This window comes from Staphylococcus sp. HMSC62B09 (genome assembly GCF_001839115.1).
GTDB lineage: Bacteria > Bacillota > Bacilli > Staphylococcales > Staphylococcaceae > Staphylococcus > Staphylococcus haemolyticus.
The window spans coordinates 57,411-115,081 of sequence record NZ_KV840153.1 but is presented as its reverse complement, the minus strand read 5'-3'; the positions used below and the strand labels follow the sequence as shown (position 1 = coordinate 115,081).

At 32.1% G+C, this 57,671-nt stretch carries 59 protein-coding genes and 1 riboswitch (1 of these 60 only partly in view); of the genes, 41 read left to right on the top strand and 18 right to left on the bottom strand.

Features of this window, described 5'->3' with window-relative positions; translation table 11 throughout:
• Nucleotides 1-212 precede the first annotated feature (212 nt).
• The 4 genes from HMPREF3265_RS09245 to graF all read right to left on the bottom strand — a co-directional run bounded on the left by HMPREF3265_RS09245 (nt 213) and on the right by graF (nt 3,604).
• Complete coding sequence (locus HMPREF3265_RS09245) at nt 213-1,022, bottom strand: energy-coupling factor transporter transmembrane component T family protein (RefSeq protein ID WP_070440293.1); 810 nt, start codon at nt 1,020-1,022, stop codon at nt 213-215.
• On the bottom strand, nt 1,015-2,418 hold the full coding sequence (locus HMPREF3265_RS09240; RefSeq protein ID WP_070485080.1) for an ABC transporter ATP-binding protein: 1,404 nt from the start codon (nt 2,416-2,418) through the stop codon (nt 1,015-1,017). The genes HMPREF3265_RS09245 and HMPREF3265_RS09240 overlap by 8 nt, the downstream gene beginning before the upstream one ends.
• A gap of 12 nt (nt 2,419-2,430) precedes the next feature.
• Complete coding sequence (locus tag HMPREF3265_RS09235; RefSeq protein WP_070440289.1) at nt 2,431-3,006, bottom strand: ECF transporter S component; 576 nt, start codon at nt 3,004-3,006, stop codon at nt 2,431-2,433.
• Between the two features lie 88 nt (nt 3,007-3,094).
• Nucleotides 3,095-3,194: riboswitch (TPP riboswitch) on the bottom strand.
• A 290-nt stretch (nt 3,195-3,484) separates the two neighbouring features.
• Nucleotides 3,485-3,604: a glycopeptide resistance-associated protein GraF gene (gene graF / locus HMPREF3265_RS12735; protein WP_107609884.1), complete on the bottom strand. Its 120-nt coding sequence runs from the start codon at nt 3,602-3,604 to the stop codon at nt 3,485-3,487.
• 149 nt (nt 3,605-3,753) lie between these two features.
• Here graF and auxA point away from each other — a divergent pair, with 149 nt between their 5' ends.
• The 5 genes from auxA (at nt 3,754) to ptsP (ending at nt 9,330) form a co-directional block, all read left to right on the top strand.
• Nucleotides 3,754-5,049 carry a lipoteichoic acid stability factor AuxA gene (auxA, locus tag HMPREF3265_RS09230; protein ID WP_053018986.1) on the top strand — a complete coding sequence of 432 codons (1,296 nt, stop codon included), beginning with the start codon at nt 3,754-3,756 and terminating at the stop codon, nt 5,047-5,049.
• 189 nt (nt 5,050-5,238) lie between these two features.
• Nucleotides 5,239-6,411 (top strand): class I SAM-dependent rRNA methyltransferase, encoded by a 1,173-nt coding sequence (locus HMPREF3265_RS09225; RefSeq protein WP_070485079.1) that lies wholly within the window; start codon nt 5,239-5,241, stop codon nt 6,409-6,411.
• Between the two features lie 57 nt (nt 6,412-6,468).
• Nucleotides 6,469-7,011, top strand: a complete 543-nt coding sequence (locus HMPREF3265_RS09220) for a DUF697 domain-containing protein (RefSeq protein WP_070440285.1) — start codon at nt 6,469-6,471, stop codon at nt 7,009-7,011.
• A 334-nt stretch (nt 7,012-7,345) separates the two neighbouring features.
• The gene (locus HMPREF3265_RS09215; protein ID WP_011276148.1) at nt 7,346-7,612 is read left to right on the top strand and encodes a phosphocarrier protein HPr; all 267 of its coding nucleotides are present in this window, start codon (nt 7,346-7,348) and stop codon (nt 7,610-7,612) included.
• 2 nt (nt 7,613-7,614) lie between these two features.
• Nucleotides 7,615-9,330 (top strand): phosphoenolpyruvate--protein phosphotransferase, encoded by a 1,716-nt coding sequence (gene ptsP, locus HMPREF3265_RS09210; RefSeq protein ID WP_037535580.1) that lies wholly within the window; start codon nt 7,615-7,617, stop codon nt 9,328-9,330.
• A gap of 110 nt (nt 9,331-9,440) precedes the next feature.
• On the opposite strand, the gene HMPREF3265_RS09205 is transcribed toward ptsP, so the two are convergent.
• Nucleotides 9,441-9,674, bottom strand: coding sequence for a glutaredoxin family protein (locus tag HMPREF3265_RS09205; RefSeq protein WP_011276145.1), 234 nt, complete (start codon nt 9,672-9,674; stop codon nt 9,441-9,443).
• Between the two features lie 203 nt (nt 9,675-9,877).
• On the opposite strand from HMPREF3265_RS09205, the gene HMPREF3265_RS09200 reads away from it, so the two are divergent.
• The 4 genes from HMPREF3265_RS09200 (at nt 9,878) to HMPREF3265_RS09185 (ending at nt 13,577) form a co-directional block, all read left to right on the top strand.
• Nucleotides 9,878-11,230, top strand: coding sequence for a cytochrome ubiquinol oxidase subunit I (locus HMPREF3265_RS09200; RefSeq protein ID WP_070440283.1), 1,353 nt, complete (start codon nt 9,878-9,880; stop codon nt 11,228-11,230).
• The gene (locus HMPREF3265_RS09195) at nt 11,230-12,246 is read left to right on the top strand and encodes a cytochrome d ubiquinol oxidase subunit II (protein ID WP_070861465.1); all 1,017 of its coding nucleotides are present in this window, start codon (nt 11,230-11,232) and stop codon (nt 12,244-12,246) included. Before HMPREF3265_RS09200 ends, HMPREF3265_RS09195 begins: the two co-directional genes overlap by 1 nt.
• 126 nt (nt 12,247-12,372) lie before the next feature.
• Nucleotides 12,373-13,032 carry a potassium channel family protein gene (locus HMPREF3265_RS09190; protein ID WP_011276142.1) on the top strand — a complete coding sequence of 220 codons (660 nt, stop codon included), beginning with the start codon at nt 12,373-12,375 and terminating at the stop codon, nt 13,030-13,032.
• Between the two features lie 158 nt (nt 13,033-13,190).
• Nucleotides 13,191-13,577 (top strand): YbaN family protein, encoded by a 387-nt coding sequence (locus tag HMPREF3265_RS09185; RefSeq protein ID WP_037549350.1) that lies wholly within the window; start codon nt 13,191-13,193, stop codon nt 13,575-13,577.
• Nucleotides 13,578-13,655: 78 nt separating this feature from the next.
• On the opposite strand, the gene rnjA is transcribed toward HMPREF3265_RS09185, so the two are convergent.
• From rnjA to def, 3 genes are all read right to left on the bottom strand, one after another.
• On the bottom strand, nt 13,656-15,335 hold the full coding sequence (gene rnjA, locus HMPREF3265_RS09180; protein ID WP_011276138.1) for a ribonuclease J1: 1,680 nt from the start codon (nt 15,333-15,335) through the stop codon (nt 13,656-13,658).
• Entirely contained in the window at nt 15,335-15,553 is a 219-nt protein-coding gene (locus HMPREF3265_RS09175) for a DNA-dependent RNA polymerase subunit epsilon (protein ID WP_002448185.1), read from the bottom strand. Before HMPREF3265_RS09175 ends, rnjA begins: the two co-directional genes overlap by 1 nt.
• A gap of 485 nt (nt 15,554-16,038) precedes the next feature.
• Nucleotides 16,039-16,590 carry a peptide deformylase gene (def, locus tag HMPREF3265_RS09170; protein WP_011276137.1) on the bottom strand — a complete coding sequence of 184 codons (552 nt, stop codon included), beginning with the start codon at nt 16,588-16,590 and terminating at the stop codon, nt 16,039-16,041.
• A gap of 130 nt (nt 16,591-16,720) precedes the next feature.
• Between def and HMPREF3265_RS09165 the strand changes: the two genes are divergently transcribed.
• The 13 genes from HMPREF3265_RS09165 to HMPREF3265_RS09105 all read left to right on the top strand — a co-directional run bounded on the left by HMPREF3265_RS09165 (nt 16,721) and on the right by HMPREF3265_RS09105 (nt 29,389).
• Complete coding sequence (locus tag HMPREF3265_RS09165; RefSeq protein ID WP_070440278.1) at nt 16,721-17,344, top strand: YkyA family protein; 624 nt, start codon at nt 16,721-16,723, stop codon at nt 17,342-17,344.
• A gap of 172 nt (nt 17,345-17,516) precedes the next feature.
• Nucleotides 17,517-18,629, top strand: coding sequence for a pyruvate dehydrogenase (acetyl-transferring) E1 component subunit alpha (gene pdhA, locus HMPREF3265_RS09160; protein ID WP_011276135.1), 1,113 nt, complete (start codon nt 17,517-17,519; stop codon nt 18,627-18,629).
• Nucleotides 18,630-18,632: 3 nt separating this feature from the next.
• Complete coding sequence (locus tag HMPREF3265_RS09155) at nt 18,633-19,610, top strand: alpha-ketoacid dehydrogenase subunit beta (protein WP_011276134.1); 978 nt, start codon at nt 18,633-18,635, stop codon at nt 19,608-19,610.
• 202 nt (nt 19,611-19,812) lie between these two features.
• Nucleotides 19,813-21,114, top strand: a complete 1,302-nt coding sequence (locus tag HMPREF3265_RS09150; protein ID WP_070440276.1) for a dihydrolipoamide acetyltransferase family protein — start codon at nt 19,813-19,815, stop codon at nt 21,112-21,114.
• Between the two features lie 3 nt (nt 21,115-21,117).
• Nucleotides 21,118-22,524 carry a dihydrolipoyl dehydrogenase gene (lpdA, locus tag HMPREF3265_RS09145; RefSeq protein WP_070440274.1) on the top strand — a complete coding sequence of 469 codons (1,407 nt, stop codon included), beginning with the start codon at nt 21,118-21,120 and terminating at the stop codon, nt 22,522-22,524.
• 187 nt (nt 22,525-22,711) lie between these two features.
• Nucleotides 22,712-22,984 carry a UPF0223 family protein gene (locus tag HMPREF3265_RS09140; protein WP_037535602.1) on the top strand — a complete coding sequence of 91 codons (273 nt, stop codon included), beginning with the start codon at nt 22,712-22,714 and terminating at the stop codon, nt 22,982-22,984.
• Nucleotides 22,985-23,154: 170 nt separating this feature from the next.
• Nucleotides 23,155-23,694: a helix-turn-helix domain-containing protein gene (locus tag HMPREF3265_RS09135; protein ID WP_070440272.1), complete on the top strand. Its 540-nt coding sequence runs from the start codon at nt 23,155-23,157 to the stop codon at nt 23,692-23,694.
• 15 nt (nt 23,695-23,709) lie between these two features.
• Nucleotides 23,710-24,804, top strand: coding sequence for an ABC transporter ATP-binding protein (locus HMPREF3265_RS09130; protein ID WP_070440270.1), 1,095 nt, complete (start codon nt 23,710-23,712; stop codon nt 24,802-24,804).
• Entirely contained in the window at nt 24,797-25,600 is an 804-nt protein-coding gene (locus tag HMPREF3265_RS09125; RefSeq protein WP_070440268.1) for an ABC transporter permease, read from the top strand. Before HMPREF3265_RS09130 ends, HMPREF3265_RS09125 begins: the two co-directional genes overlap by 8 nt.
• 5 nt (nt 25,601-25,605) lie before the next feature.
• Nucleotides 25,606-26,418, top strand: coding sequence for an ABC transporter permease (locus tag HMPREF3265_RS09120; RefSeq protein ID WP_070440266.1), 813 nt, complete (start codon nt 25,606-25,608; stop codon nt 26,416-26,418).
• The gene (locus tag HMPREF3265_RS09115) at nt 26,415-27,488 is read left to right on the top strand and encodes an ABC transporter substrate-binding protein (protein WP_070440264.1); all 1,074 of its coding nucleotides are present in this window, start codon (nt 26,415-26,417) and stop codon (nt 27,486-27,488) included. The genes HMPREF3265_RS09120 and HMPREF3265_RS09115 overlap by 4 nt, the downstream gene beginning before the upstream one ends.
• Before the next feature lie 72 nt (nt 27,489-27,560).
• Nucleotides 27,561-28,763 (top strand): lipoteichoic acid stability factor AuxB, encoded by a 1,203-nt coding sequence (gene auxB / locus HMPREF3265_RS09110; protein ID WP_070440262.1) that lies wholly within the window; start codon nt 27,561-27,563, stop codon nt 28,761-28,763.
• Between the two features lie 140 nt (nt 28,764-28,903).
• Nucleotides 28,904-29,389 (top strand): DUF4064 domain-containing protein, encoded by a 486-nt coding sequence (locus HMPREF3265_RS09105; protein ID WP_070440260.1) that lies wholly within the window; start codon nt 28,904-28,906, stop codon nt 29,387-29,389.
• A gap of 57 nt (nt 29,390-29,446) precedes the next feature.
• Here HMPREF3265_RS09105 and HMPREF3265_RS09100 read toward each other — a convergent pair whose 3' ends face one another.
• The gene (locus HMPREF3265_RS09100; protein ID WP_070440258.1) at nt 29,447-30,787 is read right to left on the bottom strand and encodes an Nramp family divalent metal transporter; all 1,341 of its coding nucleotides are present in this window, start codon (nt 30,785-30,787) and stop codon (nt 29,447-29,449) included.
• Between the two features lie 464 nt (nt 30,788-31,251).
• Nucleotides 31,252-31,863, bottom strand: a complete 612-nt coding sequence (locus HMPREF3265_RS09095; protein ID WP_070440256.1) for a YktB family protein — start codon at nt 31,861-31,863, stop codon at nt 31,252-31,254.
• Between the two features lie 179 nt (nt 31,864-32,042).
• Here HMPREF3265_RS09095 and HMPREF3265_RS09090 point away from each other — a divergent pair, with 179 nt between their 5' ends.
• Entirely contained in the window at nt 32,043-32,858 is an 816-nt protein-coding gene (locus HMPREF3265_RS09090; RefSeq protein WP_037536186.1) for an inositol monophosphatase family protein, read from the top strand.
• A gap of 71 nt (nt 32,859-32,929) precedes the next feature.
• Here HMPREF3265_RS09090 and HMPREF3265_RS09085 read toward each other — a convergent pair whose 3' ends face one another.
• Entirely contained in the window at nt 32,930-33,121 is a 192-nt protein-coding gene (locus HMPREF3265_RS09085; protein ID WP_011276120.1) for a DUF5325 family protein, read from the bottom strand.
• A gap of 97 nt (nt 33,122-33,218) precedes the next feature.
• Between HMPREF3265_RS09085 and typA the strand changes: the two genes are divergently transcribed.
• On the top strand, nt 33,219-35,063 hold the full coding sequence (typA, locus tag HMPREF3265_RS09080; protein WP_011276119.1) for a translational GTPase TypA: 1,845 nt from the start codon (nt 33,219-33,221) through the stop codon (nt 35,061-35,063).
• A 119-nt stretch (nt 35,064-35,182) separates the two neighbouring features.
• Here the strand turns inward: typA and HMPREF3265_RS09075 are convergent, their stop codons facing one another.
• A complete protein-coding gene (locus HMPREF3265_RS09075) occupies nt 35,183-35,374 on the bottom strand; it encodes a YlaI family protein (protein WP_070440254.1) in 192 nt (63 codons plus the stop codon).
• A 1-nt stretch (nt 35,375) separates the two neighbouring features.
• Complete coding sequence (locus tag HMPREF3265_RS09070; RefSeq protein ID WP_037549393.1) at nt 35,376-35,861, bottom strand: hypothetical protein; 486 nt, start codon at nt 35,859-35,861, stop codon at nt 35,376-35,378.
• A 140-nt stretch (nt 35,862-36,001) separates the two neighbouring features.
• Between HMPREF3265_RS09070 and HMPREF3265_RS09065 the strand changes: the two genes are divergently transcribed.
• From HMPREF3265_RS09065 to HMPREF3265_RS09055, 3 genes are all read left to right on the top strand, one after another.
• Entirely contained in the window at nt 36,002-36,280 is a 279-nt protein-coding gene (locus tag HMPREF3265_RS09065) for an Fpa/YlaN family protein (protein ID WP_011276116.1), read from the top strand.
• 324 nt (nt 36,281-36,604) lie between these two features.
• Nucleotides 36,605-37,831 carry a cell division peptidoglycan polymerase FtsW gene (ftsW, locus tag HMPREF3265_RS09060; RefSeq protein ID WP_070440252.1) on the top strand — a complete coding sequence of 409 codons (1,227 nt, stop codon included), beginning with the start codon at nt 36,605-36,607 and terminating at the stop codon, nt 37,829-37,831.
• 346 nt (nt 37,832-38,177) lie between these two features.
• The gene (locus tag HMPREF3265_RS09055; protein ID WP_070861463.1) at nt 38,178-41,627 is read left to right on the top strand and encodes a pyruvate carboxylase; all 3,450 of its coding nucleotides are present in this window, start codon (nt 38,178-38,180) and stop codon (nt 41,625-41,627) included.
• Nucleotides 41,628-41,793: 166 nt separating this feature from the next.
• Here the strand turns inward: HMPREF3265_RS09055 and HMPREF3265_RS09050 are convergent, their stop codons facing one another.
• Nucleotides 41,794-42,708 carry a COX15/CtaA family protein gene (locus HMPREF3265_RS09050; protein WP_070440247.1) on the bottom strand — a complete coding sequence of 305 codons (915 nt, stop codon included), beginning with the start codon at nt 42,706-42,708 and terminating at the stop codon, nt 41,794-41,796.
• A gap of 247 nt (nt 42,709-42,955) precedes the next feature.
• Between HMPREF3265_RS09050 and cyoE the strand changes: the two genes are divergently transcribed.
• The 4 genes from cyoE (at nt 42,956) to HMPREF3265_RS09030 (ending at nt 46,077) form a co-directional block, all read left to right on the top strand.
• Complete coding sequence (gene cyoE, locus HMPREF3265_RS09045) at nt 42,956-43,867, top strand: heme o synthase (RefSeq protein ID WP_070440245.1); 912 nt, start codon at nt 42,956-42,958, stop codon at nt 43,865-43,867.
• Between the two features lie 29 nt (nt 43,868-43,896).
• Nucleotides 43,897-44,358 (top strand): DUF420 domain-containing protein, encoded by a 462-nt coding sequence (locus HMPREF3265_RS09040; RefSeq protein WP_011276111.1) that lies wholly within the window; start codon nt 43,897-43,899, stop codon nt 44,356-44,358.
• A 195-nt stretch (nt 44,359-44,553) separates the two neighbouring features.
• Nucleotides 44,554-45,612, top strand: coding sequence for a CAP-associated domain-containing protein (locus tag HMPREF3265_RS09035; RefSeq protein ID WP_070440243.1), 1,059 nt, complete (start codon nt 44,554-44,556; stop codon nt 45,610-45,612).
• Between the two features lie 27 nt (nt 45,613-45,639).
• Entirely contained in the window at nt 45,640-46,077 is a 438-nt protein-coding gene (locus tag HMPREF3265_RS09030; RefSeq protein WP_037536210.1) for a YlbF/YmcA family competence regulator, read from the top strand.
• A 60-nt stretch (nt 46,078-46,137) separates the two neighbouring features.
• Here HMPREF3265_RS09030 and HMPREF3265_RS09025 read toward each other — a convergent pair whose 3' ends face one another.
• Nucleotides 46,138-47,067, bottom strand: a complete 930-nt coding sequence (locus HMPREF3265_RS09025) for a glycerophosphodiester phosphodiesterase family protein (RefSeq protein ID WP_070440241.1) — start codon at nt 47,065-47,067, stop codon at nt 46,138-46,140.
• Nucleotides 47,068-47,234: 167 nt separating this feature from the next.
• Here HMPREF3265_RS09025 and HMPREF3265_RS09020 point away from each other — a divergent pair, with 167 nt between their 5' ends.
• Nucleotides 47,235-47,486 carry a DUF2129 domain-containing protein gene (locus HMPREF3265_RS09020; protein WP_037536213.1) on the top strand — a complete coding sequence of 84 codons (252 nt, stop codon included), beginning with the start codon at nt 47,235-47,237 and terminating at the stop codon, nt 47,484-47,486.
• A 2-nt stretch (nt 47,487-47,488) separates the two neighbouring features.
• Here the strand turns inward: HMPREF3265_RS09020 and HMPREF3265_RS09015 are convergent, their stop codons facing one another.
• Nucleotides 47,489-47,878 (bottom strand): DUF7147 family protein, encoded by a 390-nt coding sequence (locus tag HMPREF3265_RS09015; RefSeq protein ID WP_037536215.1) that lies wholly within the window; start codon nt 47,876-47,878, stop codon nt 47,489-47,491.
• A 69-nt stretch (nt 47,879-47,947) separates the two neighbouring features.
• On the opposite strand from HMPREF3265_RS09015, the gene rsmD reads away from it, so the two are divergent.
• Nucleotides 47,948-48,499, top strand: coding sequence for a 16S rRNA (guanine(966)-N(2))-methyltransferase RsmD (gene rsmD, locus HMPREF3265_RS09010; protein ID WP_070440239.1), 552 nt, complete (start codon nt 47,948-47,950; stop codon nt 48,497-48,499).
• Nucleotides 48,492-48,977, top strand: coding sequence for a pantetheine-phosphate adenylyltransferase (gene coaD, locus HMPREF3265_RS09005; protein ID WP_070440237.1), 486 nt, complete (start codon nt 48,492-48,494; stop codon nt 48,975-48,977). Before rsmD ends, coaD begins: the two co-directional genes overlap by 8 nt.
• A gap of 125 nt (nt 48,978-49,102) precedes the next feature.
• Here the strand turns inward: coaD and HMPREF3265_RS09000 are convergent, their stop codons facing one another.
• Nucleotides 49,103-50,245, bottom strand: a complete 1,143-nt coding sequence (locus HMPREF3265_RS09000; RefSeq protein ID WP_070440235.1) for a nucleotidyltransferase — start codon at nt 50,243-50,245, stop codon at nt 49,103-49,105.
• Nucleotides 50,246-50,371: 126 nt separating this feature from the next.
• Between HMPREF3265_RS09000 and HMPREF3265_RS08995 the strand changes: the two genes are divergently transcribed.
• The 5 genes from HMPREF3265_RS08995 to pheT all read left to right on the top strand — a co-directional run bounded on the left by HMPREF3265_RS08995 (nt 50,372) and on the right by pheT (nt 55,948).
• Nucleotides 50,372-50,926, top strand: coding sequence for a YceD family protein (locus tag HMPREF3265_RS08995; protein WP_070440233.1), 555 nt, complete (start codon nt 50,372-50,374; stop codon nt 50,924-50,926).
• 82 nt (nt 50,927-51,008) lie between these two features.
• Nucleotides 51,009-51,182 carry a 50S ribosomal protein L32 gene (gene rpmF, locus HMPREF3265_RS08990; protein ID WP_002435373.1) on the top strand — a complete coding sequence of 58 codons (174 nt, stop codon included), beginning with the start codon at nt 51,009-51,011 and terminating at the stop codon, nt 51,180-51,182.
• Nucleotides 51,183-51,383: 201 nt separating this feature from the next.
• On the top strand, nt 51,384-52,124 hold the full coding sequence (locus HMPREF3265_RS08985; RefSeq protein WP_037536222.1) for a TrmH family RNA methyltransferase: 741 nt from the start codon (nt 51,384-51,386) through the stop codon (nt 52,122-52,124).
• A gap of 363 nt (nt 52,125-52,487) precedes the next feature.
• Entirely contained in the window at nt 52,488-53,546 is a 1,059-nt protein-coding gene (pheS, locus tag HMPREF3265_RS08980; protein ID WP_037536224.1) for a phenylalanine--tRNA ligase subunit alpha, read from the top strand.
• Complete coding sequence (gene pheT, locus HMPREF3265_RS08975; protein ID WP_070440231.1) at nt 53,546-55,948, top strand: phenylalanine--tRNA ligase subunit beta; 2,403 nt, start codon at nt 53,546-53,548, stop codon at nt 55,946-55,948. The genes pheS and pheT overlap by 1 nt, the downstream gene beginning before the upstream one ends.
• A 51-nt stretch (nt 55,949-55,999) precedes the next feature.
• Here pheT and rnhC read toward each other — a convergent pair whose 3' ends face one another.
• Nucleotides 56,000-56,932 (bottom strand): ribonuclease HIII, encoded by a 933-nt coding sequence (rnhC, locus tag HMPREF3265_RS08970; protein ID WP_070440229.1) that lies wholly within the window; start codon nt 56,930-56,932, stop codon nt 56,000-56,002.
• A 280-nt stretch (nt 56,933-57,212) separates the two neighbouring features.
• On the opposite strand from rnhC, the gene zapA reads away from it, so the two are divergent.
• Nucleotides 57,213-57,479: a cell division protein ZapA gene (gene zapA / locus HMPREF3265_RS08965; RefSeq protein WP_011276097.1), complete on the top strand. Its 267-nt coding sequence runs from the start codon at nt 57,213-57,215 to the stop codon at nt 57,477-57,479.
• Nucleotides 57,480-57,671, top strand: the 5' end (the start) of a protein-coding gene (locus HMPREF3265_RS08960) for a CvpA family protein (RefSeq protein ID WP_070440227.1). The gene runs 330 nt beyond the window's last position; 192 of the gene's 522 nt are visible here — the first part of the coding sequence; its start codon is at nt 57,480-57,482; its stop codon lies beyond the right edge, outside the window.

Genomic DNA, 57,671 nt, shown 5'->3' with positions numbered 1-57,671 from the left:
CATTGTAACAAGCTTTTTTAATTCTAATCAACCTTACCTGGTAGGCGGGCCCCAGCAAAGAGAATTTCATTAAGAAATTCTACAAGCTAAGCAAGTTGGGGTTTGGGGCCCCAGCAAAGAGAATTTCATTAAGAAATTCTACAAGCTAAGCAAGTTGGGGTTACAACGAAATAAATTTTGAAAAATATTATTACTGTCCCACTTCCTTGTATCTATGATGTATAACCTGATACTCGTGCATCAGTAATGCCTGTTATAGGAAAGTATTGTGAAAGATAAAATGCGATAATTAGTATGGCCACAACGCAAATAATAAATAAAATATCTTTATTAGAAAATGGTGCTTTATAATAATAGGTTCTAGGACCGTCCTTAAAACCCTTAGATTCCATCGCAACAGACAATTGATGTGCTCGACGAATATTTTGACTTAATATTGGTATCAATAAATGTTTTAATCGTTTTAGACCTCTATAATTTGAAGCATCAATCATTTGATAACGCATTTTCAATGACCGTCTTAATTGAATTAATGAAGTGAAAATGAGAGGCACCATTCTAATTGCAGCCATAAATGCATATGCAATTTTTGGTTTTACTTTTAAATGTTGCATCAAACTGTAAAAAATCATTACAATTTCGGATGTCAATGCTAATAAAATACCAAACATAGAGACTGTTATAGTTCTTAGTGATAAATGTAAACCACGTACGATGCTTTCAGTACTAATTTGAATGATACCCCATTTAAATAACATATGCGTACCATCACCATAAAGAATCATAAATAATGATGATAATAAGGCAAACAAGACAGAGGCTAAAATAAATGCACCGGTGATTTTAAATTGAGTCCCATTAAATGCCATTAAAAAAATAAACATAATTATTGTTATATAAATCATATAATCAAAATTGTGAACGAAAATAATGAAAATAAATAATGATACACCAAGTAAAAGTTTTGTAATGATATTAACGTCATCTACAAAGGAATAATGTTTCTTCCAACGTTCAAACATTTGATTCACCTTCCTTCTCGATGAGTTGGTTGTCTTCAGCTATTAAACGACGTGTTGGATAACGATGTATGATTTCAGGATTGTGAGTAACCATAATAATGGTTTGTCCATTAGAAACTCTTTCCTGGAATAGTTCAATTAATTGAAAAGTATTATGGCTATCCAGTCCAAATGTAGGTTCATCAAGTAAGATGATTTCTGCTCGTGAACTAAGTGCAGTGGCCACACTAAGTCGTCGTTTTTGTCCCATAGATAATTCAAAAGGATGTTGATTTTTAACAGCTTCTAAATGTAATAACTTTAATAGTTTCATCGTTTCTTTTTCAGCGATTGATGGTTCTTGATGATTATAATGAATATATATTTCTTCATAAACTGAATTTGTTATGAATTGTAATTCTGGGTTTTGATAAACTAAATACATATGTTGAGCTGCGTCTTTAATTTTCTTTAACGTAGTATTTTTATATGACATAACGCCTTCATATTTTATTAGTTGCATCATAGATTCTAATAATGTTGTTTTACCTGTACCATTTTTCCCTGTAATAGTAATCCATTCTCCAGAACGAACGATTAATTCGGGTACTTGGAACAAATGTTTTTTTCCTCGAATAATATTACCATTTTTATAGGCAAATAGCGTTTCATCTGTATTATGTGAAAATTTAGATGATTCTGGGGCATGGTCCCAAGCTTGTGGATGCCATACACCAAATTCTGTGAGTAAACTTTCGCAATTTTTCAACACATAATCTGGTGTTCCATCTGCTATGATTTGACCCTCATAATTCATTAAAATGACTCTATCCACGTGTTCCCAGATGTGTTCAACTTTATGTTCTACTATAAGTACAGTTTGATCAGACCATAGTTGAATAAGTCTTTGCCATAAATCAGCTGTAGCATCTACATCTAACATGGCAGTTGGTTCATCTAAGAATAATGTATTAGCTTCTTGTAAAATAGTTTCTACAATAGCGAGTTTTTGTTTCATGCCACCACTTAAATGATTGACAAAAGTATTATCAGTAACATTTAAATCAACAGAAGCAAGAGCTTCTTCAATGAGTGGATCCATTTGACTTCGTGGTACTTGTTTGTTTTCAAGAACAAATGCAAGTTCCTCATACACTTTAGGCATACAAAATTGAGTATCTGGATCTTGAAATATAACGCCGGAGTGTGGGTCAATTTCAAGCTCATCATATTTCATCGGTAATTCAATTAGATTTGGAACGATACCACTTAAAACATTAAGCAATGTGCTCTTACCAGATCCAGAAGGACCTAGTAAAAGCACTTTTTCTTTATCTTTAATTTCAATATTTAAATTATCGAAGATTTTACGTTCGCCGTTAGGATATTTTAGACGTAAATTTTTCGCTTTTAACACTTTAATTTCCCCTTATAGGTTGTCGTAGTCTTTTTGAGATGCAGGGCGGAATAATTTCGTTACGCCTGTTTGATCTAATGCTTTAACAATCAGATAAGATAATAAACCTGCGATTACTATACCACTAATAGAACGGAAGATAATGAATAAAAGAAGGTTCCATCCTGCTACTTCAGCTAAATAGCCATAATAATAATCAACTGGGAATGATATTAAAGCAGTTGCTAATCCTGCTAATACAGCAACCATTAATGATCTAGATTTATATTTGAAAATAGCAAAAATAATTTCACAAGCTAAACCTTGAAGAATAGCATATACAATTGTAGGAATATCAAATTTACCCATAACGATTGTTTCACCAGCGCCTGCAGCAAATTCTGCAATTAGTGCAATACCAGGCTTAGGAATTATTAAATACGCAACGATAGCTGCCATAAACCAAACGCCATAAGTTAATTGTTCAATGTGAACACCGGCAACTTGGGTCACATTATATGCAAACCACCATAAATTATAAATAATTGCAAATACTACTGCAATCAGAACAGTTACTAATATTTCTGAAAGCTTTAAACCTTTTGACATGTTATTTCCTCCTAAAAAAAACGCACAACCATCCGTAGAAAGTTGTGCGTGAATTTAAATAAAATGCTATGTGTATTTACCACAATTATTTATATTAGCAACACTTTCCTACGCTAGTTTTAACTAGTTCAGGTTCAAAGGGTTCGAGGTTAAACCTCATCTCAGTATACACACCCCTAGTGCGTTTTATATTTAATTTATTTTAAATGTATGACTTTTAAGTTTTAATGTCAAGATGATTTTGCTAAGTTACAAATAAAAAGGAGGGTTGGATTTGATTTTACTTTGAACACGCTGTTTCTTAATACATTTAGCATGTGAAATCTCTAGAATATTTAAACCTTGTAGTAAAAAACAAAAAACTGGGAAAAGCTCGAAAAGAGCGTTCTCTCAGTTTTAGTTAACTACTACTTTTTAGCAGTTTAGCAGTTAAATATTATATTGTTCTCAACTTCAGCGAATTGAGATTTCTTAATAATTAATCTAAAGTGTCTTGAACATCTTTTTTAGTTTGCTCAATATCATCTGATTTTTCTTCGTTTTGTTCTTTTAATTTTTCTTCAACTTCTTTTGCTTTTTTAGCATCTTCGTTTGTCATAATTAACACTCCTTGATAGATTAATGATTACAATATAAGTTTACCCATTTAAAAGTAGGATAAACTTATATAGGTCTCGAGATGTATTTTATTGTTTAATAAAGACAAGATGAACATCTTACTATATAATGAATTTTGAGGTGAACAGTATGTCTTTTCTTAAGAAACACACCGAGATAATTTTTAGTTATATTATCGGTATCGTTTCACTCTTCACGGGTCTCATAATATTAATAAACTTACCTTTAATCAATCAATTAAAAGATAAAGAAAAAGTTGAATTGAAAATTCATAATTTATGGGATTTTCTTAATGCATTCTTCAGTGAAATTATTAGAGTGATGAGTAGGTTCATAGGCAACTTTCCTATTATTAGTGCAGTCATAATTATTCTGTTTGGTATTCTTGTAATGCTTATTGGATACGCATTATTTAGAACTACGAAATATGATTACGACATCTCAATTTTCTTTTTAATTATTGGGATTTTATACTTCCTCATTTCAATTACTTTAATGACTCAAGTGTACAGTTTTTGGGCAATTATCTTTATTATTCCTTTTATAATTCACACAGGCTACATTGTATATAAAGATGAACTTAATGTTGCTAATAGAAAAAGCCATTATCTATGGATTATCTTTTCATACGGAATAAGTTATTTAATTACTCAAATTTCTCTATACGGTAAAATTGATGCAAATGAAATTGCACCAATAGATATTTTAAGTGTAAATACATTTTTCTTAGTTATGTGGTTATTAGCGCAAGCTTCAATATGGAATTTCCTGTTCTTAAGAAGAGCTTTACCATTAACTAAAGAAGAATTGGGTGAAGAAGAACCTGAATTATCAAGAACAAGTAAGGGAAATGTTTCGAATCAGTCTAAAGTTCATTTTAAACAACTTCAAGATAAAACATCAGAATATGCACGTAAGACGAGAAGAAGTGTCGATTTAGAAAAAATCAGATCAAAACGTGATAAATTTAAAAATAAATTCAAAAATGTATTTAATATTGAAGAAGATGATATACCAAATTGGATGAGACGTCCAAAATGGATTAAACCAGCATATGTAGAAATATTCTGTGGCTTCATTCTATTCTTATTTACATTTATCGAATTTAATAACAGAAACGCATTGTTTGTTTCTGGTGAATGGGAACTATCTCAAACGCAATATGTTGTTGAATGGGTAACATTGTTATTGTTAATGTTTGTAATCATTACATACATTGCAACTACATTTACACATTTCTTAAGAGGTAAATATTATTATTTACAATTATTTATGATTAGTATTCTATTCTTTAAATTGTTAACTGAATTCGTAAACATTATGATTCATGGATTATTATTATCGATTTTTATTACTCCAACTCTAATCTTAATGTTGATGGCGGTTATTATCGCATTTACGTTACAATTGAGAGAAAGACCTTAATTATTTCAATTTTTATTTAGGTGGAAGCGTGAAATCTATGATGACAAAATAGACTTCGCGATCCACCTTTTTTGTTTATGTTATTTTGTGTAATGACAAATTCATATTTGTTAAAATAATAACGAATAATATTTAGAAACTTTTATAAACTTTAAACTACAAAAGCATTCAAATTAGGAGCGTTAACAAATGAAAATAGCAACTTTAAATAGAGGTAAGGAATCAAAGTATTTAAATCAATATCCACTTGTGGATGAAGATGATATTTATAACAATGATCATTTAAAAGAAGGCGATTTATTTTATCTTATGAACGGTCAAGAACAGTACATTGCGACTGCATATGTAGGACGTCAACATAAAGGTTTAGGCTGGGTATTGAGTTATGATCAAAACGAAGCCATTAATACTTCTTTTTTCGAAAAACAATTTCAAATTGCATTACAAGAGCGTGATTATTACTATCATATTGAAGGAACCAATGCGTTTAGACTATTTAACGCTGAAGGCGATGGTGTTGGAGGTTTAACAATCGATAATTACGATGGTCACTTATTGATTCAATGGTATTCAAAGGGAATATATAAGTTTCGCTATAATGTCATTGAAGCCATTCAACAGGTATTTCCATTTAAGTCAATTTATGAAAAAATGCGTTTTAAAGACTCTGAATACACCGGTGGACATGTACTCGGTGAAACACCTGATTTTCCAATAGTTATAGAGGAGAATTTTACATTTTACAATGTAGACCTAGATGATGGTTTGATGACAGGTATATTCTTAGATCAAAAAGAAGTACGTAAGAAATTACGTGATCATTTTGCAAAAGAGAAAGATATACTAAATTTATTTAGTTATACAGGTGCGTTTTCTGTAGTAGCTGCTCAAAATGCTAAATCAACGACAAGTGTAGATTTAGCCAACCGTTCACGTAGTTTAACTGAAGAAAACTTTGGTTTAAATGGTATTGACCCTAAAAGTCAATATATATATGTTATGGATACATTTGATTTTTACAATTATGCTGCACGACATGGCAAAGTTTACGACACAATAGTTATTGACCCGCCAAGTTTTGCAAGAAATAAGAAGAAAACATTCTCAGTACAAAAGAATTATGATGATTTAATTAATGGTGCATTAAGTATACTTGCTCCAAAAGGCTCGTTATTATTATGTACAAATTCAAGTGCTTTCTCATTAAAAGCATTTAAAAATGTTATTAAAACAACACTTAACGAAGCGGGTGTAACTTACGAAATTGAGGAAGTTATGGGCTTACCTAAGGACTTTAAAACACATCCGCACTATAAACCCTCAAAATATTTAAAAGCTGTATTCATTAATATCAAGCATTAAATAATAAAAAGTGGGTATAAATGTTTAATGAATGAATTATGAAAGGTGTGTCTATTAATGGGCATTATGAATAGATTTTCAAGTGGAGTTACAAACAAAGTTGGTAATAAAGTTCTAAACATTGAAGAAATTAAAGAAAAAAGTATTTTACCAACAACGAAAGAAGAAATAGCTGAGCGCAGAGTTAAAGCAGAAACAATTGTTAAGAAAAAGTCACTTTTATCTTCAGGTATGAGTGTTGTACCAATTCCAGGATTAGATTTCGGTGTAGATATTAAATTAATGAGAGATATTATTGAAGATATTAATAAAATTTATGGTTTAGATCACAAACAAGTTAATACACTTGGCGATGATGTGAAAGAACGAATTCTTGCAGCAGCTGCTATACAAGGTAGTTCATTTATTGGTAGAAAAGTGTCTAGTGCAGTACTAAAAGTGATTATTAGAGATATGGCAAAACGTGCGGCAGCAAAACAAACTAAATGGTTCCCAGTTGTGGGACAAGTTGTCTCAGCATCAATAAGCTATTATTTCATGAATAAACTTGGACGTGAACATATCGAAAAATGTGAAAAAGTGCTTCATGATATTATTTAAATTGAAAATGTTGTAGTATAATTGAAGTGAGCTTAGTGATAAAGCTAAAATAATTATCATACAAATTTGTCTTAAAATATCATTTAAACCGAAGTTGTTATAGGGATTTTAATAAGTGTTTTGTGCATATTATAAGTAAGTAAAAAATATTGAAGATTAGAATCTAATTTATAGAATTTGAAACACTTGTTTATTTCTATAAAAACCGATTATAATAGTTTTTCAATCCTATTAGAATTGAATTTAGTATTATATTTTGGTAGTGTTATGGTATAAAATTATGTTAGATTATGACAAATTTGAATATTCTAACTTTGCGAAGGAGAAATAGATTATGGAACAAAAATCTTATGTAATTATCGATGAAACTGGTATTCATGCACGTCCTGCAACTATGTTAGTTCAAACTGCATCAAAATTTGATTCAGATATTCAATTAGAATATAACGGTAAAAAAGTTAACTTAAAATCAATCATGGGTGTTATGAGTTTAGGTGTAGGTAAAGATGCTGAAATCACTATCTATGCTGATGGAAGCGATGAAGCAGACGCAATTCAAGCTATCAGTGATGTCTTATCTAAAGAAGGTTTAACTGAATAATTATGTCAAAATTAATTAATGGTATTGCGGCATCAGACGGTGTCGCAATTGCTAAAGCTTATTTATTAGTAGAACCTGATTTATCATTCACTAATGAAAAAGTCACTGATACTGATGCTGAAATCCAAAAATTCAGAAATGCGTTAGAAGCTTCTAAAATTGAATTAACTAAAATCAGAAATAATGCTGAAAAACAATTAGGTCCTGATAAAGCCGCAATCTTTGATGCGCATTTATTAGTACTTGATGATCCAGAGTTGATTCAACCAATCGAAGACAAAATTGCGAACGAAAAAGTGAGTGCCCCAGAAGCGCTTGATGAAGTAACTTCACAATTTATTACAATCTTCGAATCTATGGATAATGAATACATGAGAGAGCGTGCAGCAGATATTAGAGACGTATCTAAACGTGTGCTAGCACATCTTTTAGGTGTTGAGTTACCAAACCCAAGTATGATTGATGAAAGTGTTGTTATCGTTGGTAATGACTTAACGCCTTCAGATACTGCACAATTAAATAAAGAATTTGTTCAAGGGTTCGTAACAAATATTGGTGGTCGTACGAGCCATTCAGCAATTATGAGTCGATCATTAGAAATTGCTGCAGTTGTTGGTACAAAATCAGTTACTAAAGAAGTTAAACAAGGCGATATGGTTATCGTTGACGGAATCACAGGTGACGTTATTGTTGACCCTACAGAAGATGAGTTAATTGCTTATCAAAACAAACGTGAACGTTTCTTTGAAGATAAAAAAGAATTACAAAAATTACGTGATGCTGAAACGGTAACAATCGACGGTGAACATGCTGAATTAGCTGCTAATATCGGTACACCTGATGATTTATACGGTGTAATGGAAAATGGTGCTGAAGGAATCGGTTTATATAGAACTGAATTCTTATATATGGGTAGAGATCAAATGCCAACTGAAGATGAGCAATTTGAAGCCTATAAAAAAGTGCTAGAAACAATGAAAGACAAACGAGTTGTAGTTCGTACATTAGATATTGGTGGCGATAAAGAGTTACCTTATTTAAATCTACCTAAAGAGATGAACCCATTCTTAGGTTACAGAGCAATTCGTCTATGCTTAGATCAACAAGATATCTTCAGAACACAATTACGTGCATTATTACGCGCGTCAGCTTACGGTAAATTAAACATTATGTTCCCAATGGTAGCTACAATCAATGAATTCCGTGATGCTAAAGCCATTCTTTTAGAAGAAAAAGAAAATCTTAAAAATGATGGTCATGACGTATCTGATGAAATTGAGTTAGGTATCATGGTTGAGATTCCATCTACAGCTGCTTTAGCTGATATCTTTGCTAAAGAAGTGGATTTCTTCAGTATTGGTACTAATGATTTAATTCAATATACTATGGCAGCTGACCGTATGTCAGAACGCGTTTCATACTTATACCAACCTTATAACCCAGCTATTTTACGCTTGGTTAAACAAGTCATTGAAGCTTCTCATAAAGAAGGTAAATGGACTGGTATGTGTGGTGAAATGGCTGGAGACGAAACAGCTATCCCATTATTATTAGGTTTAGGATTAGATGAATTCTCAATGAGTGCGACATCTATCTTAAAAGCTAGAAGACAAATTAATGGTTTAAGTAAAAATGAAATGTCTGAATTAGCAAATCGTGCAATTAATTGTGCTACTCAAGAAGAAGTAAAAGATTTAGTTAATAACATTTCTAAATAATGATGTATTCGAAACACCTTAACTTAAGTTGAGGTGTTTTTGTATTACAAAATAATAAACCTAACAACTAAATAGTTCCTTTTTAGTGTTAGGTTATTACTGTGATGACTTTATGATTTAATGTGACACTTAGTGTTGATTTTATCCAAATCAACTTGATACATTGGTTCACCATCTAAAAGTATAAAAGGTGTAGCAAATGCATCGTAATCAATCATCTCAGAACGGTATTCATTATTCGAGATATTTTTTTCAATGTAATCTACCTTGTGTTCTGTAAGATAATTTTTTACAAATGTACAAGGCGGGCAATCATTTTGTGTATAAATAACTAATTCCGTCAATTTAGTTCACTCCCAATTTGGTTGTTATCATGAAAATTACTATATAAAATTTTTAATCCAATTGCAAACTGTGAAAATTATGTGAATTACATATTAAAAATCTTTCTTAAATTTAAGCAAAAGGATTTAGTTAGAAATTAGAACATAATATAATTTAAATTAATTGCTTTTTAAAAATTAGATATAGAAAAGGTGATAAAATTATGGATTCCGTTGAAATTAGTCGTTTCCTAACAGGTATGACTCTAGCAGTACATATCATCTTTGCGACTGTCGGTGTTGGTATGCCTTTAATGTTCGCAATCGCAGAATTTTTAGGAATTAAAAACAAGAATCCTAAATATATAGCACTAGCTAAGCGTTGGTCGAAAGGTTATACCATTACTGTGGCTGTTGGTGTTGTAACTGGTACGATTATCGGTTTACAATTATCATTAATTTGGCCAACATTTATGAAAATGGGTGGGCACGTGATTGCTTTACCTTTATTTATGGAGACTTTTGCATTCTTCTTTGAAGCTATTTTCCTTAGTATTTATTTATACACATGGGATCGCTTTAAAAATAAATGGACACACTTCATTATTAGTATACCAGTCATCATTGGTGGTTCATTCTCCGCGTTCTTTATTACTTCTGTAAACTCATTTATGAATACACCTGCAGGTTTTGAAATGAAAAATGGCAAAATGGTTAATGTACAACCACTTGAAGCAATGTTCAATTCATCATTCCTAGTTAGGGCGTTTCATGTAGTAGCTACAGCAGGTATGACAATGGCGTTTATTCTTGCATCTATTGCAGCTTTTAAATTATTGAAAAATAAATACAACAAAGATGCAGAATATCATAAAAAGGCCTTAAAGATGACTATGATTGTTGGTTTCATATCAACATTATTGTCAATGTTAGCTGGAGACTTATCTGCTAAATTCTTACATCAAGTTCAACCAGAAAAACTTGCAGCTTACGAATGGCATTTTGATACACAATCTAAGGCTGATTTAGTATTTTTCGGAGTTCTAAATGAAAAGACTCAAGAAGTTGAAGGTGCAATCAAGATTCCAGGTATGCTTAGTTTCTTGGCAGACAACAATGTAAATACTAAAGTAGAGGGGCTTAATGACTTCTCTAAAAATGAATTACCTCCATTAATCGTTCATTATTTCTTTGACTTAATGGTAACTATGGGTGTGTTATGTTTTGTTATTTCAGGAGCCTTTATTTTAACTTTAATGATTAAAAAACTGCGTAAATACGTTACGCATAAAGGTATGCTATATGCAGTTCTTCTTACAGGACCAGCTGCAATGCTAGCAATCGAATTTGGATGGTTTTTAACTGAGGTAGGTCGTCAGCCATGGATTGTTAGAGGTTATATGCGAGTTAGTGAAGCTGCTACTCAGGCAGGAGGAATAACATTTGTAACAATTCTATTCGGACTACTTTATCTAGTATTACTTTTTACATCTGCATATGTTTTAATTCGCATGTTCAAAGACAAGCCTGCTCAAGATGATGTAGATAAAGTCATTGAAAAAGGAGGTCATGCTTAATGGATTACACAACTATAGGTATTACCGTACTTTGGACTTTCTTATTCTTATATATCATTGTTGCTTCAATTGACTTTGGTGCAGGTTTCTTTACCTTACACACAAAATTAACTGGGGAAGAGAGAAAGATAAATCACTTAGTAGAGCGTTACTTAAATCCTGTTTGGGAAGTTACTAATGTTTTCTTTGTTTTCTTCTTTGTCGGATTCGTAGGATTTTTCCCTGATTCAGCGTTATACTTTGGTACTGTGCTATTAGTTCCTGGTTCAATTGCGTTGATTTTAATTTCTATTAGAGGAAGCTTTTACGCGTTTGAACATTATGGTCAGGATACTAAATTACCATGGATTATCATGTATGGACTTACAGGTTTGTTAATACCAGCATCATTGGCAACGGTATTAACTATATCTGAAGGTGGCTATATTACTGAACATGGTTCTCATTTTGATTTAGATTGGTTCCAATTATTACTGAGTCCATTTGCATGGTCAGTCGTCTTTCTAGCAATCATAAGTGTATTATATATTTCTTCTGGATTTTTAACATATTACGCTTCGAAAGCTAAAGACGAAGTAGCTTATAAATATATGCGACAATGGTTTATTTTCTGGGGACCTCCAATGATTATTATTTCTCTATTTGTTTTCTTATCTCTAAGAATTCAAAATGCAGATCATTTTAATAATGCAATTCAAAATTATTGGTGGATGTTCGCATTAAGTTTCATTTGTTTTGTAGTAGCCGGAATTTTAAACTTCATCAAGAAATATCATGGTCTAGCATTTATTATGGTTATATTACAAATGGCATTCGCTTTTTATGGATACGGAATAAGTAAATTACCTTACTTGTTATATCCATACATCAAAGTGAGTGATTCAGGTGTTAATGCTTCAATGGGCTTAGCACTAGTGATTGTATTTATTTTAGGTTTACTTTTATTAGTTCCATCGTTAATATTATTATTAAGATTATTTGTATTCGATAAAGAATATGTTGAAGGTAAAAAATAATTATAATAATAAAAGGGGGCTGAAATAATTAACATCTATGTACATTAACTTGGTTAATAGTGATCTACATGATGTCGATTGTTTCAGCTTTTTCCTTATTTTTTTATAGATAGGGGTAGCCATTAAATGGAGAAAGAATATGTTGTTATTGGGTTAGGTCGATTTGGTGGAAGTATTGTAAGAGAATTAAATGCATTAGATATGGATGTTATGGCAATTGATAGGGATGAGGCACGCGTCAATGAATATAGTGATATTGCAACGCATGCTGTAGTAGCTGATACTACTGATGAAGCAGTGATGAAAAGTTTAGGGATACGTAACTTTGATCATGTTATAGTAGCGATTGGTGAAAATATTCAATCTAGTACATTAACTACGCTAATCCTCAAAGAGTTAGGAGTTAAGAAAGTTACAGCTAAAGCTCAAAATGATTATCATGCTAAAATTTTAAATAAAATTGGTGCGGATACAGTTGTCCATCCTGAAAGAGATATGGGACGACGAATCGCTCATAATGTCGCAAGTGCTAGTGTTTTAGATTACCTTGAATTAGCAGATGAGCATTCACTAGTTGAATTAAAAGCAAGCGAAAAAATGACAGGCCAATCAATTATTGATTTGGATATTCGTGCGCAATTTGGAATTAATATAATAGCAATTAAACGAGGCAAGGAAATTGTTGTATCACCAGACCCGTCTATGAATATAGAATTTGGAGATATATTGATTATGATCGGACACGATAATGATTTAAATCGTTTTGAAAAGAAAATTGTAAGATAAATGTTGCATCACAACTATTTAATGACTACTAAATAAAAATCTATTGATTTCATATTTAGTAACATTGATATTTGTGATGTTTTTATAAACAGTTAGAAGAATTTAAAAATCAGCAACAATTTTTTGAGAATAAGATGATGGAGTGATGATTCTACTACATGAGATATGTATTAATAGCATTAGGAATAGTATTTACTGTAATCGCGTTTACAGGGGCAGTATTACCATTACTACCTACGACACCTTTTCTAATTTTAGCGGCGATTTGTTTTACTAATAGTTCTCGGAAATTCAAAATATGGCTTGAAAGCACTCAAATTTATAAAAATTATGTTGAAAATTTTAAAAAATACAAAGGGTATACTATGAAAGAAAAAATAAGAATACTTATAAGTTTATATATAGTAGTTGGTTTTTCTATTTTTATGATTTCAAACTTATATATTCGAATTGGATTAATGATAATGGTCGTGATTCAAACAATTGTATTATTTACATTTGTTAAAACGTTGCCAGCAAATTTTAATCAAGAAAAAGATTCGTAGGTGAAATTCCATAAAAAATCCGTAAATGAATATTATAATTCATTTACGGATTTCTCTATGTGAAGTACATCATTATATTTAATCTTCGTTTACTTTCATAATCACAGGTAAAATCATTGGGCGACGAGCAGTTTTATCGTATAGATAAGGTTGTAATGTCTCAATGATTGAAGATTTAATTTGATGCCATTGAATATTTGGATTAGCATTTAATTTAGAAATTACGTCGGTTTTAATTTTGCGTTGAGCGTCATAAATTAATTGACCTGATTCACGCATGTACACAAAACCACGAGAAATGATGTCTGGACCTGAAAGTAATTTATTAGTGTTGAAATCAATACTAACCACTACAATGACTAATCCTTCTTCAGATAATAATTTACGATCACGAATAACAACGTTACCTATATCACCAATTCCACTACCATCTACTAACACATTACCAGAAGGTATGCGCCCGGCTTTACGAGCAGAGTCATGTGTTAATGCGAGTACATCACCGATATCAAAGATAAAGACGTTCTCTTCTTTAACACCACAGTCGACACCAGTTTGTCCATGCGCTTTAAGCATACGATATTCACCGTGTATTGGTAAGAAATATTTCGGTTGAATCAAGCGAAGCATAAGTTGTTGATCGCCTTGAGAACCGTGACCTGATGTATGGATATTTGAAATTTTACTGTGGATAACATCAGCACCCGCTTTGTATAATGCATTAATCGTGCGATTGATACTCTTAGTGTTACCTGGAATAGGTGATGAACTAAATACAACAGTATCATCAGGTATAATTTTAATTTGCTTATGAGTTCCATTTGCAATTCTTGATAAAGCCGCCATCGGTTCACCTTGAGATCCTGTACATAAAATTAGTAATTCATGTTTTGGAATATTGTTAATCTTATTTGGTTCAACAAAAGTTTCTGGCGGTGCTTTAATATAGCCTAATTCCATACCAATTTTAATATTATTTTCCATGGAACGACCAAATGTTACTATTTTACGATTGTATTTAATAGCAGCCTCAACCGCTTGTTGTACACGGTAAATGTTAGAAGCAAATGTAGCAAATATGATACGTCCTTTACAGTTACGGAAAATTTTATCTACATTTTGACCTACTTCACGTTCACTTAATGTGAAATCAGGTACTAATGCATTTGTTGAGTCAGATAATAGACATAATACGCCTTCCTTACCTAATTCTGCCATTTTAGCAATATTCGCAGGTTCGCCTACAGGAGTGAAATCAAATTTAAAGTCACCTGTATGAACAATCTTACCTTCAGGTGTATCAATTATTACACCATAAGCTTCAGGAATACTATGTGTAGTTAAGTAAAATGATATTTCAAAGTGTTTAGACTTAATAACACTATCTTCTGTAATCTCATTTAATGAAGCATTACGTAATAAGTTGTGTTCATCTAACTTGTTGCGAATTAATCCTAATGCTAATGGACCGCCATAGATAGGTACATTAATTTGCTTTAATAGGTAGGGCACACCACCTATATGGTCTTCATGTCCATGTGTAATGAATAGACCGACAATTTTGTCTTGATTTTGTTCGAGGTAAGTGTAATCAGGAATAACATAATCAATCCCTAATAAATTATCATCAGGGAATTTTATTCCGGCATCAATGATAACAATTTCATTTTTATATTCGATAGCATAAGTGTTTTTACCGACTTCACCTAAGCCACCTAAAGCATATACACCTACTTCGTTAGCATGTAATTGCTTCATTATTGAGCATTCTCCACGTTAAAATGATCAGAATGTTCCTTTTCATATTCTAAATGTGCGCCCTCTAATTTAGTAATGAATTCGATATTGTAATTGCGGTCTTTTAAATAACGTCTTACTTGTTCTTCTGTTTCACCTTCAACATAAATCGTATTTGTGTTTTCACGAACGATTACTTCATCTTTATTATGTTGGAAAAATACTTTAAATACTGCCATATTGGATAGTTCCTCCTAAATTTAAACATCTAAATTGATTATATTAATCTGAACCCTAATTTATTAACTTGATACTTCAAATCTAGTTGATTACGACAATAGGAATTGCTTCATAAATCATAAATAAGAAGATAAATTTATCTGTATAAATAATGATTTTAAAGTCACTTGATGATTGTCGACCTAATGATATACATTCATATAAATATCTTGTAAATTTGAGTCTCAAGCTTTCACTAAGGTAATTGTTAATGTCGTTCATTATTTGAAAATTAGCGTTACACTAAGATTTCAGTTACTACTCATTTTACATTATGTATATAAATAAATAAAGCAGTTTATATCTCTTCATTACTTCATAAACGTTATATATTTTTTAAAATTATTAAAAGGAATAAATTTAATTTAATAACCATAATACAAATAAAAAACTCAAACTAGTTCCATCATTGAAAATAGTTTGAGCAAAATAAAATTGTTAAAAGTTATACTTCAACAGAATCAGGTAGTGGAGTTAATGGATTATCTTGATCAATATAGTCATAGAACATAACACCATTTAAATGATCAATCTCATGTTGGAATATAATTGCAGGGTAACCTTTTAATCTCAATTTAACTTCGTTACCATCAATGTCTAACGCTTTAATTGTTACTCTGAAGTGTCTATGAACTAAACCAGGGATATTTTCATCCACACTTAAGCAACCTTCTCCAGTAGGTAAATAAGCACGTTGAACACTGTGACTCATAATTTTAGGATTAACTAGCATATAGTCATAAGCTTTTCCATTTCCATCATCAGGTAAATAGACAGCAATCATTCGTTTTGAAACATTAATTTGTGGGGCGGCTAGACCTACACCAGAACGTAAACCATATTTTTTTGCAATGTCATCATCTTGACTATTAATTAAAAATTGACGCATTTCTTTTAATGTATTTTTATCTTCATCAGAAAGAGGCAAACTTACGTCTTCAGCTTTAGCACGTAACGTAGGATGACCATCTCTTATAATATCTTTCATAGTTAACATGTCATACACCTTCCTTACAATAAAATATAACAGAAAAATGAATAATAAGTACATTATCTTATTTCATTTGATTTATAAAGTATAATTCTATATTATTACAGTCGAATGACTACTAGGAGGTTTACACTCAATGAAACTACGTAAAACAGTTGCGGTAGTAGCAGCATCAACTATTTTATTAGCAGGCTGTACAACAGATAAAAAAGAAGTTAAAGCGTATAATGAAAATATTCAAAAAGCTTTTGATAAAGAGCAATCAATTAATAGCATTAGCAAAAAATTAAACTCACTTGAGGAAAAGAAGCAAGGTTTATATAAAAAAGCTAATAGTGATAATGAGGATACTCGTAAGAAAGCTGCTGATGATATTCTTGAAAATATCAAACAGAGACAAGAAACATTTGATAAAGAAGTATCAACTTTAAATGATTCTGAAAAACAGTTTAAAAAAGGCGAGTCACATATTGATGAAATTAAAAGTGATGATAAGAAAAAAGAAGTTAAGCAATTAGACGATGCTGTAAAAAATAAATATAAAGTACATGATGAATATGCAAGTGCGTATAAAAATGTCTTGGAAAAAGAAAAAGACTTGTTCGAACTTATTAAACAAGAGGGTGTAACTCAATCACAAGTTGATGAAAAAAATGATGCATTGAATAAAGCTCAGAAGAATTTCCAAAATAAATTTAAAGATTATTCAAAAGCTATGAACACAGTAAATAAAGAAAAACAAGATGTTGATAATCTGTAGCAATATAAGCATTAGTACAGATTAGTTGATTGGAATGATACAGTTGTAAAAAACTGTATCTTTTTTAGTAATACAGAACTTTACTAAAATATTTAACAGTATAAATAAATTGTGGTACACTATGAGAGGATAAAATGAATTTCTATTATATGGGAAAGGTATGGTGAATTGAATGGCTCCTAAGTTACAAGCCCAATTCGATGCAGTAAAAGTATTAAATGATACTCAGTCGAAATTTGAAATGGTTCAAATTTTGGATGTAGATGGTAATGTCGTAAATGAAGACTTAGTACCTGATTTAACTGATGAACAACTAGTAGAATTAATGGAAAGAATGGTATGGACACGTATTCTTGACCAACGTTCTATTTCATTAAACAGACAAGGACGCTTAGGTTTCTATGCGCCTACAGCTGGACAAGAAGCTTCTCAATTAGCTTCACAATATGCTTTAGAAAAAGAGGACTTCATCTTACCTGGTTACCGTGATGTGCCACAAATCATTTGGCATGGTTTACCATTAACTGAAGCTTTCTTATTCTCAAGAGGACACTTCAAAGGAAATCAATTCCCTGAAGGTGTTAATGCATTTAGTCCACAAATCATTATCGGTGCTCAATATATTCAAACTGCTGGTGTAGCATTCGGTATTAAAAAACGTGGTAAAAAAGCAGTTGCTATCACATACACTGGTGACGGCGGTTCTTCACAAGGTGACTTCTATGAAGGTATCAACTTTGCTTCTGCTTATAAAGCACCAGCAATTTTTGTTATCCAAAACAATAATTATGCTATTTCTACACCACGTAGTAAACAAACAGCAGCAACTTCATTAGCTCAAAAAGCTATTGCAGTAGGTATCCCAGGTATCCAAGTTGATGGTATGGATGCATTAGCTGTATATCAAGCTACTAAAGAAGCTCGTGATCGTGCTATTAATGGTGAAGGTCCAACATTAATTGAAACTATGACTTACCGTTATGGTCCACATACAATGGCTGGAGATGACCCAACTCGTTATAGAACTTCAGATGAAGATGCAGATTGGGAGAAAAAAGATCCATTAGTTCGTTTCAGAAAATTCCTTGAAAACAAAGGATTATGGAACGAAGAAAAAGAAAATGAAGTTATTGAACGTGCTAAAGACGACATCAAGAAAGCTATCAAAGAGGCTGACAATACTCCAAAACAAACAGTTATTGACTTAATGGATATCATGTACGAAGATATGCCTCAAAACTTAGCTGAACAATATGAAATTTACAAAGAGAAGGAGTCGAAATAAGCCATGGCACAAATGACAATGGTTCAAGCGATTAATAATGCGCTTAAAACTGAATTGCAAAATGACGAAAACGTATTAGTTTTCGGTGAAGACGTTGGTGTTAACGGCGGTGTATTCCGTGTAACTGAAGGTTTACAAAAAGAATTCGGTGAAGACCGTGTATTCGATACACCATTAGCTGAATCAGGTATCGGTGGTTTAGCTCTTGGTTTAACTGTTGAAGGTTTCCGCCCTGTAATGGAAATCCAATTCCTTGGTTTCGTATTTGAAGTATTTGACGAAGTTGCAGGTCAAATTGCTCGTACACGTTTCCGTTCAGGTGGTTCAAAAGTAGCACCTGTTACAATCCGTGCACCATTCGGTGGTGGTGTTCATACTCCTGAACTTCACGCTGATAACTTAGAAGGTATTTTAGCTCAATCACCTGGTATTAAAGTAGTTATTCCTTCAGGTCCATATGATGCTAAAGGTTTATTACTTTCATCAATCAGATCTAATGACCCAGTTGTATATTTAGAACATATGAAATTATATCGTTCATTCCGTGAAGAAGTTCCTGAAGAAGAATATACAATTGACATCGGTAAAGCTAATGTGAAAAAAGAAGGCAACGATATCACATTAATCGCTTACGGTGCAATGGTTCAAGAATCTGAAAAAGCTGCTGAAGAATTAGAAAAAGAAGGTTACTCAGTTGAAGTTATTGACTTACGTACTGTTCAACCTATCGATATCGATACTTTAGTTGCATCAGTTGAAAAAACTGGCCGTGCTGTAGTAGTTCAAGAAGCTCAACGTCAAGCTGGTGTTGGTGCTACTGTAGCTGCTGAATTAGCTGAACGTGCTATTCTTTCATTAGAAGCACCAATCGCTCGTGTGGCTGCTGCTGATACAGTATATCCATTTACACAAGCTGAAAATGTTTGGTTACCAAACAAAAACGACATCATTGAAAAAGCTAAAGCAACTTTAGAATTCTAATATTTTAGCTTATCAATTAGCTAGCAAGCAGACTTATAGGAAGTAAGTAAAATGTTTACTTTTTACTCTATGTGTGAATAAGTAAGTGTAAACTAGAGAATTAGGGCAAAATAGTTTGTGTTTAGGCTTTCAAATTATTCTGTCCTTGCTCTATGTTATAAATTTATTAAATGATGAATAAGAAATCTAGGAGGACAAGAACGTGGCATTTGAATTTAGATTACCCGACATTGGTGAAGGTATCCACGAAGGTGAAATTGTAAAATGGTTTGTTAAAGCCGGAGATACAATTGAAGAAGATGATGTATTAGCAGAGGTTCAAAATGACAAATCTGTAGTTGAAATCCCATCTCCTGTTAGCGGTACTGTTGAAGAAGTTGTAGTTGACGAAGGTACTGTAGCAGTTGTAGGTGATGTTATTGTCAAAATCGATGCACCTGATGCAGAAGATATGCAATTTAAAGGTGGTCACGATGACGATGCTTCATCTGAAGAAGCACCAACTCAAGAAGAAGCTAAAACTGAAGATGCACCAGCAGCATCAGCTTCACAAGATGAAGAAGTAGATGAAAATAGACAGATCAAAGCTATGCCATCTGTTCGTAAATATGCACGTGAAAAAGGCGTTAACATCAAAGCAGTAGCTGGTTCAGGTAAAAATGGTCGTATTACTAAAGAAGATATCGATAACCACTTAAATGGTGGTGGTGCTCAAGCAGCAACAGCTTCAAATGAAAGTGCAGCTGCATCAACATCAGAAGATACTTCTGCAGTTCAAACTCAATCAGTACCTGAAGGAGACTTCCCTGAAACTACTGAAAAAATCCCAGCAATGCGTAGAGCAATTGCAAAAGCAATGGTTAACTCAAAACACACTGCTCCTCACGTAACATTAATGGATGAAATTGATGTTCAAGATTTATGGGATCACCGTAAAAAATTCAAAGAAGTTGCAGCTGAACAAGGTACTAAATTAACTTTCTTACCTTATGTTGTTAAAGCATTAGTTTCTGCACTTAAAAAATACCCAGCACTTAACACTTCATTCAATGAAGAAGCTGGCGAAATTGTACACAAACATTACTGGAATATTGGTATTGCTGCTGATACTGACAGAGGCTTATTAGTACCTGTAGTTAAAAATGCAGACCGAAAATCAATCTTCCAAATTTCAGATGAAATCAACGAATTAGCGGTTAAAGCTCGTGATGGTAAATTAACATCTGATGAAATGAAAGGTGCAACATGCACAATCAGTAATATCGGTTCAGCTGGTGGACAATGGTTCACTCCAGTTATCAACCACCCAGAAGTAGCTATCTTAGGTATTGGCCGTATTGCTCAAAAACCTATCGTTAAAGATGGTGAAATTGTAGCAGCTCCAGTATTAGCTTTATCATTAAGCTTTGACCACAGACAAATTGATGGTGCAACTGGACAAAACGCTATGAATCACATTAAACGCTTATTAAATAATCCAGAATTATTATTAATGGAGGGGTAAAACATGGTAGTTGGAGATTTCCCAATTGAAACAGATACTATTGTAATCGGAGCAGGTCCTGGTGGATACGTTGCAGCAATTCGCGCAGCACAATTAGGACAAAAAGTTACTATCGTTGAGAAAGGTAACTTAGGTGGTGTATGCTTAAACGTTGGTTGTATTCCTTCAAAAGCATTATTACACGCTTCACATCGCTTTGTAGAAGCTCAACACTCTGAAAACTTAGGTGTTATCGCTGAAAGCGTATCACTTAAATTCGACAAAGTTCAAGAATTCAAAAAATCAGTTGTAAACAAATTAACTGGTGGTGTTGAAGGCTTATTAAAAGGTAATAAAGTTGAGATTGTAAAAGGTGAAGCTTATTTCGTTGATAATAACAGCTTACGTGTTATGGATGAAAAAAGTGCACAAACTTACAATTTCAAACACGCTATTATCGCAACAGGTTCTAGACCAATTGAAATTCCTAACTTTGAGTTTGGTAAACGTGTTATCGATTCAACAGGTGCATTAAACTTACAAGAAGTTCCAGGTAAATTAGTCGTTGTAGGTGGCGGTTACATTGGTTCAGAACTTGGTACTGCATTTGCTAACTTTGGTTCAGACGTTACAATTTTAGAAGGCGCTAAAGAAATTCTTGGCGGATTCGAAAAACAAATGGTTCAACCAGTTAAAAAAGGCATGAAAGAAAAAGGCGTTGAAATCATTACTGAAGCAATGGCTAAAAATGCCGAAGAAACTGAAAATGGCGTTAAAGTTACTTATGAAGCTAAAGGTGAAGAAAAAACTATCGAAGCTGATTATGTATTAGTAACTGTTGGTCGTCGTCCAAACACAGACGAATTAGGTTTAGAAGAGTTAGGACTTAAATTCGCAGATCGTGGATTATTAGAAGTAGATAAACAAAGCCGTACTTCTATCGACAATATTTATGCAATTGGTGATATCGTTCCTGGTTTACCACTTGCTCATAAAGCAAGTTATGAAGCTAAAGTAGCTGCTGAAGCTATCTCTGGTCAAGCATCAGAAGTAGACTACATCGGTATGCCAGCTGTATGTTTCACTGAACCAGAATTAGCTCAAGTAGGTTACACTGAAGCACAAGCTAAAGAAGAAGGTTTAGACTACAAAGCTTCTAAATTCCCTTATGCTGGTAACGGCCGTGCTTTATCATTAGATGACACAACTGGTTTCGTTAAACTTATCACACTTAAAAAAGACGATACTGTTATCGGTGCACAAATTGCCGGTAATGGCGCTTCAGATATCATTTCTGAATTAGGTCTAGCTATCGAAGCTGGTATGAATGCTGAAGATATCGCATTAACAGTACATGCTCACCCAACATTAGGTGAAATGTCTATGGAAGCTGCTGAAAAAGCAATTGGATTGCCAATCCACACAATGTAATTTTTAGTCAAACTGACTAACTATATAGATCGAATAACTTTAATTAGATTTGATTGAGGTTATTTGACATCCAAGAGGGGTGCAACTCAAGTTCATGTTTGAACTTGGTTTCACCCCTTTTTTATATTATTTAACCAAAAAAGGGTAATAGATTACTAATGGCTAACACAATGAATGGAGGAATAAAATGGAATACCAATATCCACTAGACTTAGATTGGTCTAATGAAGAAATGGTTGATGTGATTGCTTTCTTTAATAAAATTGAAAATTATTATGAAAACTCGGTTAACGGTCAAGACTTAATGAATCATTATAAACGATTCAAAGAAATTGTTCCCGGCAAAGCAGAAGAAAAGCAATTATTTAAAGAATTTGAAGAAAAAAGTAATTATAATAGTTATAAAGTTGTACAAGAAGTAAAGAACAATCCCGAATTAACATCATTCAGCGCAAAATAACTTATAACGATTTAACGTTAATTATTAAAAATCATAATATCTGCATCATTAATTTTAATTAATTTCAAAAAAGTATTGAAGTTAAAGCTATATTTTGTTATTTTTATTAAGCATTAAACAAAATGTTTAATATTACTAAACAAAGTATAGCTTTTTTAAGGTGATTAGCGATGCAAATTGGAAATAAATTACGTAATTTAAGACGTCAAAAAAATTTAACGCAAGAAGAGCTAGCAGAACGAACAAATTTATCAAAAGGGTACATATCTCAAATTGAGAGTCAACATGCTTCTCCTAGTATGGAAACATTTTTAAATATTCTAGAAGTGTTAGGTACTTCTCCTAGTGATTTTTTTAAAGAGAAGTCAAAAGAAAAAGTGCTATACACTAAAAATGAACGAACTATTTACGATGAATATGATAGAGGTTATGTCCTTAATTGGTTGGTAATGAAATCTAATGAATTTGAAATGGAACCGCTCATATTATCATTAAAACCAGGTGCATCTTATAAACACTTTGATCCATCTGAGTCAGATACATTCATTTATTGCTTAAAAGGGTGTGTAACACTTACATTAGGAAATTCACGATATCAGGCAAATGAACAAGATGTTTTATATTTTAGGGCTAATGAAATACATCAATTACATAATGAAACAACCGATGAAATTGAAATTTTAATTGTTGCGACAGCATCATATTTATAAAAGGGGAGTATAGTAATGGAGTCATTGTTATCTTTTAAAGGTGTGACAAAAGGTTTTGACGATGTAACGATATTAAACAAAATGGATTTAGAGATTGAGTCAGGACATTTTTATACATTACTAGGTCCTTCAGGTTGTGGTAAAACCACAATCTTAAAACTTATAGCTGGATTCGAACAACCAGATGATGGAGATATTATATATTTAAATAAATCAATAGGTGATTTGCCTGCAAATAAAAGAAAGGTAAACACTGTTTTCCAAGATTATGCTTTATTTCCGCATTTGAATGTTTACGACAATATTGCTTTTGGTTTAAAGTTGAAAAAGCATTCCAAAAAAGATATTGATGAAAAAGTAATAAATGCTTTAAAACTAGTGAAATTATCGGGGTATGAACAACGAAATATTAATGAAATGAGTGGCGGTCAAAAGCAACGCGTTGCTATCGCAAGAGCAATAGTTAATGAGCCGGAAATTTTATTGTTAGATGAATCTCTATCTGCTTTGGATTTAAAATTAAGAACTGAAATGCAGTATGAATTGCGTGAATTACAAAAACGTTTAGGAATTACTTTCATCTTTGTTACTCACGATCAAGAAGAAGCATTAGCGCTCAGCGATTACATATTTGTTATGAAAGACGGTAAAATTCAACAATTTGGTACACCTACAGATATTTATGATGAACCGGTCAATCGCTTTGTAGCTGATTTTATAGGCGAATCCAATATTGTTGAGGGTAAAATGGTTGAGGATTTCGTAGTAAATATATATGGTCAAGATTTTGAATGTGTAGATGCTAGTATACCTTCAGGCAAAAATGTCGAAGTCGTCATTAGACCTGAAGATATTTCATTAATAGACGCAGACAAAGGACTATTTAAAGCTACTGTTGATTCAATGTTATTTAGAGGCGTTCATTATGAAATTTGTTGCATTGATAGAAAAGGATATGAATGGGTCATACAGACAACTAAAAAAGCAGAAGTTGGAAGCGAAGTAGGACTCTATTTTGAACCTGAGGCAATACACATCATGGTTCCAGGTGAAACAGAAGAGGAATTTGATAAACGTATTGAAAGTTATGAGGAGTTTGACAATGCGTAATATAAATAAAGTGCTAATTATTCCATATTTATTATGGATGGTGTTATTCATAATAGTGCCGGTTATTTTACTTGTATATTTCTCATTCGCTGATTTAAATGGTCATTTTAGTTTTACAAACTATGAACAAATATTATCAATGAAATATTTAAAAATGATGTGGGATTCGATTTTTTATGCAGCATTAATTACTATAATCACTCTATTAATTAGCTACCCTGCTGCTTATTTTATTCGTTCGTCAAAAAATCAAAATATGTGGTTGCTCATTTTAATTATTCCGACGTGGATAAATCTATTACTTAAAACATATGCTTTTATTGGTTTACTAAGCCATGAGGGTTTAATAAATAGATTTCTAAATTTTATTCATTTACCTTCGGCTAATCTATTATTTACACCGGGGGCATTTTTATTAGTAGCAAGCTATATTTATATACCATTTATGATTCTACCTATATTTAATAGTATGAAAGCTATCCCGAATAATTTGTTACAAGCTTCTAGTGACTTAGGGGCTAGTCCATTTACTACATTTAGAAAAGTTATCGTACCTTTAACTAAAGAAGGTGTCATGACAGGCATTCAAGTAACATTTATTCCAGCATTATCGCTATTCATGATTACAAGATTAATTGCAGGTAATAAAGTCATCAATATTGGTACATCGATTGAAGAACAATTCCTAGTTATTCAGAATTACGGTATGGGTTCTACAATTGCCATATTCTTGATTGTATTCATGGCATTTATTTTAATCATTACTAAATCGAAATCCACGGACGAAAGAAGGTGAATTAAATGAAGTGGTATGGAAAATTATATATTGGCATTTTATTAGCTATATTATATATTCCGATATTTTTCCTTATGTTTTATTCATTTAATTCAGCGGGAAATATGATACATTTTGAGCATTTTACTTTGGAACATTACCAAAGTCTATTTCAGAATGATCGTCTGATGTCTGTAATTTTTAATACGATAGCAGTTGCGCTATTAGCAGCTGCAATTTCTACCATAATAGGAACATTTGGTGCCATTTCATTATATTATTTAAGAAATAAAAAATTTAAAGTAACATTATTAACGCTTAATAATGTGCTAATGGTTTCGTCTGATGTAGTTATTGGTGCCTCATTTTTAATTATGTTTACAGCAATAGGGCATTTAACTGGTTTAGGACTAGGTTTTGGAACAGTGTTAGCGTCGCATATTGCATTTTGCATTCCTATCGTAGTTATCGTAGTGTTACCACAGTTATATGAAATGAATAATAATATTCTAAATGCTGCACGTGATTTAGGTGCTACGGAATCACAAATACTTGGACGTGTATTAATACCTAATTTAATGCCTTCAATTATAGGTGGATTCTTTATGGCGCTAACATACTCATTAGATGATTTTACAGTAAGTTTCTTTGTAACCGGTAATGGCTTTAGTGTATTATCTGTAGAAGTTTACGCTATGGCACGTAAAGGTATTAGTATGGAAATAAATGCAATTTCAACTATTTTATTTGCAGCTATTGTATTAGGAATTATTGGTTATTATGCAATACAACATACAGTTAAGAGACGACAATTAACTAAGCGAGGTGTAAATCAGTGAAGCGATTTTTACAGTTAATATTAGGTGCAATTGTCGTTGGATTAATATGCTTAGGTGTAAGTCACTGGTTTAAATCGCAGGATAATACTAGTACTGGTGAAAAGATATACGTGTATAATTGGGGAGAATATATAGACCCCGCTTTAATTAAACAATTTGAGAAAGAAACAGGTATTCAAGTTATATATGAAACGTTTGATTCTAATGAGGCCATGGAAGCTAAAATTAGAAATGGTGGAACCCATTATGATGTGGCTTTTCCTAGTGAATATACCGTTCAGAAATTGAAGCGTGAAAATTTATTGGAACCACTAGATCATAGTAAAATTCCAAATATAAAAAATTTAGATTCTGATTACATGAACATGTCATATGATAGACATAATAAGTATTCACTACCTTATTTCTTTGGTACTGTAGGCATCTTATATAATAAAGAGGTTTACCCAAATGGAGACTTTAGTAGTTGGCAAGCATTATATCAACCTAAATATAAAAACGATATTTTATTAGTTGATGGTGCACGAGAAATTATGGGATTAGCTTTGAACAAATTAGGATATAGTTTAAATGATACAAATCCAAGTCATTTAAAAGAAGCAGAGAAAGATTTGAATCACCTTACACCACAAGTTCGTGGTGTTGTTGGAGACGAAGTCACAATGATGCTTGAACAAAATGAGGGGAATATTGCAGTAGTATGGAGTGGTGTTGCAGCTCCTTTAGTACAAGATAGTGACAAATATAATTATGTTATTCCAAAAGAAGGATCTAACCTATGGTTTGATAATATGGTTATTCCTAAAACCGCTCAGAATAAAGAAGGGGCTTATAAATTTATGAATTTCCTTCTTGATGCTAAAAATAATAAACAAAATACAGAATGGGTCGGATATTCTACACCAAATAAAGTGGCTCGTCAGTTGTTACCTAAAGAAGTTAGAGATGATCATCGTTTCTATCCTACTCAAAAAGAGCAATCACGATTAGAAGTCTACAAAGATTTAGGTCCTAAAACTTTAGGAGAATATAACGAAAGTTTCTTAAACTTTAAAATGTCTTTAAAATAGACTATAAATAGTAGTTATTTTATAATGAATTAGATATAATTATTTGATAAGTAAAATAAGGAGTTGTAATACATGTCAGGAGAACGTTACACGCAAATCAAACGGCCTGTGAGTCGTCTGACTGAAAAACTTTTAGGTTGGTTTAGTTGGATTTTCTTACTTATATTGACGGTTATTACAATGTTTATTGCACTCGTGTCATTTAGTAATGATACATCAATTCAAAATCTTGAAAACTCAATGAATAGTAATGAACTAATTCAGCAAATTTTAACAAATAATAGTTTAAATACAACACAATTTGTAATTTGGTTACAAAATGGTGTATGGGCAATTATCGTTTATTTCATAGTGTGTTTGCTTATTTCATTTTTAGCACTTATATCTATGAATATGAGAATACTTTCTGGATTCTTATTTTTAATTGCCTCAATTATTACATTGCCATTAGTATTATTATTCGTAACATTAATTATTCCTATTTTCTTCTTTATTATTGCAATCATGATGTTTGTAAGGAAGAGCAAGGTCGAGACAGTGCCTATATATGGTCCATCACACGGCTACGAAAATCAATATTATCCTAGAGATGAATATGATGATCGTTATTATGGATTTAATAGAAATATTAATGATGACTATGATTACGACGATCATAATCAATATAATGATTATGATGAAGACTATGTTGAATCACCACGTAAAACCAAAATATCTGAACGTCGTACACGTCGTAAAAAACCTTATTACAATGATGATATCGATAGTAATTATCGAGATAACAACTACGATGAAACAACGATTCGTAATGATGAAGAGCAAGATTTAGCAACTGATACTGAGGAAGATAAATATAATCAATATCCAAAACGTGCAATTACTGGAGAATATCAATCGGATGCTGATGATGTTGAAGCAACGGGAGTACTCTCTAGACAGGCTAAATACAACAAAAAGGCGAATAAAAAATCACAATTTGATAACACTAGTGATGAAGAGTCTTACGATTTTGCTGAAAATGTAGTAGATACTGAGCCAAAAGTTGATAAAAGAGAAGAAAAAGCACAACGTAAGAGAGAAAAAGCTGAAATTAAAGCTAAGAAAAAAGAAAAGCGCAAAGCTTATAATCAACGTATGAAAGAGCGTCGTAAAAATCAACCAAGTGCTGTTAGTCAACGTCGTATGAACTATGAAGAACGTAAACAAATCTTGAATAAAGATGACATCGAATCAGAGAAAGACGTCAACAACCAAGAAGAAGATAATAAAAACTAATATACACTTAGAACGGTTAAGTCATATATGGCTTAATCGTTTTGTGTCAATATCCAAAATTTAATTCATGAAGTTAGTCGCAAACATATTACAATTTTAGTATGATTTAATTAAATACTTTAATAATGGAGGCTAAGAAAGTGAGTAGAAAAGTAGAGTTAATTCTTGGATGGATTGCTTGTGGTTTAAGTATTATTTATTTAATTATGTCATCACTATCTTACTTTATGGTTAGGAATAACAATAATACTGAACAATATCAACAAATGATAAAACAATTTGGAAATCAAGATGTTAAAGTTACACCTGAAATGGTCAACTTTGCTATGGCTTTTTCTATGGGAACATTAATCTTTTCAACGTTGTTAGGCATTATTGGTATGTTAATCATTAAAGGTCGTCCTATTTTAGCAGGTTGTCTTTTAATTGTCGCAGCATTAGTAGGTATATTTAATATGAGTTTAATTGCAGGAATATTGTGGATTATTGTAGCAATCATGCTATTTGTTAAAAAGGATCCTAATCTACCTAAACAAAAACCTAAATCAACAAAATTAAAAATGGATGAATGGCAAACTGAAAAATCATATAATGAACGTAAGAAAGATGATCCATATATTTATTAAAATATAAAACTAAAATCTAACGATTTAGTATTTATAATGCTAAATCGTTAGATTTTTTTATAATTCTTTAAAGGTTTCTATTATTAGATAAATATTGAGGAAGCTCAATATGATGATTAAACCCCAAGCACATATATTAACCCACTTTTTATTTTTAAACGGACCCATTAATTTTTCATTACTTGTTGCTAATTCCAGAGGTATTAATGAGAAAGGTAGTGCAATACTTAAGAACACTTGTGAAAATACTAGCAATTGTTCCATTTTAGACTCATTGCCCTGGAAAATAACAAGACATATTAAAACAGGTATGACAGCCAAACTTCTTGTTACTAAGCGTCTCATCCAATTTGGTATAGAAAGTTTTAAGAACCCTTCCATAACTATTTGACCTGCGAGTGTACCAGTGATTGTTGAATTCTGACCGGATGCTAATAATGCTATTGCGAATAGTGTACTCATTATACTTCCCATTACAACACCTAATACAGGTTGTGTTCTTAAAGCTTGATATAAATCATAGAAACCACCTAAGCTATTTGAATTGACGCCATAAAACAAAGCAGCCCCTAGAACAAGTAGTAAGCAATTTACAATAAATGCGATACTTAATTGAATATTAGAATCAATTGTTGCAAATTTAATCGCTTGGGCTTTTTCAGTAAAGCTATGGCGATTATACTTACGTGATTGCACGATTGATGAGTGCAAATATAAATTATGAGGCATAATTGTAGCGCCAATAATACCTAATGCAATATACAAGATACTATGATTAGCAATAATTTGATAATGTGGAACAAATCCATTAAGTATTTCAATTAAATTTGGAGATGAAATGTAAACTTCAAATACAAAAATCATCAGTACAGTAAAGATTAAAGTACCAACGATTGCTTCAATCTTTCTAAAACCAAATTTCATTATAAAAAGTAATAAAAATACGTCAAAAACTGTTATTAAAGCACCTATGATTAAAGGAATATTAAAAAGTAAATCCAAAGCAATCGCGCTTCCGATTACTTCAGCAATATCAGTGGCAATGATTGCAAGTTCAGCAATCACCCAAAATATAATTGCAGTTGGTTTGTTTAAATAGTGACGAGTCATTTGTGCTAAATCTTTATCAGTAGCGATACCTAAACGAACAGTCATACTTTGTAACAACATTGCTGATAAGCTAGATATTAAAATTACAAATATTAAAGTATAACCAAATTGTGCGCCACCTTGCATTGATGTAATCCAATTTCCTGGATCCATATAACCAACAGCTACAAGTAAACCTGGTCCTAGAAAAGCTAAAAATTTCTGACTAGTACGTTGCGAGCCATTAAATTCGATTGTGCTATTAATTTCATCTAAACTACGTTGTTCTTTGTTGTCTATTGTACCCATAAAAAAACTCCTTAAACTAATATATTTTATAATAATCCAACTTTATTTTTAGGTCAACCTAATAAAATTGGGCGTAAAAAAAGGAGGGTACAGAAATAATATTTCAAAATTTATTTCGTTGTAACCCCAGCTTGCTTAGCTTGTAGAATTTCTTAATGAAATTCTCTTTGCTGGGGCCCCAAACCCCAACTTGCTTAGCTTGTAGAATTTCTTTGAGAAATTCACTTTGTTGGGGCCCCGAACCCCAACTTGCTTAGTTTGTAGTATTTCTTTAGGAAATTCACTTTGTTGGGGCCCGCCCACCAGGCAAGGATGACTAGAATTAAAAAAGCTTGTTACAAGTACATTTTTAAATCAGTCAACTATTGCCAATATATATTTGTAGCCTGAGTCATTGAATTATGGCCCAGGCTTTTACTTAAGGTAAACATAGTTTACAACTCATATTGAATTAAATGTTTTATTTATTCATAGAATTTTAAAAATTCATCAAATGTTTCTTTTACAAAAGATAGGAAGGCTTTATCAGATTTTAATTCAGCATCTTTAGGAGAGAGGGAGCGTGCAACGAAGAACTCTCCTTTCTTAACATTCTTAACACGATCAATCGCTTTATGTAACTCATCGTCACTTAAATCTTTAATGAAGGATTTTTCAGGTTTCATGTGATCTAAACTCACTTGATAGTCTTCAGGCAATTGTTTAAGCACATCAAAGTGCTTATCAAACACTTTTACACGTTCAGCTTTATCTTTACCTTCATGCATAACACCGAACATTAAAAATAAATGGTCTTTAAATAAACCAATTTGGAAATGAGGTAGCATCTTATATCCACGTTTATTTGGAGCAAAAGCTACCCATGTATCTACAGGGGGATTTACACTTCTACGAGCATGTTTTGCAACATGTGCATAAAAAGTTTCTCCAGTTTGAGAAGTGAAATATTCACTAAAATAATCTCCTAATTGATTAAGTTGAGGTCTTACATATTCATTTAATGCTTCCATTCGAGCATCTAAGCCTTCAACTTCAAACGCTTTGAAATCTTTAGGTTTAAATGTATATTGTGTCATTAGCGTTGCTCCTTTTCAGAATAATTAATTTAAAGTTATTGTAGCATAGAATGACTCAATCATTCCAAAAGCAGAATTAAGGTTTCAAGCGTTTAAACTCACAATTATAAGGTATACAATGATGTATAGATTATAATGCCAGAAATTTTGTATAATAGAAGACAACAGGAGATGATGATATGTCACTATATGAATTTGCACAAGGTTTAATACTAGAAGCGGGCAACAAAGTTAGAATAATGATGAAAGAAGATTTAAGTATTGAAACGAAATCGAACCCAAACGACTTAGTAACAAATGTTGATAAAGCAACTGAAAACTATATATACGATGCAATTCTAAGAAGCTATCCTGATCATCGCGTCATTGGTGAGGAAGGACATGGACATCATATGGAAGACGTCAATGGTGTGGTATGGGTTGTTGATCCAATTGATGGAACTTTAAATTTTGTTCATCAACAAGAGGGATTTGCGATTTCCATAGGTATTTATCGAGATGGCAAGCCATATGCAGGTTTAGTTTATGATGTAATGAAGGATGTACTATACCATGCTAAAGTTGGCGAAGGTGCTTTTGAAAACAATCATGAATTAAAAACCATTGATAACACGCAACTTAACCAAAGTTTAATAGGAATTAATCCAAACTGGGTTACTAAGCCAAAAATGGGACCCATTTTTTCAGAGATTGTAAACCAAGCAAGAAGTTGTAGAGCTTTTGGAAGTGCGGCATTAGAAATTATAAGTGTAGCCAAAGGACAATTGGCTGCATATATCACGCCAAGATTGCAACCATGGGATTTTGCAGGTGGTTTGATTATTTTAAATGAAGTTGGTGGAATTGGAAGTAATTTAATGGGTGAACCGCTCACTATTGAAAGTGCTAATTCTATTTTAGTTGGAAATAAAGCAACGCATAATGAGATACTAGAAAATTATTTAAATCCTCATAATGAAGTATTAACAGAGTTACATCAACGTTTTAGAAAATAAAAAATGTCTCGGTCAGTCAACTTTGAAAGGTGAATTTCTTCCAAATTTTACTACCGAGACATTTTTCTATATTAAAGCCAGTTATTTTCACGATATTTCTTTTTAAGCGTGAATCCAGCGCCAAAAGTTGCAATGAAAAGTATAAATGTTAAAATCATCATTGGAATACTACCAGCACCAACGCTGAAACTAAAAAGCACTAAAAATATTACTGCTATAATAGATAGAACCCAAAATATACCTTTAGACTTAGGTTTTTCCATCCCATACCCCACCTTTTTGTTATCTTTTACTAATAATATGATATAATAAAAAAGTTGTAATTAAAAGTGGGAGTTTACTCGAGAAAGGAATAATAAAATGACTAATAGAAGAGAAGATGTACGTAATATTGCAATCATTGCGCACGTTGACCATGGTAAAACGACTTTAGTAGATGAATTACTAAAACAATCTGGAATTTTCAGAGAGAACGAACATGTTGACGAAAGAGCAATGGACTCTAATGACTTAGAAAGAGAACGTGGTATTACAATTCTTGCTAAAAATACTGCGATTGACTATAAAGGCACAAGAATTAACATCTTAGATACACCTGGGCATGCTGACTTTGGTGGCGAAGTTGAACGTATTATGAAAATGGTTGACGGTGTTGTACTTGTTGTAGATGCATACGAGGGAACAATGCCTCAAACACGTTTCGTACTAAAAAAAGCATTAGAACAAGATTTAAAACCCGTTGTAGTAGTAAATAAAATTGACAAACCATCAGCTAGACCTGAAGGGGTAGTAGATGAAGTTTTAGATTTATTTATCGAATTAGAAGCGAATGATGAACAATTAGACTTCCCAGTAGTATATGCATCAGCTGTCAATGGTACTGCTAGTCTTGATTCAGAGAAACAAGATGAAAACATGCAATCATTATATGAAACAATCATAGATTATGTTCCAGCGCCATTAGATAATCATGATGAACCATTACAATTCCAAGTAGCATTATTAGACTATAATGATTATGTAGGACGTATTGGTGTAGGACGCGTATTTAGAGGTAAAATGCGTGTCGGTGATAACGTGTCACTTATTAAATTAGACGGTACAGTTAAGAATTTCCGTGTGACTAAGATTTTCGGTTATTTTGGATTGAAACGTGAAGAGATCGAAGAAGCACAAGCTGGTGATTTAATTGCGGTTTCAGGAATGGAAGATATTAACGTAGGTGAAACAGTTACACCTACAGATCACCAAGAAGCTCTCCCTGTATTACGTATTGATGAACCAACTCTTGAAATGACATTCAAAGTAAATAATTCACCATTTGCAGGACGTGAGGGTGATTATGTCACTGCACGTCAAATCCAAGAACGTCTAGATCAACAACTTGAAACAGACGTTTCATTAAAAGTTACGCCAACTGATTCTCCTGATACATGGGTAGTTGCAGGTCGTGGTGAGTTACATTTATCTATCTTAATTGAGAATATGAGACGTGAAGGTTTTGAACTTCAAGTATCTAAGCCACAAGTTATTTTACGTGAAATTGACGGTGTTCTAAGTGAACCTTTCGAACGTGTTCAATGTGAAGTGCCTTCTGAAAATGCAGGTTCAGTAATTGAATCATTAGGTGCACGTAAAGGTGAAATGTTAGACATGTCGACTACTGATAACGGATTAACGCGTTTAATCTTTATGGTACCTGCACGTGGTATGATTGGATACACAACTGAATTTATGTCTATGACTCGTGGATATGGTATTATCAACCATACATTCGAAGAGTTCAGACCTCGTGTTAAAGCACAAATTGGAGGTAGACGTAATGGTGCGCTTATCTCAATGGACCAAGGTCAAGCAACTGCTTACGCTATCATCAATTTAGAAGATCGTGGTGTTAACTTCATGGAGCCAGGTACTGAAGTCTACGAAGGTATGATTGTTGGTGAACATAATCGTGAAAATGATTTAACTGTTAATATTACTAAAGCGAAACATCAAACAAACGTACGTTCAGCAACTAAAGATCAAACACAAACTATGAACCGACCAAGAATTCTTACTCTTGAAGAAGCTTTAGAATATATTAATGATGATGAACTAGTAGAGGTTACTCCTCAAAGTATTCGTTTAAGAAAGAAAATCTTAAATAAATCATTACGTGAAAAAGAAGCTAAACGTGTTAAACAAATGATGCAAGATGAGTAATTAAAGTTTATAATGTAAAATATAGTTTGAAACATCAAATTTGAAAGCCAGTAAATGAAATTTTGTCATTTCATTTACTGGCTTTTTTGAGTAAAACCTAATTAAATTTACTAAAATAATTACAATTCTCCACTCTTAATGAAGTTAAACGGTTGGTGTTTATTAAGACGTTGTTTTGGTCTATCTAAACGACTTTTACAATCATCGCACATAAAAGTTCTTATAGGATTATTTCGAAGTCGTTTGGCTTCAACCGTATTTTCATCAATTAAAACCTTTGTATCACAAATGATACACTGAACTTCACGCAAATTAGATCACCTCTATATGCGTAACATACTTAAATTCATGTGAGTATCCTTTTTCATCTGGGTTGAAAACAAAGCTGTCTACTGCATTATCATCATACATACGCTTTCCATCTTTCGCAAATTGGAAAAATAGATAAGGTAATAACTCTATTGGAACTTCAATTGAGGACTCATCATTAAATAATTTTATCGCAGTAGCATCGTCTTTTGGTTCTGCAATTTTAAAGAAAGGTGTCATATTGATTGCAAATGAATCTTCTAATACAGAACGCTTACGATATTTTATCTCTGAGTTTAAAGTAGGTGGATTCGTTTGACCTTCAAGAATCGCTCTATTCCATTCGCGATTATCTTCGAATCTAATTGGTTTCGTTCCTTCAAACACACCACTTTCAATGTCTTCAATTTTTACTTTTCTATCATCGAATATCCAAGTTGTACTATCTAAAGTGATAGGGAACTTGACTAAGCCTTTGATTTGAATCATTTTTTGCCCACTCCCTAATTTCGTTCTAGTCATTATTTTATCACAATTAAATTCTTGTATTCACTGAATAAACTTGCTTTTTAAAAAGTAGTAAGATAAACTTTTGATATGAAGATATTTAATGATAGGGGGAGTATGTGATGCCGAAGCAATCGAAGATGAGTAACGTGGCTTATGAGCAATTAAATCAAGATGCTGATAGAATCTTACATTTAATTAAAGTTCAAATGGATAATTTAACTTTACCTTCATGCCCGTTATATGAAGAAGTTCTCGACACACAAATGTTTGGTTTACAAAAAGAAGTTGATTTTGCAGTTAAGCTTGGCTTAGTTGATAAAGAAGACGGCAAAAATTTAATGCTTCGTTTAGAAAAAGAATTATCTAAACTTCATGAAGCGTTTACAAATGTAAAATAACTATCGATTAAATATATAAGTAAAGTTTATTCATTTACTTTTCGTTTATAAATTTGAGTTATTTGTAATATTAATTACATACAAATTATCTCACCATAGTGACTGAAATATTATGTTTATAATATTTTCAGTCATTTTATATTTTAAGCATTATTATCATATTAAATATAAAAACATTGAAAGTAATGATTAGATTTAAATTTAGTTTATATTTGTTAAACAACGAGCACAAAGTATATAATAGTTTAGACAGTAAATTTGGTTTAAAACGTAATTTTATTTACCATTATAATTTTAAAATTCTAGAATTGGATGATCATTTTTATGAGTAATTTAAAAAATATATTTAGATACATAGGTAGAACTGCTAAGTTCATCGATTATCCATTATTAATTACATACGTTGTTTTATGTCTTTTCGGTTTAATCATGGTTTATAGTGCAAGTATGGTTGCTGCAACTAAAGGGACGTTAACAGGTGGACTTGAAGTATCTGGCACGTATTTTTATAATAGACAACTCATTTACGTTATTATGAGTTTTATTGTCGTATTTTTTATCGCTTTTATGTTGAATATTAAAATATTACAACAACCCAATATTCAAAAATGGATTATGATTATAATCTTCGTATTACTATTTTTAACACTTATTATAGGTAAAAATATTAACGGATCTAAAAGTTGGATAAATCTTGGATTTATGAACTTGCAAGCATCGGAATTATTGAAAATTGCATTCATATTATATATTTCATATGTAATAAGTAGAAAATTACCGCAAGTAAGAGAGAAAATTAAAGTAATTGCTGCGCCACTTTTTTTAATAGGCGTATGCTTATTTTTAGTATTGTTGCAAGGTGATATTGGGCAAACGTTGTTAATCATGATTATTATTGTTTCAATGTTTATTTTTGCAGGTATCGGTGTTCAAAAATTAGTAAGAGGACCGGTTTTGCTTATTGCTGGAAGTTTCATCACGATTGCATTGCTCTTTATTGTAAGTGGAATGATGCCACATTATTTGAAAGCGCGTTTTAGTACATTAATGAACCCATTTAGTTCAGAAGCCGGTACAGGTTATCATTTAACTAACTCATTGATGGCAATTGGAAATGGTGGATTATTTGGTCGTGGTTTAGGCAATGGAATTATGAAACTTGGTTATTTACCAGAAGCACATACTGACTTTATATTTGCAGTCATTTGTGAAGAACTTGGTTTAGTAGGTGGATTATTCGTCATTTGCTTATTATTCTTCATAGTTTATCGTGCTTTCGTATTAGCTACTAAAACACCATCATATTTCTATAAATTAATTTGTGTAGGCGTTGCTAGTTATATTGGAAGTCAGACTTTTGTCAATTTAGGTGGTATTTCAGCAACGATTCCATTAACTGGTGTACCTCTACCATTTATAAGTTTTGGTGGTTCATCTATGTTGAGTTTAAGCATCGCAATGGGTCTGCTATTGTTAGTCGCAAAACAAATAAAAATTGATGAAAAACGATCACAAAAAGCTAGAAAACAAAAACTAGGTATAACTAGATAATCTCTTAAATAAGGATGATAACCTTTACGTGAAATAAGCTTGATTTCATGTAAAGGTTTTTTACATTTTTATGAAAATATAATATACAACGTCATTGTAAGTGGAGTATTATTATTTAAAATGATAATATGAAGTTATAACTAATGATAATTTTTAGTGATTACTATAGAAATATTTATTTTTTAATAGTTCATTAATACGGAAATCATTTTCCTTCATTATAGTTACTTTACAAATTTTACAACAACTATTTAATAAATAAATATAGCTTTATTTTTTGAGTTAGTATAAAATTTTATTATCTAATTAGTTAGAATATTCAAATTTTAAAAGGGGAGTGCCTTTTTTGAAAAATATAAAAAAATTATTAGTAGCTAATCGTGGCGAAATTGCAATTAGAATTTTTAGGGCAGCAACAGAATTAAATATTAAAACAGTGGCAATATACTCAAATGAAGATAAAAACGCTTTGCATAGATATAAAGCAGACGAATCTTATTTAGTAGGAAAGGATTTGGGACCAGCCGAAAGTTATCTAAACATTGAACGTATTATAGATGTGGCTAAACGAGCTGGTGTAGATGCCATTCATCCTGGTTATGGTTTTTTAAGTGAAAATAAACAATTTGCACAACGTTGTGATGAAGAAGGAATTAAATTCATTGGTCCGCATATAGAACATTTAGATATGTTTGGAGATAAAGTCAAAGCTAGAACAACTGCAATAAATGCTAATTTGCCTGTTATTCCCGGTACAGATGGACCGATTGAAAACTTTGAAGCAGCAAAAGCATTTGCTCAAGAAGCTGGCTTTCCTTTAATGATTAAAGCTACGAGTGGTGGTGGCGGTAAAGGGATGCGTATCGTACATGAAGAAGGAGAATTAGAAGACGCATTCCATCGAGCTAAATCTGAAGCCGAAAAGTCATTTGGTAATAGTGAAGTATATATTGAAAGATACATAGATAATCCCAAACATATTGAAGTACAAATTATTGGGGATGAATATGGTAATATTGTTCACTTATATGAACGTGATTGTTCGGTGCAACGTCGTCATCAAAAGGTAGTGGAAGTAGCTCCTTCAGTTGGCTTATCAAAAGAATTACGAGAACGAATTTGTGATGCGGCATTACAATTAATGAATAATATCAAATATGTTAACGCAGGTACGGTAGAATTCTTAGTATCAGGGGATGAGTTCTTCTTTATTGAAGTTAATCCTCGAGTTCAAGTAGAACATACAATAACTGAAATGATTACTGGTATAGATATTGTTAAAACTCAAATTTTAGTTGCTGATGGTGCTAACTTATTTGATGAACGCGTTTCTATGCCACAACAAGAAGAAATTCAAACATTAGGTTATGCAATTCAATGTCGTATAACAACAGAAGATCCATCTAATGACTTTATGCCAGATTCAGGTACTATTATCGCTTATCGATCTAGTGGTGGTTTTGGGGTACGTTTAGATGCTGGTGACGGTTTCCAAGGTGCAGAAATATCTCCTTATTATGATTCACTATTGGTTAAGTTATCAACACATGCGGTTACATTTAAACAAGCTGAAGAAAAGATGGAACGCTCTCTTCGTGAAATGCGTATACGTGGTGTGAAAACTAACATTCCGTTTCTAATTAACGTGATGCGTAACGATCAATTCCGCAGTGGGGATTATACGACTAAATTTATAGAAGAAACACCCGAATTATTTAATATTGCACCGACTCTAGATCGTGGTACTAAAACGTTAGAATATATCGGTAATGTAACGATTAACGGTTTCCCTAATGTTGAAAAAAGACTCAAACCTGATTATGAATCGACAGCTATACCACAAGTGCCACATAGTAAAATTAATACGTTGAATGGAACGAAACAGCTGCTAGATAGTAAAGGACCTAAAGCAGTAGCTAATTGGGTACGAGAGCAAAACGACGTATTGGTCACTGATACTACTTTTCGTGATGCACACCAATCACTCTTAGCAACTCGCGTTCGTACTAAGGATATGATGAATATTGCTTCTAAAACTGCTGAAGTGTTTAAAGATAGTTTCTCTTTAGAAATGTGGGGAGGCGCAACATTTGATGTCGCTTACAACTTTTTAAAAGAAAATCCATGGGAACGACTAGAAAGATTACGTAAAGCAATTCCCAATATTTTATTCCAAATGTTATTACGTGCTTCAAATGCAGTTGGCTATAAAAATTATGCTGATAATGTGATTGAAAAATTCGTAAAAGAAAGTGCGAATGCAGGCGTAGATGTCTTTAGAATTTTCGACTCACTTAACTGGGTAGATCAAATGAAAGTTGCAAATGAAGCGGTTCAAAATGCAGGTAAGATTTCTGAAGGTGCAATCTGTTATACCGGTGATATATTAAATCCTAAACGTTCAAACGTATTTACACTTGAATACTATGTGAAATTAGCAAAAGAACTTGAACGTGAAGGGTTCCATATCTTAGCAATTAAAGACATGGCAGGATTGTTAAAACCTAAAGCAGCATATGAACTTATAGGAGAATTAAAATCTGCGATAAATTTACCGATACATTTACACACACACGATACAAGTGGAAATGGTCTACTTATCTATAAAGAAGCGATAGATGCAGGTGTAGATATCATTGATACAGCTGTTGCATCAATGAGTGGTTTAACAAGTCAACCTAGCGCCAATTCGTTGTATTATGGATTAAATAGTTTTAATCGAAATCTAAGAGCAGATATTGAAGGATTAGAAGAACTCAGTCACTATTGGAGTACTGTGCGTCCATACTACAGTGACTTTGAAAGTGACATTAAGTCTCCTAATACCGAAATTTATGAACATGAAATGCCTGGTGGACAATATTCAAATTTAGGACAACAAGCAAAAAGTTTAGGTTTAGGTGAACGTTTCCACGAGGTCAAAGATATGTATCGTCGTGTTAATTTCTTATTTGGCGATATCGTAAAAGTAACACCATCATCTAAAGTTGTAGGTGATATGGCCCTTTATATGGTGCAAAATGACTTGGATGAGCAATCAGTCATCAAAGAAGGCCATAAGTTAGATTTCCCTGAATCGGTTGTATCTTATTTTAAAGGTGATATAGGTCAGCCAGTCAATGGCTTTAATAAGGAATTGCAAGATGTCATCCTCAAAGGTCAACAACCACTAACAGAACGCCCAGGTGAGTATTTAGATCCTGTGAATTTTGATGAAATTAGACAAGAACTTGAAGCAAAAGATTATGGTGAAGTGACTGAACAAGATGTAATCAGTTATGTATTATATCCAAAAGTATTTGATCAGTTTATGCAAACAAAACAACAATATGGTGACTTATCATTATTAGATACGCCAACGTTCTTCTTCGGTATGCGTAATGGAGAAACAGTCGAAATAGAGATTGATACTGGTAAACGATTAATTATTAAACTTGAAACAGTTAGTGAGCCGGATGAAAATGGTTATCGAACAATTTATTATGTTATGAATGGTCAAGCACGTCGTATTTCTATAAAAGATGAAAATATTAAAACAAATACGAACTTGAAACCTAAAGTTGACAAATCAAATCCTAGTCATATTGGTGCTCAAATGCCTGGTTCGGTAACTGAAGTTAAAGTTACAGTTGGTGAAGAAGTAAAAGTAAACCAACCTTTATTAATTACAGAAGCGATGAAGATGGAGACAACGATTCAAGCACCATTCAATGGAACTATAAAACAAGTAACGGTTGTAAACGGCGATGCGATTGCAACAGGTGACTTACTTATTGAAATTGAAAAAGCAGATTAAAATCAAAATATATTTTAAAAATGAGCTAATTAATAAATATCATATTGAAGTTTGAATAGATTGAGTCAATAGAGTAATAAATATTTATAAACGTCATCGTTAATAAAATTTTAAAATAAAAAGGAGGTGTGAATGAACCATTCACATCTCCTTTTATACTAATAGATTATTTAATTTTTTCACTTCTAATGGTACGTAGCATTAACATAATAAAGTAAGCTATCATACCGAATAATATTGTGATAAATAAAGCGTGGAAAAGTGCAATGAATAAATTTACGTTAGTCATTACAGATAGTGCACCAGTAATTACTTGTAAGATGATAAGGATAAATGCAGTTGTATACCCATATCGAATTGTTCTATTCTCAGAGTAATTTTTAACTGCATGAATAAACGTTATCATTATCCAGAAGAACGTTATAAATGCCATACCACGATGCGCAAATTGTACCCAATCTTGCTCTGTATGTGGAATGATGTCATGGAAAGGTAAAGGCCAGCCACCATATGCTAAACTTGCTTTTGCATGTCTAACTAAAGCACCAGTATATATTGTTAAATACACAATACCTGTCATCATCCATGTTAATCTTCTTAATGGCTTTCTGATATATAGTTCATCAGCTTCATATTTTTTATCGACTTCAAAAATGATAAGCATTAAAACAAACACTGAAGAGAAACTGATTAAAGATATGCCAAAGTGCAGTGCTAATACGTATGAATTTTGTTGCCAAATGACAGCTGCTGCACCAATCAATGCTTGAACTAGTAAAAATGCAATACTAATTATTGCTAATGGCTTTACCTCTCTAATATAGCCAATATGTTTCCATGCTGTAATAGCTAACCACAGTACAACGATTAATGATAAACCAGAGATGGCACGATGACTTAATTCGATAATTGTATCGATAGGTAAATTTTGAGGAAGTAATGCACCGTGACATAAAGGCCAAGAAGATCCACATCCATCTTCCGAGCCAGTCTTAGTAACTAATGCACCACCAAGTTGTACAAATGCCATTATGATAGTTGCTAATACAGATAACCACTTAAGGTTTCGTTTGTTAAACAATATTATACACCCCATCATTAATCAAGAGTATTTTGACAGTGTAGATAAATTAGTACTGAATGCTCTTAATTAATGTCTATTTTTATTACAATTTTATTATTAAAATAATTATACAACAATAGCAACTAACAAAAAATTAATGAAGTAGAATGTCGTTAAAGTGTCACAATTAAATTTGATATAAACTAGTCAATTTTTAGTAATTGCTATATCATAGTATTATATGAAAATTTTAAGGAGGGGAATCATGAGCAAAGAGCAAACTTTGACACAACCATCGAGCCGTGTATCGTTTAAAGAGTTACAACAAATTATTAAGATGGGTTTAGTTCAAGGTAACTTAATTCCTGCATTTGCAGGTGCTTGGTTAGCTGTTGTGATGAGCAATCATTCCTTCCTATCGTCAATACCTCAAATTCTATTAATGTTGATTGGATCAACATTAATTATGGGTGGCGCTTGTGCATTAAATAATTATTATGATCAAGATATTGACAGAATAATGCCAAGTAAGCAAAATAGACCGACAGTTAATGATAGAATTTCAGATAAAAATTTATTATTTTTAAGTTTTGGTATGATGTTAGTAGGAGAAGCTTGTTTATTCTTATTAAATGTACCATCAGGTGTACTAGGACTCATCGGCATTGTGGGTTATGTGTCTTATTATTCAATTTGGTCTAAAAGACATACAACTTGGAACACAGTAGTAGGGAGTTTTCCGGGTGCAGTACCACCATTAATTGGTTGGGTTGCTATTGATGGAAATATAAGTCTTATTGCAATTGTATTATTTTTAGTTGTTTTTTGTTGGCAACCAATTCATTTCTATGCTCTAGCAATTAAACGAAGTGATGAATATTCATTAGCAAATATACCTATGTTACCATCTGTTAAAGGATTTAAACGTACTAGAATAAGTATGTTTATATGGTTAGTCTTTTTACTTCCGCTACCATTTCTTTTATCAAGTCTAGGGACAACATTTGTAGTATTAGTGACATTGCTTAATTTAGGTTGGCTTTATGTTGGTTTAACTTCTTTTAAGAAAGCGACAGATCAAACTAAATGGGCAACAAAAATGTTTATTTACTCCCTAAATTATTTAGTAGTATTTTTCGTTTTAGTTGTTGTTATCTCACTGATAAAAATGATTTAAAATATACAAATTTAATAAGGATGAAACATATGAATTTACCAATTCTACCGACGATTAGTACAAGTTGTATTGTGATTAGTGCTATCTTTGTTGCCATTGGATGGTGGCAAATCTGGCATAGAGATATAGACAAGCACAAGAAAACAATGTTATGGGCAGCAATCTTTGCATTAACTTTCTTTATTATCTATGCATCAAGAACTATATTTATAGGTAATACAGATTTCGGGGGACCAGACTCAGTTAGAACGTATTATAAAATTTTCTTAATTTTCCACATTAATTTAGCTACAATTGGGGGCGTTCTAGGGCTAATTCAAATTATTACAGCATATAAAGATAAATTTAAATGGCATAGAAAAGCAGGTCCAATTGCATCAGTTATATGGTTCTTTACAGCTATCACTGGTGTAGCAGTTTACTTACTTTTATATGTATTTTACCCAGGTGGAGAAACGACTTCACTAATTAAAGCAACATTGGGATTATAATCGAATTTAGTGTAACAACTTAAATACAAATTGATTGAGACTAAGACATCATTGTCTTAGTCTTTTTTGTAACATCAATATCAATTTATTTGTAAAAGGGTGACTTGGTAAAAGTAGTCTTGCTAAGTAGGATGTCTTGATTAGTAAAATAGTTATTTTGTACAATAGATATAATTCAAAATAGGTGGGTGAAAGATGGCAAAATTAATAATTAAAGTTTTAGGTGTAATATTTTTAATATTATTTCTTATATATTTATTTTACTCACCTAGACTTAAATTTGATGTATTAGAAAATCCAAATAAAACTGTTTCAACTAATCATTCAGAACAAGCGCCTAAGACACATAACACCAGTGAAAATCCATCACCAAAAGAGGGTGTAGGTACTTGGATTAGTAAAGATATAGATGATTTAACTGATAAATTCGGTCAAGCAAGTCGTACATATCCATTTAAAGGGCACTATATGAATTACGTATTCAAAAAAGATGAACAATATTACATTGTTTCAACTAAAGAGGATAAAATAAAATCAGTTTATGTAACGGGAAGTAAAGCTAATGTTTCCCCTTTAAAAATTAATGAGAGTGCATCACATATTTTTGAAAATACAAGTATTAACCCGGATCCTTCTATTAAAGTGAATGGTCAAAGTTATAATTTCGAATTATCTGATGAAGATATAAAAACACAAACATTGATTAAATATGGAAATGTTTATGCACAGGTTTATGTGGATCAGCAATCAAATCAAATTATGGGGATTCGCTTTCTTGATAAAGAGGCACTAGCATTTCTTAAACCATATCCTTTAGCTAATGAATCTGATGACAACTATAATGAAGAAGATTTTGATAAAGTTAAGAAAGATAATCTTCCTTATGAACAAAATCCTAATCAATTAATGACGCTATATGAAATTACGAATGAGATGAGAAAGTTAAAAAATATTAAACCACTAAAAGTCAATTCAGATATAGCTCACATTGCATCAGTAAACTTATATGAGGCAACAGGTTCTAATGAAGTTGAATTTACTGAGGATGCTTTGAAAAGCCAATTAAGCAACGAAAACATTTCATTCATTTCTACAAGCCAAAATGTCGGATATGATTTTGATGATGTACCGACACTAATTCACAGTTGGATGAATTCTGATATGCACCGTTCTAGAATGTTGAATACTAAATATGAGGAAATGGGTGGAGAAGTTATGAAAGATTATTATTCACTTATTTTTCTAGAAAAATAATCTATTAATGGAAGGGGGAACCATACATTGTATACAGAAGAAACAATGTCAATTCTTGATGATATAGAAGGACTATCGGATATGATTGTTCAATCTGAACTTTATCATGATTTTCGCGCAGCACAAGAGATGCTAAACAATGATGATGAAGCACATCTTATGTATCAGGCTTTTTTGAAATCTAAAGTTGCTTATGATGAAGTTATGCGTTTTGGGAAATATCATCCTGATTATCAAAAGGTTATGTTAGAAACAAGAAGACGTAAAAGAGCTTATGAAATGTTACCAGTCGTCATGGATTACAAATCTAAAGAGGTAGCTCTACAAAATTTAATTGATGAAGTAGTAAGTAAAATAGCATTTTCAGTTTCGGAAAATGTCAAAATTGAAGCGGGAAATCCATTCTTTAAAACAGGTCATGATGGATGTGCGACAGGTGGTACTTGTAATTGTAGTTTGTCATAAAAAAAGGAGAAAGAAATCATATTGCATTTGATTTCTTTCTCCTTTTACTTTATAGTGCGTTTATTTCTCAATGTTGAGACTTAATTTGAATTGTTTACCTAAATCTGGGCGATCTGTTACTAATGTATGAACACCTTTATGATATAAATCGGTCATTAGGTCAATGCTATTAATTCCGTAAAATCCAGGCACTATATTTAATAAGTTTAACCATTGTATAAAACGTTTAGAAGTCAATGGAATAACTTTAAATTGGATAGGCATTTGAAATGTATCAGCAACGGGTTGATACTTATTTCCTAATCCTAAATTAAATTTGATAAATCCTTCTGCAACTTCTTTTTGACTTGCTCCAATAGCAACTTGTCCTTTACTTATTTCTCTAAAGCGATCATTTTGTTCTTTGTAAAAGCTAGTTACTAATACGCGATTTTGTGCCTGATTATTAATAATATCTTCATACATTTTTGTTGGCGCAACTGTTCCTTCATAACTATCTGGTGCATCTTTTAAATCAACATTAATATACATATTAGGATACATTTTTAAAAGCTCATCAAAAGTTAATATTTTTGCTTCATCATGACCACGATATGGAAATTGGCCATTAATATCTTTAAAGTGATAACCAGCATCTAAACGCTTTAATTCTGAAATTCTATGATCACTTACCTTGCCTGAACCATTTGTAGTACGATCTACAGTAGCATCGTGAAAGACAATTAGTTTTTCATCTTTAGTAAGTCGAACATCAGTTTCAAAACCATCTAAGTTGTAAGCGACGGCATTATCGAATGCCAATTGGGTTTGCTCAGGTCTGACTGCCATGCCACCTCTATGTGCAAAAATGTATGGTGCTTTACCATTAAAGAATTTAGGGATTTCTTTAGTTTTATTTACCTTATTACCTTTATTTATAAAAAATAAACTACCCAAAAAACTAACGCTCGCTAAGCTCAAATTAAGAACCCATCGTTTTTTGATCGTCATTTATATTGCCTCCTTGTTATTATTGAATTAAGCGTACCAAACTTCACACCAACGAAAAAGTAAATAGCTATTTGATGCACAGGGATACAGTTCATGGGATTAAAGGATTTTATAATATAAATAGTCGTGGTATAGTTATTATGCATAATAAATGGAGTGTGTATAGTATGGAATTAATTCCAAGAGTGAGTTTAATTGTTTATTTAAAACATATTAAGCATGAGCGTCAAATTAGAAAGTATGGACATATTATTTATACGAATAAGCAACGTAAATATGTTGTATTGTATGTTAATGAAAATGACGCAGATGCAATTGTTCATAAATTAATGAAACTAAAATACGTTGTGGATATAGACGGATCACCTTATAAATATTTGAAAAAAACTTATGAAAAAGAAAAACATGAAATTCTATAATTTTATTGCATGGGTGGAATCCAATTTTGTAGTCGTAATACACTTATCAAATACTTAAAGTATTGGTCTAACGTGTGGAACGCTTCTGGTGGTTGTACATCTATACCGAATATAGGTACATTATATTGATTTGCTTGATTATTAATGAGTTCAAATTTTTTATTACTGTCAGGATATGGATATTTAAGCGCATCAAGCATGATGTACATAGCTTGGAAATGATTACCTGAAGTTGGATTCATAATCATTGCAACTGAAGAAAGTTGTTTTGAAGATTGTGGTGTATGAAAGTATACAATTTTATTTATCCGGAGATGGTTGTATTCTATTAAGGTATTAAATTCAAATAGGTCTGTTAATCCTTCTCCCAATACGATAAATGACTGTTTCATAATATAATCCTTCTCCTTTTTACAACAAATTATAATAAATAACCTAGAGAAATGGAAGTGTAAGTCAAGATGAGAGTTATTGCTGGAAAACATAAAAGTAAAGCCTTAGAAAGTTTAGAAGGTCGTAATACACGTCCAACTATGGATAAAGTGAAAGAAGGTATATTTAATAGCTTACAAGAAGTACATGGTTTAGGTTTAGACTTATTCGCTGGAAGTGGCGCATTAGGTATTGAAGCCTTATCTCGTGGTATGGAAAAAGTCATATTTGTAGATCAAAATTTTAAAGCTGTTAAAGTGATACAAGCTAATTTAAATCAATTAGACCTACGTGATCAATCTGAAGTTTATAAAAATAATGCTGATCGTGCATTGAAAGCTTTAAAAAAGAGAGAGATTCAATTTGACTATATTTTTCTTGACCCTCCATATAATAAAGGTTTGATTGATAAAGCTTTAGAGCAAATTGCAGAGTTTAATTTATTGAAAGAAAATGGTATCATCATTTGTGAGTTTAGCAATCATGAGCAAATCAACACAAATGGATTTAAAGTGATTAAACAATATCACTATGGTCTTACTGATACTTTGTTACTAGAAAAAGGAGAACAAAATGGCTAAAACGAAGGCGGTCATTCCTGGTAGTTTTGATCCTATTACATATGGACACATCGATATCATCGAAAGAAGTGCAGGGCGCTTTGATGAATTACATATTTGTGTGTTAAAGAATAGTAATAAAACTGGGACGTTTAATATTGACGAGCGAATGACATTAATTGAAGAATCTGTAAAACATTTATCAAATGTTGAAGTACATAATTATAACGGTTTGTTAGTAGATTTTTGTGACAAAATTGGTGCTCAAACAATCATTAGAGGCTTGAGAGCAGTCAGTGATTTTGAGTATGAATTGAGACTAACATCAATGAATAAAAAACTAAATAATAATGTAGAAACGATGTATATGATGACTAGTACAAACTATTCTTTTATTAGTTCGAGCGTCGTAAAAGAAGTGGCGCAATATAAAGCTGATATATCAGATTTTGTACCTCCAAATGTTGAGAAAGCATTAAAAGAAAAATTTAAAAAGTAATAGATGAGGTTAAAATAATTCCAATCAAAACTGTACGAGGCAAATTTAATTTATATAGGTCTACATTTATTCCGCATTAGCCGACTAGGACTGAGAAAGAGCTTTAAATTAAGCATTTCTCAGTCCTAGTTCTTTTTATTAATTATTACAGGTGTATTAAAATCATTAGCTCTTTGACCAGATATTAAATTATAAATATGAGTTGCTTTAATTTCATTTTTAAATAAAGAGGCAGTTTCCTTGTTAATATTTGTAACAAAATAGCGATTAGGGAATTGTTTTTTTAAGTACTTTAAATACTGTTGCCCTCTTTGATTCATGCCTAGAATTCGCACTCCCAGAATTTCATCATCAAAATCACTTTTGTTAATGTTTAGTAATATTTGCATCAGAACGCGCTGTATATGCGTGTATGTGAAACGTTTAGTTTTAATTAAAGACATAAACGTGTCGAAATCTTGCGCATTTTGAATGTTTGATTTGAGACGATGTTCAAAGCCCTCAGACATGGTATAAATGTGTGATAATTCTTCAGAGGAACGACTTAAAATATTATATTTAATAAAATTAAACGTTTGCTTCTTCAAAAGGTGTGGCGTTTCATATAAATACTTTATATCTGTTGGTACGACATCTTTCCAGGTGTTTTCTTTATTTAATAAAGCGTGTCTAATAGCTGAGCCACTTGCGAAACTGTCATGTTTAATCTCTTGATCGTGATGTGCGGTAGATTGACGTTGAATAGCGATTCTTCTTATAGTTGGAGCTATATTGCTAATGGCTTTTATGTATGCTACACCTAATATATTGTTAGGAGAGCGTAACACTTGTTGATCATCAATTAGGTCATGTACAATTTTAGCGTAACTGTTCCCTTGTTTAATTAAGTCTTGAAAATATGACGATTGTTCAAGCGAGTTAATATTAGATGCTACGTTTTCAAGACGTGAAATGTCATTGATTTCACTGCCAAATGCAATAGTATCAATATCTAAATAGTGAGCTACTTTAATTGCAAAAGTTGCAAAATAATCACTCGATGACAGACTAGCAATCGCTGGAAGTTCAACAACTAAATCAACGCCTGACAAAGCCATCTTTGTTCTCAAGAATTTATTATAAATTGCTGGCTCGCCACGCATGACGAAATTGCCACTCATAATTGCAATACTTATTTCCGCGTCGGACTGTAACTTAGATTGTTGAGCGTGATATAAGTGGCCATTATGAAATGGATTATATTCTGTGATTAGTCCAACACTTTTCATTTGCAATTCATCCTTTCGATATTCATTATTAGTATTGTAACAGATGAAAGTATGTTAAGAAAAAATCTTGACAACTTATACTTGTAAAGTTAAAATAAATTTTGTGTTTGTTAGAGGTGAAGCCATATGAAATGGTCAATAACGCAATTAAGAAAATATCAAGGTAAGCCATTTGAATTCAATCAAACGGCAAATTTTGAACATTTAATAGAACCTTTAGGCTTGATTGATTTATCAGACATCAATGTTGAAGGTGAATTAACCGTTAAAGCCAATGAAGTTATTGCAGATATTCATTTAACTGGAACATATACAATGCCTTGTGCACGTACGCTTGTACCTGTAGAAGTTCCTTTAGATGTAAGAACATCTGAAATATTTGATTTGGAAGGTTATGATAGTTATACCGATGAAGAAGTAGAAGAGGATGAACACTATCATCTAGCTACTGATGGTATGATTAATATTCGAGACATTGCTGAAGAATTGGTAATCATTGAGAAACCGATGAGAGCTTTCTCTGAGAATAGCAATCAGATGCTTACAGAAGGTAATGGTTGGGAAGTTATTGACGAAGATCAAATGATTGAACTTGAAAAAGAAAAAGACAATGATGATTCCCAAACGCAACAAGTTGATCCTAGGCTTCAAAAATTACAACAATTATACGATAAAGAGTAATAGCAGGTTGTTTTAAATTATTGTATAATGATTTAATGACCTAACACTTAAGATATGTGTTTAATATTAAGGAGGATATATCATGGCAGTACCAAAAAGAAGAACGTCTAAAACTAGAAAAAACAAACGTCGTACTCACTTCAAAATTTCAGTACCTGGTATGACTGAATGCCCAAGTTGTGGAGAATACAAATTATCTCACCGCGTATGTAAAAACTGTGGTTCTTACAACGGTGAAGAAGTCGTTTCTAAATAATCGACTTAATGATTTTAGTGAAGCATGGACAATTTAATTTTGTTCGATGCTTCTTTTTTTATCAATAATCAAATTTTATAATAATCGACGATAAAAATGGTTATACATATAATGTTTAAGTTTCCATTATGATCGATTTAGTTATGTTAATATAAATTAGTAAACACCATCAATAATAGCTACTATAAAATGGAGAACTATATGGAACAAATTACGTCAGCACAAAACAGTAAGATAAAAAATGCGAATAAATTAAAGAAAAAGCGAGATCGTGATAAAACTGGACAAGCATTGATTGAAGGTATTCATTTAATCGAAGAAGCTTACCAAAGCGGCATTGTCATTAAGCAACTATTTGTAATTGAACCAAATAGAACAGATGAAGCGCTTAAGGATTATGCTGAAGAGACATTTGAAATTAATATGAAAGTTGCAGAATCATTGTCAGGTACGATAACACCTCAAGGTTTTTTTGCTGTAATTGAAAAGCCTAAATATGATGTTACGCAAGCCAAACAAGTATTATTAATCGATCGCATTCAAGATCCGGGTAATCTAGGCACATTAATTCGTACTTCTGATGCAGCGGGAATAGATTTGATTGTAATGGAAAAAGGTACAGCCGATCCATATCAAGACAAGGTTTTACGAGCAAGTCAAGGTAGTGTATTTCATATTCCGGTTATTACCGCAGATTTGAAAACATTTATCGCTGATTTTAATGGACCAGTTTATGGTACTGCGCTTGAGAATGCGCAACCATATAAGGAGGTAGCATCTCAAGATATATTTGCCTTATTACTAGGTAATGAAGGTGAAGGTGTGAACAAAGCATTATTAAATGAAACATCACAAAATTTAACAATACCAATTTACGGCAAGGCGGAAAGCTTAAATGTAGCTATTGCTGGAAGTATTTTACTTTATCATTTGAAAGGTTGACCTTGAGAAATAAAATCGGCTATACTTAGATGTACACAATAATCAATGTAAATTAATAACTTAAGTTATAAAAATTGAAAATATAACCGATAAAAAGACCTTAACTGATATAAAGTGTTGTACAGGGAGAGTAAACATGACTGCAATTTACTCCAACATGTATTAGTTTCTTTCATCTTTTTGGTTACTTAAAGAAATTTAGGTCGGAGTACGTCTTCGTTACCAACGATTACAAGTGTATGCATATGCATAAATTTGGGTGGTACCACGGAAAGACTTTCGTCCCAGTTTTGGGATGGAAGTCTTTTTTTATGAAAAAATGTTAACAATAAATAGTGAATATAATGTGAGAGGTGTAAGTCAATGACTCAAAACGATTCAATGGCAGAATTAAAACAACAAGCACTTGTTGATATTAATGAAGCTCAAAATGAACGCGAATTACAAGATGTTAAAGTTAAATACTTAGGTAAAAAAGGCTCAGTAAGTGGATTAATGAAAAATATGAAAGATTTACCTAATGAAGAAAAGCCAGCATATGGTCAAAAAGTAAATGAACTACGTCAAACAATTCAAAAAGAATTAGATGAGAAGCAAGAATTGTTAAAAAACGAAAAATTAAATCAACAATTAGCAGAAGAAACAATCGATGTAACATTGCCAAGTCGACAAATTAGTATAGGTTCTAAACATCCTTTAACACGAACAGTTGAAGAAATTGAAGATTTATTCTTAGGTCTAGGTTACGAAATTGTTGATGGCTATGAAGTAGAACAAGATTATTATAATTTTGAAGCTTTAAATTTACCTAAATCCCATCCGGCACGTGATATGCAAGATAGTTTTTATATTACTGATGAAATCTTAATGCGTACACACACATCTCCAGTACAAGCACGCACAATGGAAAAACGCAATGGACAAGGACCAGTTAAAATTATTTGTCCTGGTAAAGTTTATCGCCGTGATTCAGATGATGCGACACATAGTCACCAGTTCACACAAATTGAAGGACTAGTTGTTGATAAAAACATTAAAATGAGTGATTTAAAAGGAACATTAGAATTAGTGGCGAAAAAATTATTCGGTGCAGACCGTGAAATTCGATTACGTCCTAGTTACTTCCCGTTCACTGAACCTTCTGTAGAAGTGGACGTATCATGTTTCAAATGTAAAGGTAAAGGCTGTAACGTATGTAAACATACAGGATGGATTGAAATTTTAGGTGCGGGTATGGTACACCCGAATGTACTTGAAATGGCTGGATTCGATTCAAATGAGTATTCTGGTTTCGCATTTGGTATGGGTCCTGACCGTATCGCGATGTTGAAATATGGTATTGAAGATATTCGTCATTTCTATACAAATGATGTTCGATTCCTTGAACAATTTAAAGCTGTTGAAGATAGAGGTGAAGCATAATGTTGATTTCTAATGAATGGTTAAAAGATTACGTAGATGCAGGGGTTAAGGTTGAAGATTTAGCAGAACGTATTACCCGTACAGGTATTGAAGTAGATGACATGATAGATTATACAAAAGATGTTAAAAATCTAGTGGTCGGCTATATTCAATCAAAAGAAAAGCATCCTGATGCAGATAAATTAAATATTTGCCAAGTAGACATTGGTGAGGAAGAACCTGTTCAAATCGTTTGCGGTGCACCCAATGTAGATGCTGGTCAACACGTCATTGTTGCGAAAGTTGGTGGTCGCTTACCAGGAGGCATTAAAATTAAACGTGCTAAATTACGTGGTGAGCGTTCAGAAGGTATGATTTGTTCATTACAAGAAATTGGTATTTCAAGTAATGTGGTACCTAAAGCATATGAAAATGGTATTTTTGTCTTTCCGACAGAAGTTGAGCCAGGAACGGATGCATTAACAGCACTATATTTAAATGATCAAGTGATGGAATTTGATTTAACACCTAACCGTGCCGATGCATTAAGTATGGTAGGTACAGCTTATGAAGTAGCTGCGTTGTATCAAACTGAAATGACGAAACCAACTACTAAAAGTAATGAAATTTCAGAATCTGCAACAAATGAATTATCAGTAACAATCAATAATCCTGAAAAAGTCCCTTATTATAGTGCGCGTGTTGTTAAAAACATAAGTATAGAACCATCTCCAATTTGGATGCAAGCACGTTTAATAAAAGCAGGTATACGACCAATTAATAATGTTGTAGATATTTCAAACTATGTTTTATTAGAATATGGTCAACCGTTACACATGTTTGATCAAAATCATATCGGCTCTAAAGACATTGTTGTACGACAAGCGAAAGATGAAGAGACAATGACTACATTAGACAATAATGAGCGCAAGCTAGTAGATACTGATATCGTTATTTCTAATGGTAAAGAACCTATTGCATTAGCTGGCGTAATGGGTGGCGACTTTTCAGAAGTAACTGAACAAACTACCAACGTAGTAATAGAAGGTGCAATATTCGACCCAGTATCAATTCGTCACACTTCACGTCGTTTAAACTTACGTAGTGAAGCCTCTAGTCGTTTTGAAAAAGGTATCGCAACAGAATTTGTTGACGAAGCGGTTGACAGAGCATGTTACTTATTACAAGAGTTAGCTTCTGGTGAAGTACTACAAGATAGAGTATCTTCAGGAGATTTAGGATCATTTGTGACACCAATCGATATTACAGCTGAAAAGGTAAATAAAACAATTGGTTTTAATTTGTCTAATGACGAAATTCAAGCTATCTTTAGACAATTAGGTTTCGAAACAACATTAAAAGGCGAAACATTAACGGTCAATGTGCCTTCACGTCGTAAAGATATTACTATTAAAGAAGACTTAATTGAAGAAGTCGCGCGTATTTATGGTTACGATGAAATCCCTTCAACATTACCAGTATTTGGCGAAGTAACAAGTGGAGAATTAACGGATCGTCAACATAAAACACGTACCGTTAAAGAAACGCTAGAAGGTGCTGGATTGAACCAAGCAATCACATATTCATTAGTTTCTAAAGATCATGCTAAGGACTTCGCACTTCAAGAACGTTCAACAATCAGTTTATTAATGCCTATGAGTGAAGCACATGCTACTTTACGTCAGAGTTTATTACCACATTTAATTGAAGCAACTGCATATAATGTAGCTCGTAAAAATAAAGATGTTAGATTATATGAAGTTGGTCGTGTATTCTTTGGCAATGGTGAAGGCGAACTTCCGGATGAAGTTGAATATTTAAGTGGTATTTTAACTGGAGAATATGTTGTTAATGCTTGGCAAGGTAAAAAGGAAGAAATTGACTTCTTTATCGCTAAAGGTGTTGTAGACCGAGTTGCGGAAAAATTAAATTTAGAATTTAGTTATAAAGCTGGAAAAATTGAAGGTTTACATCCAGGACGTACAGCGATTGTATCTTTAGAAGGGCAAGACATTGGTTTCATTGGTGAATTACACCCACAAGTTGCAGCAGATAATGATTTAAAACGCACGTATGTGTTTGAATTAAATTATGATGCAATGATGCAAGTAGCGGTTGGATATATTAATTATAAACAAATTCCTAAATTCCCTGGTGTGACAAGAGATATTGCATTAGAAGTTAATCATGATGTACCTTCTTCTGAATTGAAACAAATTATTCATAATAATGGTGAAGACATCTTACAAAGTACATTAGTATTTGATGTTTATGAAGGTGAACATTTAGAAAAAGGCAAAAAATCAGTAGCAATCCGATTAAATTATTTAGACACAGAAGACACTTTAACTGATGAACGCGTATCTAAAATTCATGATAAGATTTTGGAAGCATTACAAGCTCAAGGTGCTACAATTAGATAATGAAGTAAAAGAGACGAATTCTGTATTAATGGAATTCGTCTCTTTATAAATTTATTTATATTTTTTAGTCACTAAATTTTGGGCTTTTTCTCTATTTTTAAAATGTTTTTTTGAGATCATATCTAACGTTTCTATTCCATGTTTATCAATAATTTGAGCAGCTATCAAATCTACTTTATTGCTAGCACCTTTAGGGATATCTTGTTTCATTTTATGTGATATATGATCCATATGTTTAACAAAGGCGTATCTTGAAATAATACTAGCAGCTGCGATTGCTAATGATTTAGATTCACCTTTCGTTTCAAATTTAGTTTTTTCTGGGTAGGGTAGTGAACTTAAAGCATAGCGTTGATAAACACCACGTACTGCAAATTGATCAATAACGATATAATTTAACTCATTGCAATTAATTTTTTGGGTGACGTTTTTGATAGCTTCATTATGTAGTACAGCTTTCATTTTAACTTGGGACCAACCAATAGCCTGTCTATCGTTATATTTTGGATTATCAAGCGTTAAAAGTGAATGAGGAATAAATGTAATCAATTGTTCAGCAAGTTCGATTATTTTTTGATCATTTAATTTTTTTGAATCATCCACACCAAGTGTTTTTAAAATTTTAACATTCTCCTTAGAAACATAAGCAGCACAAACAGTTAGAGGGCCGAAGTAGTCACCACTTCCTGCTTCATCACTTCCTATACAATTATAATGATTATAAGCTAATGTTTCACCTGAAGATTGGTTAGAAGATGATGAATTCTTGGAAGTAGTGGTATGATCTGGAAGTAATTGTTGGGCAACAGCTTCCGCATTTTTTCCTTGAAACATAACTTTGCCTGAATTATAAATATTTATCACAGATTGTTTGTATTTAGTTCTCGCTTTCATTCCTGGAGGTAATTGAGATGTTTCAAATGTAATTTGTTGTAAGAGATGTTGGATTTCTGATTCTGATAATTTATGAACGACATTTGCCATAGGCTAGTTGATCCTCACTTTTCAAAATATAATAAAACATAGATAAGCATAACATATTGAGGACGTTCATAAGAAAAGTTATGTAGTTCAAATTTACATTAATTAAAATGATTACGCGTTAGCTACTTACCAAACAACATATCCTAATGTATAATAAGTTGTGATATTCTACTACATAAATTGCGTAAAGTGCATACTAAATTGAAGTACAAGATGAGGTGGTTATTTATATGTAACCATTGATAGGCTTAAAGAATAAATAATGTCAGGAGTTATTGCTATGGGAGAATTTAGAAATCGAATCAATGTCACAATTAACGATCAGAATTATACTATCATTGGTGAAGACAGCCCCGAGCATATTCGTTACGTAGCACATTTAGTTGATGAAAAGTTAAAAGAAATGGGACGTAAATCAACAGGATTAGATACTACAAGAAAATCAATCCTAACAGCGGTTAATATTATGCATGAAAAGGTTAAATTAGAAGAAGAAAACCGCAAACTATTACAAGAAATTCAACAATTAAAACAACGAGAAGAATAGATGATTATTGATTTTACGATAGCTATTATTATTGTGTATGGTCTTATTATAGGGTATAGAAGAGGGGGATGGTTGAATAGTTTACATTTATTTTCAACGATAGTCTCATTAGTTATAGCACATCAATTTTATTATCGAATTAGTTCGCAGTTAATTGTATTTATACCTTTTCCAAAGACAATTGCATATGAT

Bases quoted from the DNA above. Each gene is read 5' to 3' on its own strand.
- HMPREF3265_RS09245 (WP_070440293.1), bottom strand. From the start codon at position 1,022: ATGTTTGAACGTTGGAAGAAACATTATTCCTTTGTAGATGACGTTAAT.
- HMPREF3265_RS09235 (WP_070440289.1), bottom strand. From the start codon at position 3,006: ATGTCAAAAGGTTTAAAGCTTTCAGAAATATTAGTAACTGTTCTGATT.
- graF (WP_107609884.1), bottom strand. From the start codon at position 3,604: ATGACAAACGAAGATGCTAAAAAAGCAAAAGAAGTTGAAGAAAAATTA.
- auxA (WP_053018986.1), top strand. From the start codon at position 3,754: ATGTCTTTTCTTAAGAAACACACCGAGATAATTTTTAGTTATATTATC.
- HMPREF3265_RS09225 (WP_070485079.1), top strand. From the start codon at position 5,239: ATGAAAATAGCAACTTTAAATAGAGGTAAGGAATCAAAGTATTTAAAT.
- HMPREF3265_RS09220 (WP_070440285.1), top strand. From the start codon at position 6,469: ATGGGCATTATGAATAGATTTTCAAGTGGAGTTACAAACAAAGTTGGT.
- HMPREF3265_RS09215 (WP_011276148.1), top strand. From the start codon at position 7,346: ATGGAACAAAAATCTTATGTAATTATCGATGAAACTGGTATTCATGCA.
- ptsP (WP_037535580.1), top strand. From the start codon at position 7,615: ATGTCAAAATTAATTAATGGTATTGCGGCATCAGACGGTGTCGCAATT.
- HMPREF3265_RS09200 (WP_070440283.1), top strand. From the start codon at position 9,878: ATGGATTCCGTTGAAATTAGTCGTTTCCTAACAGGTATGACTCTAGCA.
- HMPREF3265_RS09195 (WP_070861465.1), top strand. From the start codon at position 11,230: ATGGATTACACAACTATAGGTATTACCGTACTTTGGACTTTCTTATTC.
- HMPREF3265_RS09190 (WP_011276142.1), top strand. From the start codon at position 12,373: ATGGAGAAAGAATATGTTGTTATTGGGTTAGGTCGATTTGGTGGAAGT.
- HMPREF3265_RS09185 (WP_037549350.1), top strand. From the start codon at position 13,191: ATGAGATATGTATTAATAGCATTAGGAATAGTATTTACTGTAATCGCG.
- rnjA (WP_011276138.1), bottom strand. From the start codon at position 15,335: ATGAAGCAATTACATGCTAACGAAGTAGGTGTATATGCTTTAGGTGGC.
- HMPREF3265_RS09175 (WP_002448185.1), bottom strand. From the start codon at position 15,553: ATGGCAGTATTTAAAGTATTTTTCCAACATAATAAAGATGAAGTAATC.
- def (WP_011276137.1), bottom strand. From the start codon at position 16,590: ATGTTAACTATGAAAGATATTATAAGAGATGGTCATCCTACGTTACGT.
- HMPREF3265_RS09165 (WP_070440278.1), top strand. From the start codon at position 16,721: ATGAAACTACGTAAAACAGTTGCGGTAGTAGCAGCATCAACTATTTTA.
- pdhA (WP_011276135.1), top strand. From the start codon at position 17,517: ATGGCTCCTAAGTTACAAGCCCAATTCGATGCAGTAAAAGTATTAAAT.
- HMPREF3265_RS09155 (WP_011276134.1), top strand. From the start codon at position 18,633: ATGGCACAAATGACAATGGTTCAAGCGATTAATAATGCGCTTAAAACT.
- lpdA (WP_070440274.1), top strand. From the start codon at position 21,118: ATGGTAGTTGGAGATTTCCCAATTGAAACAGATACTATTGTAATCGGA.
- HMPREF3265_RS09140 (WP_037535602.1), top strand. From the start codon at position 22,712: ATGGAATACCAATATCCACTAGACTTAGATTGGTCTAATGAAGAAATG.
- HMPREF3265_RS09135 (WP_070440272.1), top strand. From the start codon at position 23,155: ATGCAAATTGGAAATAAATTACGTAATTTAAGACGTCAAAAAAATTTA.
- HMPREF3265_RS09130 (WP_070440270.1), top strand. From the start codon at position 23,710: ATGGAGTCATTGTTATCTTTTAAAGGTGTGACAAAAGGTTTTGACGAT.
- HMPREF3265_RS09125 (WP_070440268.1), top strand. From the start codon at position 24,797: ATGCGTAATATAAATAAAGTGCTAATTATTCCATATTTATTATGGATG.
- HMPREF3265_RS09120 (WP_070440266.1), top strand. From the start codon at position 25,606: ATGAAGTGGTATGGAAAATTATATATTGGCATTTTATTAGCTATATTA.
- auxB (WP_070440262.1), top strand. From the start codon at position 27,561: ATGTCAGGAGAACGTTACACGCAAATCAAACGGCCTGTGAGTCGTCTG.
- HMPREF3265_RS09100 (WP_070440258.1), bottom strand. From the start codon at position 30,787: ATGGGTACAATAGACAACAAAGAACAACGTAGTTTAGATGAAATTAAT.
- HMPREF3265_RS09095 (WP_070440256.1), bottom strand. From the start codon at position 31,863: ATGACACAATATACATTTAAACCTAAAGATTTCAAAGCGTTTGAAGTT.
- HMPREF3265_RS09090 (WP_037536186.1), top strand. From the start codon at position 32,043: ATGTCACTATATGAATTTGCACAAGGTTTAATACTAGAAGCGGGCAAC.
- HMPREF3265_RS09085 (WP_011276120.1), bottom strand. From the start codon at position 33,121: ATGGAAAAACCTAAGTCTAAAGGTATATTTTGGGTTCTATCTATTATA.
- typA (WP_011276119.1), top strand. From the start codon at position 33,219: ATGACTAATAGAAGAGAAGATGTACGTAATATTGCAATCATTGCGCAC.
- HMPREF3265_RS09070 (WP_037549393.1), bottom strand. From the start codon at position 35,861: ATGATTCAAATCAAAGGCTTAGTCAAGTTCCCTATCACTTTAGATAGT.
- HMPREF3265_RS09065 (WP_011276116.1), top strand. From the start codon at position 36,002: ATGCCGAAGCAATCGAAGATGAGTAACGTGGCTTATGAGCAATTAAAT.
- ftsW (WP_070440252.1), top strand. From the start codon at position 36,605: ATGAGTAATTTAAAAAATATATTTAGATACATAGGTAGAACTGCTAAG.
- cyoE (WP_070440245.1), top strand. From the start codon at position 42,956: ATGAGCAAAGAGCAAACTTTGACACAACCATCGAGCCGTGTATCGTTT.
- HMPREF3265_RS09040 (WP_011276111.1), top strand. From the start codon at position 43,897: ATGAATTTACCAATTCTACCGACGATTAGTACAAGTTGTATTGTGATT.
- HMPREF3265_RS09035 (WP_070440243.1), top strand. From the start codon at position 44,554: ATGGCAAAATTAATAATTAAAGTTTTAGGTGTAATATTTTTAATATTA.
- HMPREF3265_RS09025 (WP_070440241.1), bottom strand. From the start codon at position 47,067: ATGACGATCAAAAAACGATGGGTTCTTAATTTGAGCTTAGCGAGCGTT.
- HMPREF3265_RS09020 (WP_037536213.1), top strand. From the start codon at position 47,235: ATGGAATTAATTCCAAGAGTGAGTTTAATTGTTTATTTAAAACATATT.
- HMPREF3265_RS09015 (WP_037536215.1), bottom strand. From the start codon at position 47,878: ATGAAACAGTCATTTATCGTATTGGGAGAAGGATTAACAGACCTATTT.
- rsmD (WP_070440239.1), top strand. From the start codon at position 47,948: ATGAGAGTTATTGCTGGAAAACATAAAAGTAAAGCCTTAGAAAGTTTA.
- coaD (WP_070440237.1), top strand. From the start codon at position 48,492: ATGGCTAAAACGAAGGCGGTCATTCCTGGTAGTTTTGATCCTATTACA.
- HMPREF3265_RS09000 (WP_070440235.1), bottom strand. From the start codon at position 50,245: ATGAAAAGTGTTGGACTAATCACAGAATATAATCCATTTCATAATGGC.
- HMPREF3265_RS08995 (WP_070440233.1), top strand. From the start codon at position 50,372: ATGAAATGGTCAATAACGCAATTAAGAAAATATCAAGGTAAGCCATTT.
- rpmF (WP_002435373.1), top strand. From the start codon at position 51,009: ATGGCAGTACCAAAAAGAAGAACGTCTAAAACTAGAAAAAACAAACGT.
- HMPREF3265_RS08985 (WP_037536222.1), top strand. From the start codon at position 51,384: ATGGAACAAATTACGTCAGCACAAAACAGTAAGATAAAAAATGCGAAT.
- pheS (WP_037536224.1), top strand. From the start codon at position 52,488: ATGACTCAAAACGATTCAATGGCAGAATTAAAACAACAAGCACTTGTT.
- pheT (WP_070440231.1), top strand. From the start codon at position 53,546: ATGTTGATTTCTAATGAATGGTTAAAAGATTACGTAGATGCAGGGGTT.
- rnhC (WP_070440229.1), bottom strand. From the start codon at position 56,932: ATGGCAAATGTCGTTCATAAATTATCAGAATCAGAAATCCAACATCTC.
- zapA (WP_011276097.1), top strand. From the start codon at position 57,213: ATGGGAGAATTTAGAAATCGAATCAATGTCACAATTAACGATCAGAAT.